This window comes from Salibacterium qingdaonense (assembly GCF_900114715.1).
Lineage (GTDB): Bacteria > Bacillota > Bacilli > Bacillales > Marinococcaceae > Salibacterium > Salibacterium qingdaonense.
The window spans coordinates 1-57,671 of the sequence record NZ_FOTY01000017.1; the positions used below are offsets into that span (position 1 = coordinate 1).

General features: G+C 49.6%; 49 protein-coding genes and 2 riboswitches (1 of these 51 running past the window's edge). Of the genes, 12 read left to right on the forward strand and 37 right to left on the reverse strand.

All coding sequences use genetic code 11. The features are described 5' to 3' along the window. Window positions 1-115 precede the first annotated feature (115 nt). From BM058_RS12365 to BM058_RS12380, 4 genes are all read right to left on the reverse strand, one after another. Window positions 116-1,186 (reverse strand): hypothetical protein, encoded by a 1,071-nt coding sequence (locus tag BM058_RS12365; protein WP_090927363.1) that lies wholly within the window; start codon window positions 1,184-1,186, stop codon window positions 116-118. A 109-nt stretch (window positions 1,187-1,295) separates the two neighbouring features. Further along, a complete protein-coding gene (locus tag BM058_RS12370) occupies window positions 1,296-1,610 on the reverse strand; it encodes a YerC/YecD family TrpR-related protein (RefSeq protein WP_090927364.1) in 315 nt (104 codons plus the stop codon). Between the two features lie 53 nt (window positions 1,611-1,663). Then, a complete protein-coding gene (locus BM058_RS12375; protein ID WP_090927365.1) occupies window positions 1,664-2,764 on the reverse strand; it encodes a DUF3048 domain-containing protein in 1,101 nt (366 codons plus the stop codon). Window positions 2,765-2,813: 49 nt separating this feature from the next. Beyond that, window positions 2,814-4,559: an adenine deaminase C-terminal domain-containing protein gene (locus tag BM058_RS12380; protein ID WP_245736979.1), complete on the reverse strand. Its 1,746-nt coding sequence runs from the start codon at window positions 4,557-4,559 to the stop codon at window positions 2,814-2,816. Between the two features lie 169 nt (window positions 4,560-4,728). On the opposite strand from BM058_RS12380, the gene BM058_RS12385 reads away from it, so the two are divergent. Then, the gene (locus BM058_RS12385; protein ID WP_090927367.1) at window positions 4,729-4,986 is read left to right on the forward strand and encodes a YgaP family membrane protein; all 258 of its coding nucleotides are present in this window, start codon (window positions 4,729-4,731) and stop codon (window positions 4,984-4,986) included. Window positions 4,987-5,252: 266 nt separating this feature from the next. Here the strand turns inward: BM058_RS12385 and purD are convergent, their stop codons facing one another. From purD to BM058_RS12450, 13 genes are all read right to left on the reverse strand, one after another. Continuing rightward, complete coding sequence (gene purD / locus BM058_RS12390) at window positions 5,253-6,503, reverse strand: phosphoribosylamine--glycine ligase (RefSeq protein ID WP_090927368.1); 1,251 nt, start codon at window positions 6,501-6,503, stop codon at window positions 5,253-5,255. A gap of 29 nt (window positions 6,504-6,532) precedes the next feature. Further along, entirely contained in the window at window positions 6,533-8,074 is a 1,542-nt protein-coding gene (purH, locus tag BM058_RS12395) for a bifunctional phosphoribosylaminoimidazolecarboxamide formyltransferase/IMP cyclohydrolase (RefSeq protein WP_090927369.1), read from the reverse strand. Beyond that, window positions 8,071-8,664, reverse strand: a complete 594-nt coding sequence (gene purN, locus BM058_RS12400) for a phosphoribosylglycinamide formyltransferase (RefSeq protein WP_090927370.1) — start codon at window positions 8,662-8,664, stop codon at window positions 8,071-8,073. Before purN ends, purH begins: the two co-directional genes overlap by 4 nt. Continuing rightward, window positions 8,665-9,702 (reverse strand): phosphoribosylformylglycinamidine cyclo-ligase, encoded by a 1,038-nt coding sequence (gene purM / locus BM058_RS12405; protein ID WP_090927371.1) that lies wholly within the window; start codon window positions 9,700-9,702, stop codon window positions 8,665-8,667. It abuts the gene before it with no gap. 20 nt (window positions 9,703-9,722) lie between these two features. After that, window positions 9,723-11,144 carry an amidophosphoribosyltransferase gene (gene purF / locus BM058_RS12410; protein WP_090927372.1) on the reverse strand — a complete coding sequence of 474 codons (1,422 nt, stop codon included), beginning with the start codon at window positions 11,142-11,144 and terminating at the stop codon, window positions 9,723-9,725. After that, complete coding sequence (gene purL / locus BM058_RS12415; protein ID WP_090927373.1) at window positions 11,120-13,351, reverse strand: phosphoribosylformylglycinamidine synthase subunit PurL; 2,232 nt, start codon at window positions 13,349-13,351, stop codon at window positions 11,120-11,122. The genes purF and purL overlap by 25 nt, the downstream gene beginning before the upstream one ends. Beyond that, window positions 13,335-14,018, reverse strand: coding sequence for a phosphoribosylformylglycinamidine synthase subunit PurQ (purQ, locus tag BM058_RS12420; RefSeq protein WP_090927374.1), 684 nt, complete (start codon window positions 14,016-14,018; stop codon window positions 13,335-13,337). The genes purL and purQ overlap by 17 nt, the downstream gene beginning before the upstream one ends. After that, a complete protein-coding gene (gene purS / locus BM058_RS12425; protein WP_090927375.1) occupies window positions 14,015-14,266 on the reverse strand; it encodes a phosphoribosylformylglycinamidine synthase subunit PurS in 252 nt (83 codons plus the stop codon). Before purS ends, purQ begins: the two co-directional genes overlap by 4 nt. A gap of 4 nt (window positions 14,267-14,270) precedes the next feature. After that, complete coding sequence (purC, locus tag BM058_RS12430; protein ID WP_090927376.1) at window positions 14,271-14,981, reverse strand: phosphoribosylaminoimidazolesuccinocarboxamide synthase; 711 nt, start codon at window positions 14,979-14,981, stop codon at window positions 14,271-14,273. Window positions 14,982-14,996: 15 nt separating this feature from the next. Continuing rightward, entirely contained in the window at window positions 14,997-16,295 is a 1,299-nt protein-coding gene (gene purB / locus BM058_RS12435) for an adenylosuccinate lyase (protein ID WP_090927377.1), read from the reverse strand. Between the two features lie 24 nt (window positions 16,296-16,319). Then, window positions 16,320-17,450 (reverse strand): 5-(carboxyamino)imidazole ribonucleotide synthase, encoded by a 1,131-nt coding sequence (gene purK, locus BM058_RS12440; RefSeq protein WP_407690181.1) that lies wholly within the window; start codon window positions 17,448-17,450, stop codon window positions 16,320-16,322. Next, complete coding sequence (purE, locus tag BM058_RS12445; protein WP_090927413.1) at window positions 17,444-17,929, reverse strand: 5-(carboxyamino)imidazole ribonucleotide mutase; 486 nt, start codon at window positions 17,927-17,929, stop codon at window positions 17,444-17,446. Before purE ends, purK begins: the two co-directional genes overlap by 7 nt. Window positions 17,930-18,074: 145 nt before the next feature. Next, window positions 18,075-18,177: riboswitch (purine riboswitch) on the reverse strand. Between the two features lie 84 nt (window positions 18,178-18,261). Then, a complete protein-coding gene (locus tag BM058_RS12450) occupies window positions 18,262-18,453 on the reverse strand; it encodes an NETI motif-containing protein (RefSeq protein WP_090927379.1) in 192 nt (63 codons plus the stop codon). Between the two features lie 171 nt (window positions 18,454-18,624). Here BM058_RS12450 and BM058_RS12455 point away from each other — a divergent pair, with 171 nt between their 5' ends. Then, entirely contained in the window at window positions 18,625-19,491 is an 867-nt protein-coding gene (locus tag BM058_RS12455) for a patatin-like phospholipase family protein (protein WP_090927380.1), read from the forward strand. 239 nt (window positions 19,492-19,730) lie between these two features. On the opposite strand, the gene BM058_RS12460 is transcribed toward BM058_RS12455, so the two are convergent. Next, window positions 19,731-21,014, reverse strand: coding sequence for a Zn-dependent hydrolase (locus BM058_RS12460; protein ID WP_245736981.1), 1,284 nt, complete (start codon window positions 21,012-21,014; stop codon window positions 19,731-19,733). Window positions 21,015-21,516: 502 nt separating this feature from the next. Further along, window positions 21,517-22,512 (reverse strand): acrylyl-CoA reductase family protein, encoded by a 996-nt coding sequence (locus BM058_RS12465; protein WP_090927382.1) that lies wholly within the window; start codon window positions 22,510-22,512, stop codon window positions 21,517-21,519. Window positions 22,513-22,640: 128 nt separating this feature from the next. On the opposite strand from BM058_RS12465, the gene BM058_RS12470 reads away from it, so the two are divergent. Then, complete coding sequence (locus tag BM058_RS12470) at window positions 22,641-23,513, forward strand: YitT family protein (protein ID WP_090927383.1); 873 nt, start codon at window positions 22,641-22,643, stop codon at window positions 23,511-23,513. A gap of 285 nt (window positions 23,514-23,798) precedes the next feature. Here the strand turns inward: BM058_RS12470 and BM058_RS12475 are convergent, their stop codons facing one another. The 5 genes from BM058_RS12475 to BM058_RS12495 form a co-directional block, all read right to left on the reverse strand. Further along, on the reverse strand, window positions 23,799-25,112 hold the full coding sequence (locus tag BM058_RS12475; RefSeq protein WP_177195545.1) for an NCS2 family permease: 1,314 nt from the start codon (window positions 25,110-25,112) through the stop codon (window positions 23,799-23,801). Window positions 25,113-25,236: 124 nt separating this feature from the next. Beyond that, window positions 25,237-25,337: riboswitch (purine riboswitch) on the reverse strand. Window positions 25,338-25,438: 101 nt separating this feature from the next. Further along, window positions 25,439-26,977: a glutamine-hydrolyzing GMP synthase gene (gene guaA / locus BM058_RS12480; RefSeq protein WP_090927415.1), complete on the reverse strand. Its 1,539-nt coding sequence runs from the start codon at window positions 26,975-26,977 to the stop codon at window positions 25,439-25,441. Between the two features lie 228 nt (window positions 26,978-27,205). Next, complete coding sequence (locus tag BM058_RS12485; protein WP_090927384.1) at window positions 27,206-29,368, reverse strand: transglutaminase TgpA family protein; 2,163 nt, start codon at window positions 29,366-29,368, stop codon at window positions 27,206-27,208. Between the two features lie 14 nt (window positions 29,369-29,382). Next, entirely contained in the window at window positions 29,383-30,573 is a 1,191-nt protein-coding gene (locus BM058_RS12490) for a DUF58 domain-containing protein (protein ID WP_090927385.1), read from the reverse strand. After that, a complete protein-coding gene (locus tag BM058_RS12495; protein ID WP_090927386.1) occupies window positions 30,574-31,536 on the reverse strand; it encodes an AAA family ATPase in 963 nt (320 codons plus the stop codon). Window positions 31,537-31,747: 211 nt separating this feature from the next. On the opposite strand from BM058_RS12495, the gene BM058_RS12500 reads away from it, so the two are divergent. Both BM058_RS12500 and BM058_RS12505 read left to right on the forward strand, forming a co-directional pair. Continuing rightward, the gene (locus BM058_RS12500) at window positions 31,748-34,096 is read left to right on the forward strand and encodes an S-layer homology domain-containing protein (protein WP_090927387.1); all 2,349 of its coding nucleotides are present in this window, start codon (window positions 31,748-31,750) and stop codon (window positions 34,094-34,096) included. 821 nt (window positions 34,097-34,917) lie between these two features. Continuing rightward, window positions 34,918-36,600, forward strand: a complete 1,683-nt coding sequence (locus BM058_RS12505) for an IS1182 family transposase (protein ID WP_245736983.1) — start codon at window positions 34,918-34,920, stop codon at window positions 36,598-36,600. A 45-nt stretch (window positions 36,601-36,645) separates the two neighbouring features. Here BM058_RS12505 and BM058_RS12510 read toward each other — a convergent pair whose 3' ends face one another. The 4 genes from BM058_RS12510 to BM058_RS12525 are packed head-to-tail and all read right to left on the reverse strand — an operon-like array spanning window position 36,646 to window position 40,306. Continuing rightward, complete coding sequence (locus tag BM058_RS12510) at window positions 36,646-37,839, reverse strand: methyl-accepting chemotaxis protein (RefSeq protein WP_090927388.1); 1,194 nt, start codon at window positions 37,837-37,839, stop codon at window positions 36,646-36,648. Between the two features lie 25 nt (window positions 37,840-37,864). After that, on the reverse strand, window positions 37,865-38,242 hold the full coding sequence (locus BM058_RS12515) for a hypothetical protein (RefSeq protein ID WP_090927389.1): 378 nt from the start codon (window positions 38,240-38,242) through the stop codon (window positions 37,865-37,867). Between the two features lie 12 nt (window positions 38,243-38,254). Next, window positions 38,255-38,626 (reverse strand): carboxymuconolactone decarboxylase family protein, encoded by a 372-nt coding sequence (locus BM058_RS12520; protein ID WP_090927390.1) that lies wholly within the window; start codon window positions 38,624-38,626, stop codon window positions 38,255-38,257. A 24-nt stretch (window positions 38,627-38,650) separates the two neighbouring features. Next, window positions 38,651-40,306 carry a thiamine pyrophosphate-binding protein gene (locus BM058_RS12525; RefSeq protein WP_090927391.1) on the reverse strand — a complete coding sequence of 552 codons (1,656 nt, stop codon included), beginning with the start codon at window positions 40,304-40,306 and terminating at the stop codon, window positions 38,651-38,653. Between the two features lie 262 nt (window positions 40,307-40,568). Between BM058_RS12525 and BM058_RS12530 the strand changes: the two genes are divergently transcribed. Both BM058_RS12530 and BM058_RS12535 read left to right on the forward strand, forming a co-directional pair. After that, a complete protein-coding gene (locus BM058_RS12530) occupies window positions 40,569-41,621 on the forward strand; it encodes an EAL domain-containing protein (protein ID WP_090927392.1) in 1,053 nt (350 codons plus the stop codon). After that, window positions 41,608-42,606, forward strand: coding sequence for a GGDEF domain-containing protein (locus BM058_RS12535; RefSeq protein ID WP_090927393.1), 999 nt, complete (start codon window positions 41,608-41,610; stop codon window positions 42,604-42,606). The genes BM058_RS12530 and BM058_RS12535 overlap by 14 nt, the downstream gene beginning before the upstream one ends. A 163-nt stretch (window positions 42,607-42,769) precedes the next feature. On the opposite strand, the gene BM058_RS12540 is transcribed toward BM058_RS12535, so the two are convergent. Both BM058_RS12540 and BM058_RS12545 read right to left on the reverse strand, forming a co-directional pair. Beyond that, the gene (locus tag BM058_RS12540; RefSeq protein WP_245736985.1) at window positions 42,770-43,609 is read right to left on the reverse strand and encodes a methyl-accepting chemotaxis protein; all 840 of its coding nucleotides are present in this window, start codon (window positions 43,607-43,609) and stop codon (window positions 42,770-42,772) included. 169 nt (window positions 43,610-43,778) lie between these two features. Then, on the reverse strand, window positions 43,779-44,528 hold the full coding sequence (locus BM058_RS12545) for an SDR family NAD(P)-dependent oxidoreductase (RefSeq protein WP_090927394.1): 750 nt from the start codon (window positions 44,526-44,528) through the stop codon (window positions 43,779-43,781). A 164-nt stretch (window positions 44,529-44,692) separates the two neighbouring features. Here BM058_RS12545 and BM058_RS12550 point away from each other — a divergent pair, with 164 nt between their 5' ends. Next, window positions 44,693-45,304, forward strand: coding sequence for a class I SAM-dependent methyltransferase (locus BM058_RS12550; protein ID WP_090927395.1), 612 nt, complete (start codon window positions 44,693-44,695; stop codon window positions 45,302-45,304). A 72-nt stretch (window positions 45,305-45,376) separates the two neighbouring features. Here BM058_RS12550 and betA read toward each other — a convergent pair whose 3' ends face one another. The 4 genes from betA to BM058_RS12565 all read right to left on the reverse strand — a co-directional run bounded on the left by betA (window position 45,377) and on the right by BM058_RS12565 (window position 49,239). Next, entirely contained in the window at window positions 45,377-47,083 is a 1,707-nt protein-coding gene (gene betA, locus BM058_RS12555; protein ID WP_090927396.1) for a choline dehydrogenase, read from the reverse strand. 330 nt (window positions 47,084-47,413) lie between these two features. Beyond that, window positions 47,414-47,560, reverse strand: a complete 147-nt coding sequence (locus BM058_RS18300) for a hypothetical protein (protein ID WP_177195546.1) — start codon at window positions 47,558-47,560, stop codon at window positions 47,414-47,416. 24 nt (window positions 47,561-47,584) lie between these two features. Further along, entirely contained in the window at window positions 47,585-48,757 is a 1,173-nt protein-coding gene (locus BM058_RS12560; RefSeq protein WP_245736987.1) for a PstS family phosphate ABC transporter substrate-binding protein, read from the reverse strand. Window positions 48,758-48,780: 23 nt separating this feature from the next. After that, window positions 48,781-49,239: a helix-turn-helix transcriptional regulator gene (locus BM058_RS12565; RefSeq protein WP_090927397.1), complete on the reverse strand. Its 459-nt coding sequence runs from the start codon at window positions 49,237-49,239 to the stop codon at window positions 48,781-48,783. A 196-nt stretch (window positions 49,240-49,435) separates the two neighbouring features. On the opposite strand from BM058_RS12565, the gene BM058_RS12570 reads away from it, so the two are divergent. Genes BM058_RS12570 through BM058_RS12580 form a run of 3 tightly spaced genes read left to right on the forward strand, consistent with a single transcriptional unit; the run spans window position 49,436 to window position 53,169 of the window. Next, window positions 49,436-50,377, forward strand: a complete 942-nt coding sequence (locus BM058_RS12570; RefSeq protein WP_245736989.1) for a MurR/RpiR family transcriptional regulator — start codon at window positions 49,436-49,438, stop codon at window positions 50,375-50,377. Further along, complete coding sequence (gene murQ / locus BM058_RS12575) at window positions 50,340-51,266, forward strand: N-acetylmuramic acid 6-phosphate etherase (RefSeq protein ID WP_090927398.1); 927 nt, start codon at window positions 50,340-50,342, stop codon at window positions 51,264-51,266. Before BM058_RS12570 ends, murQ begins: the two co-directional genes overlap by 38 nt. Beyond that, on the forward strand, window positions 51,250-53,169 hold the full coding sequence (locus BM058_RS12580; RefSeq protein ID WP_245736990.1) for a glucose PTS transporter subunit IIA: 1,920 nt from the start codon (window positions 51,250-51,252) through the stop codon (window positions 53,167-53,169). The genes murQ and BM058_RS12580 overlap by 17 nt, the downstream gene beginning before the upstream one ends. A 665-nt stretch (window positions 53,170-53,834) precedes the next feature. On the opposite strand, the gene BM058_RS12590 is transcribed toward BM058_RS12580, so the two are convergent. From BM058_RS12590 to BM058_RS12600, 3 genes are all read right to left on the reverse strand, one after another. Beyond that, window positions 53,835-54,788 carry an aldo/keto reductase gene (locus BM058_RS12590; RefSeq protein ID WP_090927401.1) on the reverse strand — a complete coding sequence of 318 codons (954 nt, stop codon included), beginning with the start codon at window positions 54,786-54,788 and terminating at the stop codon, window positions 53,835-53,837. Between the two features lie 223 nt (window positions 54,789-55,011). Next, a complete protein-coding gene (locus BM058_RS12595; RefSeq protein WP_090927402.1) occupies window positions 55,012-55,395 on the reverse strand; it encodes a VOC family protein in 384 nt (127 codons plus the stop codon). Window positions 55,396-55,646: 251 nt separating this feature from the next. Next, window positions 55,647-56,735, reverse strand: coding sequence for a GntR family transcriptional regulator (locus BM058_RS12600; protein ID WP_090927403.1), 1,089 nt, complete (start codon window positions 56,733-56,735; stop codon window positions 55,647-55,649). Between the two features lie 255 nt (window positions 56,736-56,990). On the opposite strand from BM058_RS12600, the gene BM058_RS12605 reads away from it, so the two are divergent. Continuing rightward, window positions 56,991-57,671, forward strand: the start of a protein-coding gene (locus BM058_RS12605) for a xylulokinase (protein WP_090927404.1). It continues 933 nt past the right edge of the window; only the first 681 of its 1,614 coding nucleotides appear in the window; the start codon lies at window positions 56,991-56,993; its stop codon lies off the right edge, out of view.

Consider the following 57,671-nt stretch of genomic DNA (forward strand, 5'->3'; position numbering starts at 1 on the left):
TTTGCTCGCTAGGCATACATTGATGATAGAGGACCTTCTCTTTTTTTGCCACCGATCAGCTCTCGCAACTACCGAGAACTATTTTACACATACATCGTCCCTGTTCTGTACTTTTCTACCTTGGATAATCCAGCAGTGCCGCCGGCTCATCCTCAGAAATCTGAATGTCCCCCACTTCTATATACGATAAAGCATCCTGTTCATCAATATTTGAAAAGATGAGAAAAATATCGTGCGGAGAACGTTGATAAAGTGCGCGGATTTCTTCTGCATTGGCGTCTACGTTTAAAAGATCAGGACTTCCTATGTTTTGTTCGATTTCTTCAAGTGCCGGGTTCCACTCGTCTGTACTGCGCCCCGCTGCATATACCATACCGGAATCGGTATACCGGGAGCAGCCTTCTCCAAGGTTCAGTTCTTTGTTCTGTTGTTCGGTATCAAGCAGCTTTCCTTTTTCCACGATGTCACATTCGGGCAGGACAAGATCATTTCCATAGGTGCCATTCTCTACATGAGACAACCATTCCATCCAGTCTGCATCCGTCAGACTTCCCTGAACCATACCGCTTTCGATGGACGATTCGGAAAACGGAGTCCCCGGCAGCAGAAAAATAATGACAAGCAGGGCGGCGGTCAAAGAGATTCCAATGCCTGGAAACAGCAGACGACGTCGTTTTCGCGGTTTTTCTGCCGCCTGGTCCTCTGTTGCCGTGATAGACTGTCCGCCTTGTTCCGGCTGCTCCATAAGAGACACCTCGTCTGTTCTCTCCAGTTCGCCGCTCTCTGCCGCCGGGCTGTCATTTACTTCAGACCTTTCTGAATGATCCTGTCCTGCACCAGGATTTTCTATGACCGGCGGGGCAATGGGAGAAACAGGTTCATTAAAAACGGATTCCCCGCGTACGGCTGTCATCCATGTGTGCAGCGCCCACACCGTCAGTTCCTCCGATTCTTCAGATGTTCTGAGCTTTTCTGACGTCCAGTCCGCCATCCAGCCGCTGTCTCTCAGGTTTATCGTTTTCATCTCATCGACAGTACCGTTATCAAGCATTGTCATCAACAGGAGGATATCTGCCCGTCCTTCTCCGTATAATGATTCGAGGGCCTGCTGCAAATGCTTTCTGCACCAGTCCAGTCCGAACTCATTTGCAAAAGACTGTACACTGTTCGTCATAAAATCCTTCATTTTATTCTCCTCCTTCCCCCATCCTTTTCCCGTTTTTTTCCGTTATCGATCTTTTTTCATAAAAAAACTGTCTTCAAGATGCCGTATCCACCTTGAAAGACAGTTCATTTTATTGTTCCTTTTCCTGTTTTTCCTGTTCGCGCACCCGGTCCAGAGTCAGCTGGTAGCTGTCATTGCCAAAATTAAGGCAGCGTTTCACTCTGGAGATAGTTGCTGTGCTTGCTCCTGTCTCTGTTTCGATCTTGTGGTACGTATGACCGTGCTGCAGCATCCGCGCCACTTCCAGCCGCTGGGCGAGCGACTGGATTTCGTTGATGGTGCACAGGTCATCAAAAAATTCATAGCATTCTTCTACACTCTGCAGAGACAAAATGGCCCGGAACAGCTGATCCAGTTCATTTCCTCGTAATTTATCAATCTGCAATGGGATTACACCTCGTTTTCTGCGAATACTTGGACGGACTCTGGTACAAACCGCTACGATTCGATATCTTTTACGCTTTCTTCCAGACCCGCAGAGGCCGGTATCACATTAATCCACGTTTTTCCGGGTTGAAACGGAACCTTTTCGCCGTTCTTATACGGAAGCAGCCGTCCCCCCTCGTTTCTCCATTGCACCTCCAGTGCTTCGCCGTGCTGCAACAGCAGACCGGAACCGCCGTCTTCAAGATTAATCTGCCGGCGTCCGGCTTCATCAACGACCCGGTGGGGGGCTTCGACAATGAAGACATTGGAGGCATCTACCTGTTCCGCCGCTTTTTCCCCTGTAAACGCGGTATTGTCACTGGAACGCTCATACGTTCCGTCCTCTTCGTTATATGAAAATTGTACAACATATTTATCACTGTACCAAACAGAAACGTCTTCGGCCGAATCAGCTGAAACAGCAGAAAAGCCTTCCTCCCTGTAAAAATTGGCAGGGATATCTTTTTGCAGCTCGTACCCTTTGCTTTCCAGTCCACTAAGGGCGTCCTCGTAATATATGTAGGAATTATGGGGGGCCCGCCTTTCTGCCGACCTCTGAAATAACGTTCCATCGTAAAAGAGACCATTCAGATAAGGAACAGCACCCCCCTGCAGCATCCTTTTTGCTTCCGGACTCCAGCCGTGGGCCACATACATTGCATCATAGCCTTCAGCAAGATCGATAAAATACCCCCGCGCACTGCGAACCGGCCCGAGTCTCTCCGGGTGTCCGCTTTGATAAATAGCGAGAAACCTCGTGAGTTCGCCTTCGGTCAATACTTCATAGACGATATCAGCTTCAGACAGCCCGGTCTGGGGACGTGCGTCGGGGTGATTATTAATCATGACAGCAAGAGGCCGCGCCTGTGAAGCTTCATTTGTTCCCTCACCGGTCAACGGTTCCACCGCTGCATATGAAGGCTCTTCCTGCTCCGGTTCCTTCACAGGATCCTCCTGTTTATCCTCTTCCTCCGGGGTTGCTTCCTGTTCTGCCGCTTCTTTTTCTTCATTAGATGCTTCGGTCTCAGCAGGAGCTGTTGAACTTTCCTCGGATGTGCACCCTCCCGCCATAAGAACAACCGCAGCCAATCCGCTCCAAATGATTTTTTTCATGTTATTTCCATCCTTCTTCTCATGCTTTTTCTCATTAGTTTAACGTATCTCAGCGCATAATCGAAGGAAAGAGTACCGTTTTTTTGTGCACATCAAAGATTCCCTTCTGGGTAATACGGATATACGGCAGATGCGTCGACGAGAAAAAGAGCATGCTGTAGACCGGATCCTCGTGAGGATAACCGCGCTCTTTCAGCGCCTGGTCCATTCTTTCGTGCTGTTCGATAACATTGCCCATAGGTTCGAGAGACATGGCGCCGAACAGTTTCAGCGGAATGCTTTCAATGACCTGTTCATCTTCTACGAGGAACATACCTCCGTCATGGTTTTTCAGTTCATTGAACGCCTTCACCATATCCTTTTTCTTTTTACCAATCAGTACAATATCACCAGTATTGGAAAAAGTCGTAGCAAATCCGCCGATACTGCTGCCGAACCCTTTAATCACCGTGTTAATGCGCCATTTACCGAAACGGTCAAGCATGACAAAAAAGCACTGATCATGATCTTCATTCAGCTCATCGGTCGTTACATCAATCGTCATCTGATAAGGCTTCAGAATAACTGAATTCACGAGTTCAATCCCCATAGGCATGGAAAAATGAAGGTCTTCCTCATTCAGGTGCCAGTCGATCATGAATGGATGTACCCCGTAGGAGGACCATTTGAAATCGCGCGGCGGGTAATAATTTTCCCCTTCTTTCAGAATCCAGCGTCCTTTTGCCAGAACGGCTTCCGGAACGGGATTCTGCGGGCTTTCCAGAATGTTTAGATGCGCAATGCGCCCGGGTGCGATCATACCGATTTCGTCGTCAATTCCGAAATGGCGTGCATTGTTGTAGCTTCCCATCTCGTAAGCTTCAATCTCCGGCACCCCTTTCTCCAGTGCAATCGAGATCGTTTTATCAATGACGCCCTGTTTGTAAAAGGACGGTGTGGAACCGTCGGTGTTGAATGTAAAACGACTGAAGTCGGTGATGCCGGCTTCCAGCAGTTCTTCAAGAATCACCGGAAGATCCGGCCGGATGGAAGAATAACGGAGCGATGTCGTCATTCCGGCATCCAGACGCCGCAGTGCTTCTTCACCGGTCATGGCTTCGTGGTCGCCGCTCACGCCTAGCAGTGCCATTTGATTAATCGTACGGGCGGATGCGCCTGGCAGATGGCCTTCAATCGGTTTGTTCAGCTCTTTCGTGTACTGCATCCAGTGAAGGACTGTATCATCACCGGTCATCACTTTCGGCCAGGCTGTGAGTTCTCCGCCCTGAAGAACGAGTGGATGCTCGAGCCACGCCTTCATCTGCGAAGGAGAAAAAATTGAGTCCTCTTCTTCGAGTTCCGTCTGCGCATCATAGCGCGCCCACCAGAACATGGACGTTGGCAGTTGGTTAAGGTCCTCTATAAGTGTAAGCGCTTTCTCTTTCTCTATATTTAAAAAGAAAAACATGTTGTCATTTACCAGGGTGGTCGTTCCACGCAGGGATGCATATTCAGCCATCGTATGGGGATTATATAACTGAAACGGATGGGCATGCGGTTCAATATAGCCGGGAACGACATATTTTCCGCTGCAATCTACAATTTCGGTTTCTGTTGTTACGGCGGGCCAGTCCTTTCCCGCATATACAATCCGGTCTTCATAAATCCAGATGTGTCCTTCGAGCCAGGCTTTACGTGCGCTGCTTAAGTACGTTGCGTTCTGCAGCACCTTGCTCGGTGCCTTTTCGCCGCGCAGCACGGAGAGGTGGCGCCGGAGCGTTTCTTTATCCCAAGGAAATAATTGCTGTGCAGCCAACCATTTCACCTGCTTTCTGTCTGTCGAGTTTTGGTTATCGTATTCATCTATCCAGATTTTATCATCCATCTGATGATGGATATTTTCATTCTACCATGTTTTAGCTCGTTACTCTATAAAAGGAAAGTGACAAGAATTTTAACTTTCCGTAAAGAAAGGAGAATTCGGTATGCGTCCTAATATCGGTATGACTCAGGCATTCTGCCGCATTGTAATTGGTCTGGTTCTTCTTTTCTGGGTCAATGCCCGTTCTTCGCGGATACGCCGCGACCCGGAGGATCATTTGCTGTGGATTGTGATCGGAGCCATGAAAGTCGCTGAAGGCATCACGCAGTTCTGCCCGACGATTAAGTTGTATCACATGATGACCGGAAGCCGTCAGAATGCGGAAAACACACCGGAACATCATAACATGCATGAATCATAAGTCAAGCTGATGTTACGATTTTAACAGTTAAAAACTGCATTTCATGCAGTTTTCGTAAATAATCTAACAAAAATATTTGCGTTTTTGAGCGGAATCAAGAGGAAAGCGGGCGGAGTGTTGGCGATAGCGGGCGGAATTACGAAGAAATCGAGCGAATTATTGTCGAAAACGGGCGAAACCGGCATCAATCATTTAAACCAATAGAAAAAACGGAGCGGGATGTTATCCCTGTCTCCGTTTTTTCTTGATTTCAGGATAATGCTCCGTTAGTCTTTGATAACATTACGCCCGATATCGGTGCGGTAGAAGAGGTTGGTCGTATCCAAGCCTTTCAGTTTCCCATAAACAGCGGTTTGAGCTTCTTGGAGCGTGGCTGCTTTTTCAGCAAGCAGCAGGACTCTGCCGCCGGCTGTGACATACGTGCCGTTTTCTTCTCCGGCTCCGGCAAAAAAGAGCAGATCGGCGTCCGGAACATCTGTAATCGGAACTCCCTTGTCATACGAACCGGGATACCCTTTGGAAGCGGCGACTACGCCGAGAACCGCATCGCTGGACCAGGTCAGGGATGGACGTCCGCCGTCCATAAGCTCCGTCATAACCGATGCCAGGTCCGAATCAAGACGCGGCAGCACGACCTGGGCCTCCGGGTCACCGAAACGAGCGTTGAATTCCACCACTTTTGGTCCGTCCATGGTCATCATCAGTCCCGCGTACAAAATGCCGGTGAAAGGGCGTCCTTCCTCGGCGAGCCCGTCCGCTGCCGGCTGCAAAACATCACGAACCGCACGCTCGACGTCTGAATCATCGAACTGCGGAACCGGGCTGTAAGCGCCCATACCGCCTGTGTTCGGTCCCTGATCGCCGTCAAAGGCGCGTTTATGATCCTGCGCTCCGACCATCGGCACAACGGTTGTGCCGTGAACGAACGCCATCAGCGAAAGTTCTTCGCCCTCGAGGTATTCCTCAAGCACAACACTTGCCCCGGCTTCCCCGAATTTATCATCGAGCAGTATGTCGCGGAGCGCCGCGTCTGCCTCTTCTTTTGTGAAGGCAACAGTTACTCCTTTGCCGGCAGCAAGACCGTCGGCTTTAATGACAATCGGAACACCTTCGTTGTCCACATGCCGAATCGCCTCGTCATAATCCGACGTCACCTTGTACGTGCCGGTCGGAATGCAGTGGCGCTCCATAAATGCTTTCGCAAACGACTTGCTGCCTTCAATGGCCGCCGCTTCCTTTGTCGGTCCGAACACAGTAAGTCCGGCTTCCTGAAACGCATTGACGACCCCCTTAAGAAGAGGGGCTTCCGGCCCCACCACCGTCAGACCGATATCGTGTTCTGCGGCGAACGCCGTGAGACTGCCGGCATCCTCTTCGTTTACATCTATACATACAGCCGTCTGTTTCATGCCCGCATTTCCCGGTGCCGCGTACACGGTATCCACCTCCGGGCTTTCTGCAAACGTGCGGGCCAGCGCATGTTCACGCCCGCCGCCGCCGACAATCAGCACGTTCATGAGTGCGACTCCTCCTTCATCGTGTTGCTTTAGTGTTTAAAATGACGCATGCCGGTAAAGACCATGGCAATGCCAAGTTCGTTGGCTTTTTCAATCGATTCTTCGTCCCGGATGGAACCGCCCGGCTGGATAATGGCACTCACACCGGCTTCCCCTGCGGTTTCAACCGTGTCTTTCATCGGGAAGAAGGCGTCGGAGCCCATGGCGCTGCCCTCGGCTTTCTCTCCTGCCTGCGCGGCGGCAATTTCGGCGGAGCCGACCCGGTTCATCTGCCCGGCGCCCACGCCTACGGTCTGCTGGTCTTTAGCAAGCAGAATCGCATTGGACTTCACGTGTTTGACGACTTTCCAAGCCAGTTTCAGATCCTGCCATTCGTTCTCTGTCGGATCACGGTCGGTCACAACTTTGATATCAGCATCGAGAAATCCTTTGCGGTCTTCGTCCTGAATCAGAGCGCCGCCGTGAATAGACGTAATCTGCGAGCGTTCGCGCGGTGTTTCTTCTTCCATCGCGATTTTCAGCAGGCGGATGTTTTTCTTCTGCGTCAGAACATCAAGCGCTTCCTGGCTGAACGACGGAGCGATAATGATCTCAAGAAAAATCTCTTTGAGATGCTGTGCTGTCTCCTCATCCACTTCGCGGTTGAATGCGGTAATGCCGCCGAAGATGGAGACGGGATCGGAGTCGTACGCTTTTTCGTACGCTTCGGTGATGGACTCACCAATGCCAACACCACATGGATTCATATGTTTCACGGCAACAGCCGCGGGCTGGCTGAATTCCTTGATGATATCAAGAGCGGCTTCGGCATCATTGATGTTATTATAGGACAGCTCCTTGCCGTGCAGCTGGATAGCATTTGCAACAGAGCTCATCGGACCGATCGGCTCCCGGTAGAAAGCAGCCTGCTGATGTGGATTTTCTCCGTAACGAAGATCCTGTTTTTTCTCGTAAGTGACGGTGAATGTTTCCGGATACTGTTCTCCGGTGTGCTCGGTTAAGTAATTGGCAACAAGCGTGTCGTAGGAAGCAGTATGACGGAATACTTTCGCTGCCAGACCGGCTTTTGTCTCCTCTGCGGTATCCCCGTTTTCTTTGATATTATCCAAAATCGAGTCGTAGTCCGCCGGATCGGTGACGACCGTGACATGTTTATGGTTTTTGGCAGCTGCACGCAGCATCCCCGGACCTCCGATGTCAATGTTTTCAATCGCTTTTTCAAATGACGTGTCCGGCTTTTCGATCGTCTCTTTAAATGGATAGAGATTGACGACAACAAGGTCAATCGGGGTGATCTGATGCTCCTCGAGCTGCTTTTGATGTTCCTCATTGTCCCTCATCGCCAGAAGACCACTGTGAATATACGGATGCAGCGTCTTCACGCGCCCGTCGAGGATTTCCGGAAACCCGGTGACATCAGAGATGCCGATTACGTCGACGCCTCCCTCCTTCAGCACGCGGCTCGTCCCGCCTGTAGAAATGATTTCCACGCCGGCAGCTTCGAGCTGCTTGGCAAAAGGTAGAATACCCTCTTTATTGGAAACGCTGATCAGTGCTCGCTTGATGCTCATTTGTGCATCGCTCCTCCCTGCGTAAATCGCTCTTTGAGTAAAAACTGAATCGTATCCGGATACAACCGGTGTTCCACTGCCTGTACCGCCTTGGAAAGGGAAGCGGGAGAATCGGTTGGTTTCACTGCTACCGCTTCCTGGGCAAGTATCGTACCGGTATCCATTCCTTCATCAACTTCATGAACCGTAACGCCGGTCACTTTCACACCGGCTTCCCACGCCTGCTCCACAGCATTCAATCCTGGAAAAGCCGGGAGCAGGGAGGGATGAATGTTTATCATACGTTCCCGAAACGCTGTCAGCAGTGTATCTCCGACAAGGCGCATATAACCGGCCAAAACGATCAGGTCAACTTCCTTCTTCTGCAGTTGTTCTACAATTTCCTGCTCAAATGCCGCCTTGTTTTCATATTGCTTCGGACGAAACGAAAAAACCGGGATATCCATCGCCTCCGCCCGCTGCACCACATGAGCATCCGGCTTATCACAAACGAGCAGGGCAATGTCAGCTTCCAGCCTGTTTTCTGACGCGGCGTCGGCTACAGCCTGGAAGTTGGACCCGCTGCCCGATGCAAAAACAGCCAGTTTCATTCAGGCGTCCTCCTTTACGAACTGCAGTCCTCCGCCGGATGTCACTCGTCCGATACGATACGCCGTTTCTCCGATTGCTTCAAGGGAAGACAGGGCTTCCTTCTCTTCGCCGGCATCTACTACTACAGCCAGACCGATACCCATATTAAACGTGCCGAACATGTCTTCATCGCTCAGACTGCCATGCTTTTGAAGAAACGAAAACAGAGCCGGCGCATCCCAGGAAGACGAATCGATGGCGGCCCCGGTTCCTGCCGGCAGCATCCTCGGAATGTTTTCGTAAAATCCGCCTCCGGTCACATGGGCCATGCCTTTTACCTGCACGCGGCGGCGCAGTTCCTGTACAGCTTTTACATAAATACGCGTCGGCTCCAGCAGCTCTTCGCCGAGCGGCCGCTCAAACGGCGCATACGTTTCCTTCAGATTCAGCCCTGCTTCATCAAGCAGAACATTGCGGACAAGTGACAAGCCGTTGCTGTGAATCCCGGAGGACCGAAGACCGATCACAACATCTCCGGGGGTGATGGTTTCCCCGGTAATAAGCGATGATTTGTCCGCCGCCCCGACTGTAAAACCGGCCAGGTCGTATTCGTGCATGTCATACATGCCCGGCATTTCGGCGGTTTCCCCGCCGATCAGCGCGCAGCCGGCCTGTTCACATCCATCGGCGATTCCTTTGACGATGGCTTCGACTTTTTCAGGAACGGCTTTGCCGCAGGCCAGGTAATCCAGAAAGTAAAGCGGATCCGCTCCCTGAACGGCGATGTCATTGACACACATCGCAACCGCGTCCTGTCCGATCGTGTCATGCTTGTCCATCATGAAGGCAAGCATCAGTTTCGTGCCGACTCCGTCTGTTCCCGACACGAGGACGGGGGATTCGTAAGGAAGCGCGGATATGTCAAACATGGCGCCGAATCCGCCCAGACCTCCCATCACTTCCGGACGCATCGTCCGCGCGGTATGCTGTTTCATCCGCTCTACCGCTTCGTAGCCGGCCTCAACATCGACCCCGGCCTTTTTATAGGCGTCCGACATGGCGGCTGCCTCCTTTCTCGTTATCCATTGATGACTTTGTCATGGGGATGAAGCGTATCTTCATAAATATCAGTCGGATAATTCCCGGTGAAGCAGGCGAGACACTGCCCGCAGTTGGAATCATTGTCCTGTCTTCCGATGCCGCCCAGCATCCCGTCGATGCTGATGAACGAAAGCGAGTCGGCTCCCATTTCCTCCCGCATCTCCTCAAGCGAGTGCGTGGCGGCAATAAGTTCTGACTTGGTGGACGTATCAATGCCGTAAAAACAGGGGTGGGTGATCGGCGGAGAGCTGATGCGGACGTGCACTTCCGCCGCCCCGGCTTCTTTCAGCATCGTAACAATACGGCGGCTGGTTGTGCCGCGTACAATGGAATCATCCACCATAACGACCCGTTTTCCTTCAACGACGCCGCGTACCGGCGACAGCTTCATCTTCACGCCCTGTTCACGCAGCTCCTGCGACGGCTGAATAAACGTCCGGCCGACATAGCGATTTTTAATCATCCCCATTTCATAGGGAATCCCGGTTTCTTCGGCGTACCCAATGGCAGCTGAAATGGAAGAGTCCGGTACGCCGGTGACAATGTCCGCTTCAACCGGCGCTTCGGCGGCCAGTTTTTTGCCGAGGTTTTTGCGCGCGGTGTGGACGTTAATCTGGTCAATATTGGAATCGGGACGCGAAAAGTACACATATTCCATGCTGCACATCCGCCGTTCGGCCGGTTTGGCGTATAGTTCCGAACGCATACCGTCTTGATCGAATGTAATGATTTCACCGGGCTGCACTTCACGTTCATACTCCGCTCCGATGACATCAAACGCACAAGTCTCGGATGCCACCACATAAGCCCCGCCCAGTTTTCCGATGCTGAGCGGCCGGAGGCCATGCGGATCCTGGGCAACCAGGAGCTTATCTTCGGTCATGATGGCGAGGGCATAGGCTCCTTCCACCATGGACAGGGCGTCACTTAATTTATCTTCCATCCGCGGGTACACGCTTCGTTTAATAAGGTGCGCGATCACTTCTGTGTCGGAAGTCGACTGAAAAATACTGCCTTGGTCCTCGAGTTCAAGTTTCAGATTGTGTGCATTCACCAGGTTGCCGTTATGGGCGATAGCCAGGCTGTCAGTCTGAGAGCGGAACATAAGAGGCTGGCAGTTGTCGAGACCGCCGCCGCCTGCTGTTGCGTAGCGGACGTGGCCGAGGGAAGCATGCCCCTGGAGTGTTTCAAGATCGCCTTCTTTGAACGCATCATTTACGAGCCCGAGTCCTTTGTGAATGTGCAGATGCTCTTCATCACTGACCACGATGCCTGCGCCTTCCTGCCCGCGGTGCTGCATACTGTGGAGCCCGTAATAGGAAAGCTGGGCCGCTTCTTTATGCCCCCACAATGCAAAGACGCCGCATTCTTCATTTAATCCTTTGATTTCACCAAGCATGGAATGGCTCCTTTCCAGGCGTTTTCCATTTCTTCTACATCCGCCTGCAGTACCTTTTCACCTGTTGACTGATGGACTTCAAGTGTCGGTTCATTGGTTACCGTGCCGATGCGTACGGCATCAGCAGCTGTGCGTTCAAAGGCTTCGGTGTGTTCGGGAGACACGGATACTAGAAAGCGGGACTGGGTTTCAGCGAATAATGCCGCTGTTGTATCGCCCTCAAGCGTTACATCAGCGCCAAGACCGGCGCTGTCGATGACACTTTCGGCCATTGCGGCGGCAAGGCCCCCTTCGGCGAGGTCATGGGCGGAATGTACAAAACCGCTCCGGATGGCTTCGAGCAGACTCTGCTGCCTTTCTTTCTCGAGATTGAGATCAAGCTCCGGCACTCTTCCGGAAATACCGCCTTCCACCATCTTCTGAACTTCGCTGCCGCCGAATTCCGGTGCTGCTTCCCCGATGACATAGATAACGTCTCCTGCCTGTTTGAAGGACTGGGTCGTGATATCATTCAAATCTTCTATGAGACCAACCATACCGACGACCGGTGTCGGGTATACTGCGCCGTGCTGCGTTTCATTATACAAAGAGACATTGCCGCCGATAACCGGTGTATCAAGAACGGAACAGGCTTCACTCATGCCGTCCGTCGATTTCTCCAGCTGCCAGTAAATTTCCGGTTTTTCCGGGCTGCCGTAGTTCAGGCAGTCCGTCAATCCAAGCGGTGTGCCGCCGGAGCAGACGATGTTGCGCGCCGCTTCAGCTACGGCAATTTTTCCGCCGGTCTCCGGATCAAGATAGATATAGCGCGAATTACAGTCCGTTGTCATCGCAAGGGCCTTATTCGTCCCGCGCACCCGCAGAACAGCAGCATCCGACCCCGGTTGAACGGCCGTATTCGTCTGCACCATGTAATCATACTGATCATATACCCACTCTTTGCTTGCAATCGTCGGCTGACGCAGGAGATCAAGCAGTGTCTGTTTCCTATCTGAGATTGGCAGACTCGATGCCGGAAGCTTCTGGTTTTCCGTGAAAACCCGGTGTTCTGTGGATTCCGGGTGATACACAGGAGCCTCTTCGGCAAGTGCATCGGCTGGAATGTCCGCCGCGACCTCCCCTTCAAAAAGAAGACGGAGGTTCTGTTCTTCGATGACATGACCCACTTCGGCTGCGTACAGCCCCCAGTGATCACAGATGTCACGGACCTCCTGTTCGCGGCCCTGCTTGACGACAAGAAGCATCCGTTCCTGGGACTCGGAGAGCATCATTTCGTACGGTGTCATGCCGCTTTCACGCTGCGGTACTTTGTCGAGATCCATTTCAATGCCAAATCCTGCTTTGCTTGCCATTTCCGAAGAAGAGGAGGCAAGACCGGCCGCACCCATGTCCTGGATGCCGACGAGGGATTCGAGCTGCACGAGATCCTGGCAGGCTTCCATCAACAGTTTTTCCATAAACGGATCGCCGACCTGGACGGAAGGGCGTTTGTCTTCCGAATCTTCGCCCAGTTCTTCAGAGGCAAACGTTGCCCCGTGTATGCCGTCGCGGCCTGTACTCGCACCGACATACATGACGGTGTTTCCGGTTCCTTCGGCCACACCTTTCTGGATGTCTTCGTGGTTAATCAGCCCGACACACATCGCATTCATCAGCGGATTCTCTTCATAGCATGGATCGAACTGTATTTCACCTCCGATGGTCGGGACACCGACACAGTTGCCGTAGCCTGCGATACCGGCCACGACTTCTTCAAACAGGTAGCGTCCTCTGGCGGACTGCAGTTCCCCAAAGCGGAGGGAGTTCAAGAGCGCGATCGGTTTGGCCCCCATCGAGAACACATCGCGGAGAATTCCGCCGACACCTGTCGCCGCTCCCTGGTACGGTTCGACCGCCGACGGATGGTTGTGGCTCTCGGCTTTAAAGGCAACCGCCTGGCTGTCGCCGATATCAATGATTCCGGCACCTTCGCCCGGTCCCTGCAGCACCTTTTCCCCTTTGCTCGGGAATTTGCGGAGCAGCACCTTGGAATGCTTGTAGCTGCAGTGTTCGGACCACATAACGGAAAACACGCCCGTTTCGGTATAGTTCGGAAGACGGCCGAGAATGTTTTCCGCCATGGCAAATTCTTCATCTGTCATTCCCATGTCGTGGTAGACTTTGTCCTCTTTGATTTGCTGTGGCGACGGTTCAAGACGAAGCGACATGTGATTCCCTCCAGTTTTTCAGCATCGATTGAAAGAGCCGGCGGCCGTCCGTGCTTCCAAGAAGGTCCGAGACAGCACGTTCAGGGTGCGGCATCATACCGAGTATGTTGCCTTTTTCGTTTGTTATACCGGCAATTCCGGCAGCAGAGCCATTAATGTCATCCTGGTACGTAAAAATAATCCGGTCGTTTTGTTTCAGTACCTCCAGAGTGTCATCGTCACAGTAATAATTCCCTTCCCCGTGAGCAACGGGAATCGTAACGGTGCTGCCCTGTTCATATTCGGTCGTGAACATCGTATCCGCGTTCACAACGGTCAGCGGGGTGGGACGGCAGATAAATTTCAGGTTTTTGTTGAACTGCATCGCACCCGGCAGCAGACGCGCTTCAAGAAGCACCTGGAAACCATTGCAGATACCAAGAACAGGCATGCCCCGCTGCGCTTCTTCGATGATGCTTTCCATCACCGGTGCAAAACGCGCGATAGCCCCGGAACGCAGGTAATCCCCGTACGAGAAACCGCCGGGAAGCAGGACGGCGTCATATCCCGAGATATCGGTTTCGGTGTACCATACTTTTTCCACTTCTTCTCCAAGCGTTTCCTCAATGGCATAATACATGTCGTCGTCACAGTTCGATCCTGGAAATACAATAACAGCGAACTTCATGAAGACACAGCCTCCCCGATCGTATACGTGTAATCTTCAATGACAGGATTGGACAGCAGTTTTTCGCACATTTCTTCGATACGCTTCTCGAGGTTGTCCGTGTTTTCGACTTCAAGCTCCAGGTATTTGCCGATCCGGACGCTGTTCACCTCGGTGTAGTTCATGGCGTGCAGCGAATCGGCGACAGCACTTCCCTGCGGGTCGAGCACTCCTTCTTTCAGCGTTACGTACACGTGGACTTTAAACATCTGTTTATGCCCCTCCCAGTCTTTTTAGAATTTTTGTATAGCCTTCCTGAAGAGACCCAAGGCCGTAGCGGAACACATCTTTGTCGAATTTTTCCCTTGTCTTTTCATCCCACAGGCGGCATGTATCCGGTGAAATTTCGTCTGCGAGCAGAAGGTTTCCGTCCGCCGTCGTACCAAACTCGAGCTTGAAATCGACGAGCAGAAGTCCGTGCTGCCCGAAATGATCCTTCAACGCTTCGTTGACAGCCAGCGCCCCGGTTCTCATATCCTGCAGCTCATCAGGCTGTGCTGCCTCGAGCATGCGGATATGATCTTCGTTAATAAGCGGATCACCGAGCTCGTCGTCTTTGTAGTAAAACTCAACCACCGGCTCTTTCAGCTCGGTGCCCTCCGCTGTGCCGGTACGGCGGTGCAGACTGCCCGCGACAACATTGCGGACGACAACTTCAAGCGGGATGATTTCGGTTTTTCGGACGAGCTGTTCCGTGTCGGACAGTTTCCGCTCAAAATGGCTCGGAATTCCTGCCTCATCAAGGGTTGCAAAAAGCATCGACGACAACACGTTGTTCAAGCGGCCCTTGCCTGCGAGCACTTCCTGTTTTTCGCCGTTAAAAGCGGTCGCATCGTCTTTGTATTCCACCCATAGCAGGTCCGGATCATCTGTTTCATACAGCTTCTTCGCTTTGCCCTCATACAGCAGTTCCTTTTTCTCCATGCCCGGCGCCCTCCTTTAGTCTTCCAGTCCGGTCCGTTTGAAGACCGTGTCGATTTCACGAAGGTGATGGTTGTAGTCAAAACAGCCGTCAAGTTCTTCCGGCGTAAGTGTTTCGGTGATGCGTGGTTCCTGTTCGATCACCGCGCGGAATGATATGCCATTTTCCCAGGATTCCATCGCTTTAGGCTGTACAAGGTCGTACGCTTCTTCGCGCGCCATTCCCTTGCTGATCAGGGTTAAAAGCACCTGCTGCGAGTAAATCAGGCCGAAGGTGCGGTCCATGTTCGCCTTCATATTTTCCGGAAAGACGGTAAGTTTCTCGATAATGCCGGAAAAACGGTTGAGCATATAGTTAAGCGCCGTCGTAGCGTCCGGCAGAATAATCCGTTCCGCGGAAGAATGGGAAATGTCGCGTTCATGCCAAAGCGGCACATTCTCATATGCTGTCATCATATGACCGCGGATGACGCGGGCCAGGCCTGTCATGTTTTCCGAACCGATCGGGTTACGTTTGTGCGGCATGGCTGACGAGCCTTTCTGTCCTTTGGCGAAAAACTCTTCGACTTCCCGCGTCTCGCTTTTCTGAAGGCCGCGGACTTCCACCGCCATTTTTTCGATGGAAGAGGCAACGAGCGCCAGCGTGCTCATGTAATGGGCGTGGCGGTCTCGCTGCAGGGTCTGGGTGGAAACCGGCGCCGGTTCAAGGCCGAGCTTTTCGCAGACCGATTTCTCAATAAACGGTGGAATGTTCGCAAACGTTCCGACGGCGCCGGAGAGTTTACCGACCCGGACCGTTTCAGCCGCCTGCTTGAACCGCTCGATATTTCGTTTCATTTCTTCGTACCAGAGCGCCAGTTTCATTCCAAACGTAGTCGGTTCTGCGTGAACACCGTGGGTACGGCCCATCATGACCGTATACTTGTGCTCCACTGCCTTTTTTTTCAACACAGCGAGAAAATTCTCAAGGTCCCTGAGCAGAATATCGTTCGCCTGCACGAGAAGATAAGACAACGCCGTATCCACCACATCGGTGGAAGTCAGTCCGTAATGGACCCATTTCTTCTCTTCTCCAAGCGTTTCCGACACCGCCCGCGTGAAAGCAACGACGTCGTGGCGTGTTTCGGCCTCAATCTCCTGAATCCGCTCCACGTCAAATCCTGCATTCCCGCGGATTTTGGCGGCGTCTTCTTTGGGAATATCCCCGTAGTCCGCCCAGGCTTCACAGGCGGAAATTTCTACTTCAAGCCAGGCGTTAAACCGATTTTCCTCCGTCCAGACCGCACCCATTTCCGGGCGGGTATACCGTTCAATCATTCGATTTCCTCCACTCTCTATCGTTTATTCGGGCCATACACGGCTTGTTTTTTCCAGCGCATCGTCCCGCCCGCTGCCAAGAACGGTCCAGTGTCCCATTTTCCGGCCGGTCTTTGCTTCCTGCTTGCCGTAAAAATGAACGTGGCCGCTTCCTGCAAACGAAGCGAAATGATCCTGCACATAAGGCACATGCTCTCCGAGAATATTCGTCATCACGACGGGTTTCAACAGCTGTGTCGAGCCAAGCGGCAGACCGCAGACAGCGCGCACATGCTGTTCAAACTGCGACGTTTCGCAGGCTTCTATCGTATAGTGGCCGGAATTGTGCGGACGAGGCGCCACCTCATTGACATACACCGTGTCTTCATCAAGCACAAACATTTCCACCGCAAGAGTTCCGACGAGATCAAACGCTTCAGCCAGTTCATACGCCATGTCCACGGCTTTCTTTTCTGTCTGCTCCGCTATATACGCCGGTACAATCGTCTGGTGCAAAATATTGTTTTGGTGTTTGTTTTCCCCCGCCGGAAACGTTGTCGTTTCGCCGTTTGTGCTGCGCGTCACGATAACCGATATTTCTTTTTCAAACGGGATCCAGGCTTCCAGCACAAGATCTGTCGTCTGGGCAGCAAGCTCATCAAAAGCATCCTGAATGTTCGTGTCCTCGCGGATGACAACCTGTCCTTTTCCGTCGTATCCGCCTTCACACGTTTTCAAAACAGCCGGACAGCCGATGTCCTGCATTGCTTCTTCCAGAGCAGCAGCACTTGATACAAGACGGTACGGGGACACATCGACGCCGGCGTTCTGAATGGCCTGTTTCTCACGTCCTCTATGTTTCGTTGTATGCAGCAGACTGCTGCCCTGCGGCAGATACATCGATTGTTCGAGAAACGAAGCCGTATCCGCGTCGATATTTTCGAATTCATATGTGAGCACATCACAGTGATTGGCGAGTTCCCGGGCGGCCGCGCGATCATCGTAGGCCGCTTCCACGGATACATCAGCAATTTGTGCCGTCGGGGCATCCGGTTTCGGTTCGAGTACTGCGATCCGGTACCCCATCGCGCGCGCTGACAGTCCCATCATCCGGCCAAGTTGTCCGCCCCCGAGAATTCCTATTGTCTGTCCGGGTAAAATGGAAGGTTTCATGATAAATCCCCCGTTTCCATTACTTTCTGCCGCATAGCTTCACTTCGCTGTTCCAGCCGCTCGGCAATGGTTTCATCAAACGCGCCGAGAAAGCGGGCGGCAAGCAGTCCTGCATTGACGGCGCCCGACCGGCCGATCGCCGTTGTTGCCACCGGCACGCCCCCGGGCATCTGTGCAATCGACAGAAGAGAGTCCATGCCGTTCAGGGCATTGGATTTTACAGGAACACCAATAACCGGAAGTGTTGTCTTCGAAGCGGCCATGCCGGGCAGGTGGGCCGCTCCGCCTGCTCCGGCGATAATTGTCTTCAAGCCTCTTTCTTTTGCCGAAGCGGCGTATTCAAACATGTAATCCGGTGTGCGGTGCGCCGAAACGACCTGCTTCTCGTATGGTATCTCCAGCTCTTCCAGTACATCGACTGCATGTTTCATTGTTTCCCAGTCTGATGTACTTCCCATGATGACGCCTACTTGTGCCTCCATATCAGGATCGACTCCTTCCTTGAACAGTAAAATACCCCGGCGCCGGGGCCAGTTTCTTCCAAGAGAAAGTGGTCCGGCTGCCGGGGGTGTCCCTGCCGGCAAAACAACGGACGCAGCCGATTCCACAGCGGTCCTTGTGCCGGCTTTCTGCCGTTCTTTCTCTCATAGTCCGGCCATTTACGGTCGCCGGGTAGAAACGTATCAGGCCGTATTCCCGATGATATATGAGAGTATTGATTTATCGTTTTATTCCTTTTTCAGCTTAACAGTATGTGATGAAATCTGTCAATTAAAAATCGAACGTTTCAACTTCATGAAAATGAAATGTTCGGTTATTGCGGACGCGCTTCAAATATTATCTTCTGTTTTACCGGTATGTTCTCTATTTTACCGTTTTGCTTCACTTCCTGGAATACCGGTTCCTCTCTGCGTCCGACCGGTGCAAACCCTTCTTTTTGGATGCGCTCCAGGCATTCTTCAATCGTTTCTCCATCCTGCACTTCGAACCGTTTCTTTTTTGCCATATCTGTTCTCCTTTCAAGAGTAGTAGTTCTGTTCTCGTCTGCTTTCATTATTCTATAATACCTGTTTCCTTCATAGAAATGGAAGGAACAGCAGGCACAGTGCTTGTGTAAATTTTCCTGCTTTGCTAGGATTTCATTAGAGGATGAGGGAAGGAAAAGGAGTCTTTGCATATGAACGATATTGGTCTTGTACTTGAAGGCGGAGGAATGCGCGGCGTTTATACGGCGGGAGTTCTTGAGTATTTTCTCGACCAGGACATACACTTTCCCTACGTTTCCGGCGTTTCATCCGGTGCTTCGGTTGCGTGCTCTTACCTTGCCAGGCAGAAAGGACGCAACAAGAAACTCCAGATCGGGATGGCCGGAGACCCGCGTTTTCTAAGTATTCGAAACTTATGGAGGGAAAAAAGTCTGTTCGGCATGAATTTTTTATACGACGAAGTGCCGAAAAGTCTCGTCCCATTGGATGTGGATCAGATTAACAACAGCAGTCAGACGTTTGTCATCGGGACAACCGACATCAAAACAGGAAATCCTCATTATATTTATCACCAGCGTGATGAAGACATACTGACTGCCGTCCGGGCCTCCAGCAGCCTGCCGATGCTGGCCCCGGTCGTGAACTATAAAGGGTGGCAGCTTCTCGACGGCGGCGTGGCCGATCCGGTTCCTGTTGAACAGGCAATCGCCGACGGCTGCGAACAAAACATCATCGTTCTCACCCGCCCCAAAGGCTACCGCAAAGAGCCATTCAAACTGAGTCGTCTCGCCCGCCGCTTTTACAAAAACTATCCCGGCTTCGTCCAGGCACTCATCAATCGACCCGCTGTTTATAACGAGACGATGGACCAGCTCGAGGATTTGGAAGAGCGCGGCAGGGTGAAAGTGCTTCGTCCCGACGCTTCCCTGAACGCCCATCGCACCGAAAAAGATCCGGCCAGGCTGGAAAAAATGTATAACGCCGGCTACCAGGATGCTGCCGATCTTCATCATGATTTTCCCGAGTGGCTCAACCACCCGTACTCATCGGCTACATAAGATACGTAAACCCACCGTGCCTTCAAATCCTCCCTTTTTCAGCTCCGGGACTGAAAAAAAAAGGGGGGGGCAGCGTGCGATGTGGAGAACGGCGGGCTGAAACATAAAATTAGTGCCCGCGTAACACCATCTCGCGGACACTACCGTGCTGATATCTGGAATGAGTGACTGCAAGCTGACGCCGGGGATTATCCGCAAGAGTTCTTCCCTGCACACTACTATCCAGCGTTTTTCTCTTTTTAATTGCCGGCTATTTTAAGCGTTTCAAGCAGCAGTGCGGTGCCGTCCAGGCAGTCTTTGAGTTCCGTGAACTCTTCCGGACTGTGACTCCTTCCCTCTACACTTGGTACAAAAATCATTCCGGATGGAATATACCTCCCAAGTATCATCGCATCATGCCCGGCGCCGCTCGGTAAATATTGATACGGCAGCTCCAACGTCTTCGCGGCTGTTTCCATACGGTGCTGCAGCCACTGGGGGACCGGAACCGGAGGGATACGAACCTGAAGAAGCGTTTCCGATTCCACGTTTCTTTTTTCGGCGATATCAAGCACCACCTGTTCGATGCGCCGGATCATCTCATCCCTCGTATCTTCTTCTATATCCCGGATATCCACAATCAAATCCGCCCGTCCGGCAATTACATTTGATCCATTCGGAGAAAGAGTCAATTTGCCGACCGTGGCAACAGCCGTACTGCTGATTTCGTCCGGAACAGCTTCCACCGCGGTCATCACTTCTGCTGCCGCAGCAGCGGCATCCCTTCTCATATCCATCGGTGTATTACCCGCATGGTCTGTTTCTCCCTTTAACGTGATTTCCAGCCAGGAAGGTCCTGCTATCCCGTTGACAATGCCGACACTGCTGTCCGCCTGCTCAAGCTGTTTCCCCTGTTCCACGTGCACTTCAAGGAAGGCTTCAATCGTTTCAGGTGAAAGGAAGCACTGATTCAGTTTGTTGGGCGTGTATCCAGAACGTTTCATCGCTTCAGCTGCCGTTGTATCGTAATCATCTTTCATCTGAAACAAGTCTTCTTTCGTCACTTCCCCCATCGCGATGCGGCTTCCGAGCAGTCCACCGCCAAAACGGGCTCCTTCCTCATCGATAAAGACTGCGACTTCCACCGGATGAGTCAGCCTCCCTTCCTGTTCGATTACCGCCTCGACGGCCATCAGGGAGCTGATACAGCCAAGCGCTCCATCAAAAGCACCACCTTCAGGCACTGTGTCCAGATGCGAACCAGTCAAAACCGCCGGCATATCAGGGTTCGTACCTTCAAGCCTTCCGTATAGATTCCCAACTTCATCTTCCCGTACGCTTAAGCCCGCCTGCTCCATCCAGGACCGGAACAATGCTTTCGCCTCAGCCTCTTCGTCTGTGTATACAAACCTGGTTACTCCACTGTTTTGCGTTTTTCCTATTTCCGCCATCTCGGACAGCCGCTGCGCAAGAATCCCAGGATCCAGAGAAAGATAATCCCGGCATACCGGCTCCGTTTCAAGCAATCGTTTTTTAATATTCATTTGCTCCCCCATTCTCCCGAGTCCGTTCTGCTTTGCATATAGTGTATGAAACAACGGACCCGGGTTAAACCCTGCACGCTCTGCTGATCCGCGTGACTTAGAACCGTGACAGGTATACTATGATGATTTTTACGATAACGTTTCCGATTGATAGGAAATCTGTATCATCCGGCCTTTCTGCCGTTTGATTGATTGTTTTCTATAACGACCGTTTCCTCAAAGCATACACCATACCTTGTCCATTACGACATATTATAAAGCAATTTTTCATTGAAAAAGTTTCCTGAACAGCCGGATCGTCATTCCTGCAGGTCCGGAGTAACAGGAGTGATGGATGACTCATAAGTACAATAGAAAGAAGTAATTGGAACAACGGCGGTATGAATCGTGTCATGTGACGCTTTCTCCACTTCCACAGGACAAAAAGGGAGGGGAAGTACCGCCTTTTTCTTATAAAAACCGCTCACCCTCCATATAAAGAGGGAGAGCGGTTCTGCATCTCTCAGGCAAAGGTTACGACTTTTCTTCCCTGCACCCGGCCGGCGAGAATCTGATCAAGCGTGGCAGGAAGCTCATGCAGGGAGACATGATCTGCTATCTGCTTCAGTTCCTCTCCGACTTTCAGGTCGGAAGCGAGCCGCTCCCAGACGTCCAGCCGGCGCGGCATCGGACAGTTGACCGAATCGATTCCGGTAAGTGTCACACCCCGCAGTATAAAAGGAAAGACGGTGGTCGGCACCTTGGTTCCCGCGGTAAGTCCACTCACAGCAACGACGCCGTCATACGCCAGCGTACTCAAGACGTAGGAAAGCGTCTCGCCGCCGACCGGATCGACGGCGCCGGCCCAGCGCTGTTTGTCGATGGGACGGATGCTTTCGGGCTGCACGTCGTCCCGGCTTAGAATTTCTGAAGCTCCCAGGCTTTTCAGAAAGTCATGCTCCGAAGATTTACCGGTGCTCGCCGCCACGCGGTATCCGAGATTGGAGAGCATTGCGACAGCCATACTGCCGACACCGCCTGTCGCACCGGTGACAAGAACCGTTCCATCTTCAGGCTTCACGCCTTCTTCCTGAAGCCGCATCACCGACAATCCCGCTGTAAATCCAGCTGTCCCATAAATCATAGCTTCTTCAAGCGTCATCTGTTCCGGAAGCGGTACGACCCAGTCTACCGGAACGCGGGCGTACTCCGCGAATCCTCCGTAATGAGAGACACCGAGCTCGTAACTTGTGACAATAACCGGATCGCCTTTGGAAAACCTGTCGTCACGGGATTCTTCCACCACTCCTGATAAATCAATCCCGGGTACCATCGGATAATCACTTACAATATTTCCATCGGTCATTGCAGCCATGCCGTCTTTAAAGTTCACGCTGGAATAACGAACCTTAACGAGCACTTCACCTTCAGGGAGGTCATCAAACGATAACGTTTGTATATCGCGCGTCACCGTGTTGTCTTCTGCTTTATCCACGATCAATGCTTCAAATTGACTCATTGTAACCGTCCTCCTTTTTTATCATTCTTTCTTATTTTCCCATCTGCAGCCGGATTCAATCTAATGATTTGCCTTACCGGGAAGTGGCTATACTAGGAACAGACCACGGATAAAGGAGAACGACCCTTATGACTTACTGGCTGCGCGGCCTGCGGCTCACGAATTTTATTCTGATCGCCATCGGCGCTTTTATTTTCGCGTTCGGCATCATTCACTTTAATCTCCAGAACGGTCTGGCCCACGGCGGTTTCACAGGCCTCAGTCTGATTCTTTATTACCTTCTCTCCATCCCGCCGTCGATATCCAACATCGTCCTGAATGTTCCGCTCTTTATCATCGGCGGAAAACTGCTTGGACGAAAAGTCTTTATCTACAGCCTCTACGGCACCTTAATGATGTCGCTTGCTTTATCATTTTTTGAAAATATCTGGCACGCCGAGGTCTTTCTGAAAAATGACATGATTCTTGTTTCCCTGTTTGCCGGCGTTTTTGCCGGAACCGGCCTCGGGATTATTTTCCGTTCCGGCGGCACCACCGGCGGCGCTGACATTATCGCCCGGTTGTGTGAAAAGTATCTCGGCACCGGAATTGGATCGACGATGTTTTTCTTCGATGCCTTTGTCATTACATTCTCTCTCGTTCACCTTACGCTGCCGGAGGCTATGTACACTCTTGTAGCGGTCTTCATCGCGACACGGGTAATTGATTTCATCATTGAAGGGGCAAACGCCGCCAAGTCCGCCATGATTATCTCCAATCATACCGATGCCGTTTCAGAAGCGATCACACATCGGATGCGCCGCGGCTCCACCGTACTGACCGGCAGGGGAAGTTACACGAAAAATGAGCGGAATGTATTGTACTGTGTCGTTAACCGAAATCAGCTTATTCATCTGAAATCCATCATTTCCGAAGTGGATCCCTATGCCTTTGTGTCTGTGCATGACGTGAAAGAAGTAGCCGGCGAAGGGTTTTCGTATGAACCGGAAAAGGGGACATAAAACGTTGCCGTCCTCTTTGCATAATGACGTTTACACTGCTGCTTGGTATGGTAAACGTCACTATGACCTGTTCTATGTTACGTTTATACGGACCGCGCCCCTCCTAAACTGTCTCATGAATCATTTATACTTACGTTTAAAGCGTTTTTTCCTCTCCTTTTGGCCGTCGGTCGTCGTATGACCAAAACCAACGTCAACTTTCACCGCGAATGTACAGATGATCTTATATATAAAGAGGACCCCGTTGTCCGGGATCCTCGTTAGTTATGGAAGAAAGTGCATGGATTAAGCCCCTAAAAAGGCAAAATAAATGATAAACACAAAGAACAGCGCGTACATGATCGGGTGAATGTCACGGCCTTTTCCTTTTAGCACCATCGTGATTGGATAAAAGATGAATCCAAGCGCAATCCCGGTAGCGATGCTGTACGTCATAGGCATCGCCACCACGGTTAAAAAGGCCGGGAGCGCCATTTCGAGTTTATCCCACTCGATCAGGCGGAGTGACGATGCCATGAGCACGCCGACGATAATGAGTGCCGGACCTGTTACCTCGTCTGTGACGACGGTAAGAAGCGGCGAAAAGAACAGAGATAATAGAAACAGCACACCGGTGACAAGGGAGGCAAAGCCTGTTCTTGCCCCTGCTGCGACGCCGGATGTTGACTCAATATAAGCGGTGGTCGTGGATGTACCAAGCACCGCCCCAATCGAGGTGGCTGATGAATCCGCGAGAAGCGCCCGGCCTGCGCGCGGAAGCTTATTGTTTTTCACAAAGCCGGCCTGATTGGCGACCCCGTACAGCGTTCCGGCTGTGTCAAAAAAGTCGACAAACAAAAAGGTGAGAACCACAATGGCAATCTGCCCGGCCATCTGGGCACTCCACTCCAGTTCGCCGAGGAAGGTGAACGCCGTTCCGAATGTCGGCGCAAGACTCGGCACGGAACCGACGACGGCATCAGGAAGGCTGATGACTCCAAACAGCATACCGGCTGCAGCGGTGATGACCATTCCGTAAAAGATGCCCCCCTGAAAACCAAGAACCATCAGTACAACTGTGACAAGCAGGCCGAAACAAGCGAGAACGGTCGTCTGCTGCGTCATATCGCCCAGCGCCACCATGGTTGATTCATCCGCAACCACAATGCCGGTATTCTGAAAACCGATAAATGCAATGTACAGCCCGATACCGGCGGCAGCCGCGTATTTTAACTGGGAAGGGATCGCGTTGATGACTTTTTCACGAATCCCAAAGAGCGTAATAAAGATAAAAATAACACCAGAAACAAAAACACTGAAAAGCGCGATCTGCCAGGGTATCCCCATCGTTAAAACAACCGTGTAGGTGAAAAAGGCGTTAAGCCCCATGCCTGGTGCCAGCGCAATCGGGTATTTGGCAATAAGCCCCATAATTAACGTCCCTACTGCAGCGGACAAAGCCGTAGCCGTAAAGATAGCTCCTTCGTCCATACCTGCTTCGGACAGAATGCTGGGATTCACAAACAAGATGTAAGCCATCGCCAGAAAAGTGGTCAGGCCGGCCATGCTTTCCTGTCTGTACCCCGTTCCCCATTCTTCAAATTCAAAATAACGTTTCACAAGCTATTCCCCCATTTTCTATCAGGGTGTACGTGTGCACCCCGTATAATAAGAAAAAGCTCCAGATGCATGATGCTGCATCTGAAGCTTCAACCACAAAAGTCGGACGAAAGAAAGACGCTGCTTCTTTCGGTCCAGAATTCGTAGTCAAGCTATTTACGGCAGCCTGTAGAAACCAGCGGACCCTATTACCGCTGTTATACGAAACGCTTCATATAGAGACAGCCATCTGTTTTTATTATTTTACCCCGAACAGATGGCAAAAGCAGTCATTTTGTCAAATAATTGAACAAACATCCGGATGGCCGGAAACCGATATCTTCTCTTTACTCCCACTCAATCGTGGAAGGCGGCTTAGACGTGATATCATAAACGACCCGGTTCACATGCTGGACTTCGTTCACAATTCTCGTGGAAATGGATTCAAGCACCTCATACGGGATTCTCGCCCAGTCCGAGGTCATACCGTCCACCGACGTTACCGCGCGGACGCCGACCGTATAATCATAGGTTCTCGCGTCTCCCATAACACCAACGCTCCGCATATCCGGAAGGGCGGTGAAGTACTGCCAAATCTCACGGTCGAGCCCGGCGTTACTGATTTCCTCACGCAGAATCGCATCCGATTCGCGCACAATCCCGAGCTTTTCTTCCGTAATCTCACCGAGCACGCGGATACCCAGTCCAGGTCCCGGGAACGGCTGGCGCCACACGATGTCGTCAGGAACGCCGAGTTCCGTTCCGAGCTGGCGTACTTCGTCTTTGAATAACGTATTAAGCGGTTCAATCAGGTCCATGTTCATATCTTCGGGCAGTCCGCCGACGTTATGGTGGGACTTAATCGTCTGGGCGGTATCCGTGCCGCTTTCAATAACATCGGTGTAAAGCGTACCCTGGGCTAGATAATCCATGTTTTCGAGTTTTTCCGCTTCCTCTTCAAACAGGTAGATGAACTCATTGCCGATGATTTTCCGCTTTTCTTCCGGATCGGAAACGCCCTCCAGTTTCGTCAGAAAACGCTCCTGGGCGTCAATTTTCACCATGTTCATGTTGAAGTCGCCGGCAAAGGTGTCCATGACGCTCTCCGCCTCCCCTTTGCGGAGAAGACCATGGTCAATGAACATACATGTAAGTTGATCACCAATGGCCTGGTGAATCAAGGCTGCGACCACAGAAGAGTCCACCCCGCCGCTCAGCGCACAGAGTACGTTTTTGTCTCCTACCTGTTCGCGGATCAAGGCGGTCTGATCTTCTACAAAATTGCTCATCGACCATTCTCCGGCACAGCCGCAGATCGTAAAAGCAAAGTTCTTAAGAATAGCATCGCCGTGCTCGGTATGGCGGACTTCCGGATGAAACTGCACACCGTAAATCCCGCGTGCTTCATCACTCATCCCCGCCACCGGGCAGGAGGCATTGCCGGCGTCGGTTCGAAATCCTTCCGGTGGTGCTGTAATCAGGTCTCCGTGGCTCATCCATACCGTCTGCTCGTTTGAAAGGCCCTGATAAAGCGCGGAGCTGTGCTGCACCTGAAGTGCTGCCTTTCCGTATTCGCGGTGATTCGATGCTTCCACCCGGCCGCCGTAGTGCTGCGTCAACAGCTGCATACCGTAGCAGATTCCAAGAATCGGAATCCCGAGTTCATAAATGGCCGGATCGGCAGCCGGGGCTCCTTCGGCGTAAGCACTGCCGGGTCCGCCGGAGAAAATAATACCCGACGGCTCTATCTCCTTCAGCTGCTGCGCCGTGACAGATCCCGGATGCAGCTCACTGTAGACACCAAGGTCTCTGATGCGGCGGGTAATCAGCTGATTGTATTGACCGCCGAAGTCAAGAACGACGATCCTCTCCGTTTCGTTTGACATGTCCCCATTCACCTTTCTCCTGTTAGTAAAATAAAAAAAACCGGAACCCATCTCCAGATCAAGAAAAACGAAGACAGATTCCGGGATATACGTATCTCCGGCTATCCTGCCTTCGTAGTCCAATCTGAAACGACCGGGTAGAAACTCTTTCCCTTGAAAGATATACGAAGCTGGTATTGTCTACTGCTGAAACATGCCTACTATTTTAGCAGTCCGCCTGTGAAACGGTCAAGTTCCAATGCGGTGTACCATTTTCGCCCAGACCGCAGTGATATGATCCCAGTTTTCTTTTTTCGGCCGGCCGCCGTAATGAATTTTTTCATACTCGTGAACAAGCGTACTCATGTCGTTGACAGCAAACCACTCATCCATCCGCTTCCCGTATTCGCGGAGCGTTTCGCCATCACGCCGGTCGAACCCGGCATGACGCAGAAGACGCAGGAGTGAATAAAAGGCTCTCGTGAAAGAAGCCGCATCTTTGGTATGCCGGAACCGCAGCAGCATCCCTTTTTTGATGATGGTAAACCGGAAGACGTACAGGAGAGCGGCAAGTACGAGTACACCGCCTGCGATAAAGGGCCACTTCGGCATACCTGAGGATGAAGCAGCAGCCTGTGTATCATTTTCTTCCTGATTCTGCTGTTGTTCTTCCTCTTCTGTGTCCTGTTGTTGTTCCTGCTGCTCCTCTTCCCTTTCCGGCGTTTCGTTATTTTCCTCTGTATTCTCCTGCTGAGAGTAGTCAAATTCAGAGGAAAATCCTCTCGTCGGCTCAAATGGAACCCAGCCCGTACCTGGAAAATAAACCTCGACCCAGGAGTGGGCATTGGCACTCGTTACTTCATAAACCGTGCTGTTCTCCCCGGCCTGGGATTCACTCCCTTTTGTAAAACCTTTCACCCACCGTGTTGGAATCCCAACCGTACGGAGCATAACCGCCATTGAGGTGGAAAAATTATCGCAGTAGCCGCGCTGTGTATCAAACAGAAACTGCTCCACGTAATCTTCTCCTTGTTCCGGAACCGCGATATTGGAGGTATCATACGTGAATTCCGGGCTGTTAAAATAACGTTCCACAGCCCGCACTTTGTCGTACCGATTATTCTCACCAGATGTGATCTCATCAGCCTGCTCCCGGATGGAGGAAGGAAGATCATCCGGAAGACCGAGGAAGTAATCCTCTATATACTGCGGGTCGTTCGTGGAGGCACTCTGCATTTGTTCGATAGAAAATTCAGGGTATCCATACGTGAGCTCATAACGTCTGGGAGCAAGCGGCTCCCCGGCTGCTGTCGTCGATGCTCTGCCGGTATAGCGGTCCACTTCAAGAGACACATTTTGATTTGGAACTTCTATATCCTGAAGACTTCCTGGATAAAACGCAAAATCAAAAGCGCCGGCATGTTCTTGTGCTATCTGCACCGTAACGTTCTGCTGAGTAGTCTCCACCGAATCATCATAAAACCCACTGACCGGTGAAGGCCGTTCCGGAGTATTCGACTCCCAGCCGCGGCCGGTATACACGTTCTTCGACTCTCCGCGCCAGTACCCCACGTCTCCTCCTGAAGCAGTGAATACAGGGGTCTCATCCATCTCAAAGCCGCCGCCGAGCTGTTCATCATTTTCACCGTATCCGATTTTCTGTACGGTTTCACCGCCGCTTCCGGCAGGCGTTTCAATTCCTGCCGTACGTTCTAAGAACGGTACCGGGTCCGGCCACTGAGGCTCTGCCTTTGGCAGGAGTAATCCAACAGCCGTTGAACATGCAAGCAGAAACAAGGCCAGCATCGTCCAGCGGAACCACACAAACCTCGACTGTACCGCGCCGGGATAATAATAGACGAGACGGTCCCACTGCAAAAGCGCCATCAGAATAAAACCGAGAACGAAAACACGGATAACCGCTGTGGTTCCATCATAGACGAAAAAGGTATCCATCACCCCGATATAGATGACAGTAAACAAAAAGAAGAACAGAATCCGCCTCGCCTGCACGATCCAGAAATACAAAAGATAGCTCATAATAGACAGAAGCAGCATAAATAAAAAGCTCCGGAACATATCACTCATGCCGTACCAGCGGCCTTCCAGCATATAACTGATATTAGTGGTTCCTTCTATGTAAAGAGCCTGCCACCACTGTATGCTGAACAATGTCTCGTCAAGAAAGATGGAATGAATGCTGAATAACATCCCCCCGGCTGTCAAAAGCAGGGTAACCCACCATGGGAACTGCAAAAACATAACCAGAAAGAAAAAACCCGCCGCTGCCATAAACACCGGAACGTATCCGGTGTTTGTTACTTCCGGAAGAGGGATCAGCCATTCCATTAACAGAAGATACCCGATCATATACATTAAAAATATTTTTGGTGTCTGTTTTGTCCGCTGCACGGCAGGTCCTCCTTCTAGGATGTTATATCAAAGGCGTTGTCATCCATCCATACATAAGCCGTGACCGCCCCGCTCCCCCGGAGCTTCTCCAGGCGGATCCGTTCCTGCTCGTCCATCGTCTCATGACCGCAGAACGCAACCACCAGCTCATTACGGTTCTTCAATACCTGCTGCAGTTCTTCCGTGCGCTGCGCTGACATAACAGAAGTAATATAAAGCAGGGAACGTCCATGAAACTGCTGCCGGAAAAAAACCGCTTCATCAAACGAAGCGCTTCCTGGTTCCAGTTTTGCCAGTTCCTGATAGATGCTTTGGAAATGGGCGCGTTTCGACTCTTCCTCGAGCAGAACCTCTTCTCCGGTGGAAAAACCCAAACCGGTCGGCACCCCTTTTTTATAACAGTAATCCGTGAAGGATGCAGCAAACTCAATCCGTTCTTCCAACGCATCCCTGCTTTTTTCGATGGTATTGTCGATGATGACGAGATGGCCCTGTCCTTCCTGTGATTCAAATTCCTTTGTTACCAATTTGCCGGCCCGGGCGCTGACTTTCCAATCAACACTTGTCATTTTATCGCCTGGTATATAATCCCTTACACCGGCGACAGAATAACTCTGATCCATCATTCTCACAGCGGAAGGAGTAGTTTCCTGATTCTCATTGCGAAGACCGTTCCACCGTTTCAGCGGACGGAGCCGGGGCAGCACCGTTACCGGCTGTGGAAGATCAACTTCATACTCTTTTGTAATGAATCCAAATAAATCCCCTGTTCTGAGCATGACAGTGGAGAACCAGTATTCACCCCGGCGTCCTCCCCGGATGTCATAGGAGTGAGACAGCGACAGCGCTGGAGATAGAAAAAAAATAGTACCGGATTCCTGCCCCAGTCCTTCAACCCCGGACGGAACAGTATCCTCCACACTTAAGAACAGAAACGGAAAAGGCAGTTTTTTTTCAACATGGAGAGTTACCTCCATGCTTTCATTGTAGGACAGCATCGTACGGCTCACGTTTCTTGTTACCTGAAGACGGCGGAGCGGATAAGCGATAAACAGGGCATTCAGAATCACAGCCGACAATACACTGTAAAAAAGAAACCAGCTCACAAATCCACCCTGAAACATCGCATAGGTGTAAAGGCCCCCCATAACTGCAGCCAGCAGCAATGCTTTGCCCGTTTTTACAATGATTCGTCCCGGTCTCATTTACTGCACCATTTCCTTACCGGCAAGCGGCACACGAAGCGTAGAAAGAATATCACGAATCACATCTTCCCCGTCTTTTTCCACCATCTGCAGATCCGAGCGCAGGATAATGCGGTGGCTCAGCGCAACAGGCGCAAGATGTTTAATATCGTCGGGAACAACGTACTCCCGCCCCTTTAGAAAGGCAAAAGCCTGCGAAGCTTTCATAAGGGCAATCGATCCGCGCGGACTGACTCCGAGCTGTACATCCCGGTGGGTTCTCGTTTCATTTACGATGGAAATGATGTACTGTTTCACAGCATCATCCACATACACAGACGAAACCTGCTCTTGCATCTTGAGAATGTCTTCCAGACTAAGCACCTCATGCAGTTCCTGGATTGGATGGTTCTGCTCTACTCTTTTCAGCACACTGAGTTCTTCTTCGTATGTCGGATAGCCCATCTTCAGCTTAAACAAAAAACGGTCCAGCTGTGCCTCCGGAAGTGGATACGTCCCCCCATATTCGATCGGATTCTGAGTTGCCATCACAAAAAAAGGCTGCTCCAGATCTCGTGTCCGCCCATCGATTGTCACACTTCCTTCTTCCAGTGCTTCCAAGAGCGATGACTGCGTTTTCGGCGACGTACGGTTGATTTCATCTGCCAGTACCACATTGGACATCACCGGTCCTTCCCGGAATTCAAAAGACTGCGTTTTCTGGTTATATATCGACACCCCGCTTACATCGGAAGGCAGTAAATCCGGAGTGAATTGAATTCTTTTGAAATCCGCTCCGATAGACCGGGCAATCGCCCGCACCATCATTGTTTTTCCAACCCCCGGCACATCCTCAAGCAGAACGTGCCCTTTCGCAAGCAGGGCAGTCAAGCTCAATTCTATTTCTTCACGTTTACCTACAACGACGCGTTCTATGTTCTCTATCACCTGCTGGAGCCCGGAACGTTCCGTTTCCACTTTCATTCCTCCCATTTCCTCTGCTGATGCCCTACGTTCTTTCTTTCATATTATCACAAATGGGGAGGGTTTGTGGGCATGATAATCTTTTTCCGGCTTCCGTTATTTCCAATATATTTCTTCACAGATATTCTTTTCAATTCCATCTTAGTATAGTAACATCTTCCTTGATCATGTTTTTAAAAGAATTTTCAGGAAAAAAGAGAGGAGAGATTCGATGGATGGTCAAAGACGGTACCGGCACTGTTATGCTAAATTATCCCTTGCCGCAGTCCTCGGCCTGTCCTGGACAGCAGGCGCAGAGACCAGCCAGGCCGCACCTGACGACGAAGTGGAAGTGACCATTAATGCAGAAAACAATCATTCCAACAGTTCAGAGGAAAGCAGTCAGGTCAGTACCAGCGAAGTTGATCCCGCAGATGCCGACATTACAAAGGATGAAGCCGTAAAAAAACTTAGAACTGTCCTTCCCGCCCTCGAAGAAGCCGAGGTTCAACAGGTTGAACTGCGCCGCGATTCAGGAACACTAAGCGGCAGCGGAGAGCTTGAATGGGATGTACGATGGGAATACAGCGAAGGCAGTTCCAGTTACGGTTTTTCAGGAATTGTGAATGCGGTGACAGGAGACGTTATACGTGCAAGCATTCTCGGCCCGATGAACGAAGACACAAAGGCGTATTACCCTCCGGACATTTCTGAAGAAGAAGCTGCTGCTAAAGCAGAAGAAGTAATCAAAACCGCGGTTCCATCGGTGGATATCGAGCAGCTCAAGCGTGAGGGGAATACGACAACACCCCTTGAATCTCTGTTTGGAGACGTCGGATACACCATGAATTATGTTCCATACATAGACGGCGTTCCTGCTTCGGAACAAGCGATTCAGGTAGGAATTAACGGAGCCGGCGAGGTGACGAGCTTTTCCAACACCACGTCCCCTTCAGCAGAATATCCGGAATCCGAACCTGAAGTCACAAAAAAGGAAGCGATTTCTACGTTTCAGGATAATGTCAATATAAGATTGGCTTATTACACTTCCCCCGCAGGAGCAAAGGAAGAGGTATTTCTCGGATGGGGGCCGGCCCCCTCCCATAATCCGATGTACATTGACGCAGGTGCAGATGAATTCTTGAACCGCCAGGGAGAAGCATACGAGCAGACAGACCGTTCCTATGCGGAACTGGACGCAGCCTCTACGTATGAACCGCTGGAAACAGGAGAAGATGGTTCCATCTCCGAATCTCAGGCTGTGCGTGTTGTACAGGAACAGATGGATAAACTGCAGGACCGTGAACCAGAGCAGGCTTCTCTACGGCAGCAGCCGGACAGTGACACGTCGGCCTGGCAGTTGATATGGCAGATGCAGCAGGGAACGGGCGGTTCTATCCAGGCAGAAGTAGATGCCGCCACAGGACAGATTCTTACCATCAATCAATTCAGCGCAAGGCCCTCTCAAACAGACTCAGAGGACGGAGAAGAAATATCGAGTGAAGCCTTAAAAGAAGAGGCCGTTTCCATTCTGTCTGCGCTGTACCCGGATGCATCGGAAGAATTTAAACTGGCGGTTTCCAGCGGATTACCCGATTCCACGGAACAGAATACGAACAGATTCACGTTTCAGCGGTTTGCCGGAGAGATTCCGGTGCAAAACGATCAAATCACCATTACGTTGAACAGCAGTGGAGAGCTGGTCGAATACCGCAGAAATCTGACGTCCAACCTCGAGGAAAAGATAGAAGGACTGACCGATGACATCGGAGAGGAAGCCGCAGCCGAGCAGTACTCGGACTCTATCAATGCGTCTCTTTCCTATCAGTCCTTCCCTGTTGGAACGAATGCCGGGTCAGACGAAACCGAAACGAAACTCGTGTATCAAAAACAGCTCTCCAGTCAATCGGTAGTAAACCCTGTGGTGAATGCACAAACCGGGAACTGGCAATCACCCGTTCCGGCAGCCGCAGGAATACCGGAGGAGAATGCTCCTCCTGCAAAGGACATCCAAGGCCATGAATCAGCGGATGCGCTTCAAACCTTGGTGCAATACAACGTGCTCAATCCCGATGCAGAAGGAAATATCCTTCCCGATGAAACACTCACTTACGGGGACTGGCTGCGCATGGCAGCAAGTGCTGTCTCACCAAGGTTTGACCGTACCAGTTACTACGCGAATGAAAAACAGGACGTGAAAGAAATATCACCGGACAGCCCTTACTATGCTGTGGTTTCTTTCGCTGATGAACGAGAGTGGCTCGACAGCAGCCGTGACACGGTGGATCCTGATTCGACACTGACCCATGAACCATTCGTTCAATCAATGGTCCGTATTCTCGGCTACGATCAGTTTGCCACCCACATGACAGACGAGACACCACCTTTCAACGATGCAGACGCCATCACTGATACCGGATCTATTAACACCGCCCTGCAGCTCAACCTGATAAGCAGCAGCCAAGACACTTTTGGACCTGAGACAGAAGTAACAAGAGCTCAGGCAGCCGAACACATGATAAACATGGCTGACCTGCAAAGCAGCATTGACCAGGACATCGACAACCGCCGGACACATTAAAGAAAAAGCGGGTCTGGGATAAAACCTCTATAAAGAAACGAAAAATGCCGAACGATTTTTAAAAATCGTTCGGCATTTTTCGTTTCTGAGACAAACCGCTGCGTCAACATGTTTTTCTTTTACTCCAGAGCACAAGGGCGACATCGATTCGCCGGGGCTCCACCGGATCAGCTGCCTGTCGAAACCGGCGGAGCCCGGCCGCTCCAGGTCTCTGATCACCACGCCGGCCGGTATAGCGCAGTATAAAGGCAGGCAAAGGCATGGCAGATGTACGGGAGGTTTAGAACATGGAGGCGTTTGTGCGTGTCGTTCGGGATAGGCGGACGGGCGTTGTTGTTCGTTGGGAATGGGTCCGAAGGCACTTTAGGAGGTGGTGCGTCCCCCTAAACGTCGTTCGGCCCATCGCCTGAAGCACTTTAGTATATAGGGCGCCCCTCAAAACGTCATCAGACATGATTCATAAAGCACTTTAGAGAATCTCGTGCCCCTGTAAACGTCACCCGGGAACCAATCTACGCTGCGTTCAGCGGGAAAAGAAAAAAAGGAACGAGCCGACACGGCCAAGAGTCCGCGCCGCTGCCTGAAAAGAGAAAGGAATCGTTCATAAGCCGGTGCGCCCTTCAACGTCATGATCCGGTGGAAATACGTCACGAGTCTGGGACAAAACCAGTAAATATTAGTAAATAAGGGTGCGGCTTCCGATAAGACAATCGGAAGCCGCACCCTTCTATTTTTTTAAGTTTTTTCGAAACGAAATAAACAAAAAAGGGGTCCCTCTGCTATAATTGAAGCACCACACAACAACCACAGGAGGGATCCCTTTGTTCCATTATTATAACATGAATCACGTTGTTTTGCCTTTAGATCTGGAAGTGAAACTGCAGAAAAATGATATTGCCTATACCGTCCACCATATGGTGGAACAAATTCCGGATGAAGCCTTTATCAGCCTGATGCAGGAGAATGGACGCCCTTCTTACCATCCCAGAATGATGATGAAGATTATTCTCTGTGCCTACACCCAGTCCGTGTTTTCGGGAAGAAAGATAGAAGGTCTTCTTCAAGACAGTGTGCGCATGATGTGGTTGGCACAGGGGTATGAGCCGAGTTACCGTACCATCAACCGTTTTCGTATCCATCCCGATGTCCAGGATCTTTTGCGTCAATGTTTCGTTCAATTCCGATGTCAGCTTGTGGAAGAGGATGTGATCGAAGAAGAAGCGATTTTCATTGATGGAACGAAATTGGAGGCCAATGCCAATAAATTTACCTTCGTCTGGCGCAAAGCCACCGAACGATACAGCCGACAGCTGGTTGAAAAGTCCAATCGTATGTACGAGGAACTGTTGGAAAAGGAAATCATTCCAGCTATCGATCGGGAAAGTTCGGACGAACTTTCGACCGAGGAGCTCACAGCTGTCCGGGAACAATTGAATAAAGAAGTGGAGACGTACGATCAGCACATTGAGGAAAGCTCTAATGGCAAAGAACGCAAAGACCTGCGTGCAGCGAGGAAAGAACCGAAACACTACCGCAAACAGTTCGATGATATGATCGCCCGCAAAGAGAAATACCGGAAGGATATGGAGATTTTCGGAGAGCGAAACAGTTACTCTAAAACGGACCACGACGCCACATTTATGCGAATGAAAGAAGACTATATGAAAAATGGGCAGCTGAAACCCGGCTACAACCTTCAACTGGCGACCGAAGGTCAATATGCCCTTGCCTATGATATCTTTCCGAATCCGACCGACACCCGTACATTCATGCCCTTTTTGGACCATATCGAGAACAACTTTTTCAACCTTCCCTCTTATATCGTGGCGGATGCGGGATACGGCAGTGAACAGAATTATGACGATGTCCGTTTCAACAGACAGCGCACACCTTTGATCACCTACAATCAATACCGCAAAGAGAAGAAGAAGAAGCACAGAGACAATGCGTTTAACGTTGCGAACTGGCCGTATGATGAAGAGAGCGATACGTTTATTTGCCCCGCCGGGCAGTCGTTGACCTATCGGTACGACTCCCACCGAACAGACCGTTATGGGTACGAGCGGACCTTCCGTGTCTATGAAAGTGAAGACTGTACCGGTTGTCCGTTACGAGCATCGTGTACCAAAGCTAAAGAAGGGAACAATCGCAAGATTTCCTATAATGAGAAATGGGAAGACCACAAAGCCTATACGAGAGAGAAGCTTTCGGAACCAGAAACGGGAGAAATCTACGGAAAACGGAAGGTAGACGTAGAACCAGTTTTTGGATTTTTGAAGGCTTGTTTGCGTTTCACCCGTTTCTCCGTGCGTGGCACGAAGAAAGTGAAAAATGAGATAGGGTTTGCACTGCTGGCGGTGAACTTGAAAAAGTACAACGCCAGTACCACCTCAACTTCTTCACGGAAGGTATTTTCATCTTATAAAAAAGGATCCGATTATCTTGTTTTGATAATCGGACCCTTTTTTTATTCAACATTTTTTACTATTGTCCCAGACTCGTGACTCGTGATTTCCTGCGCCTATTTTATTTTTGTACCAGACTCTTTTTTATGCTTGTGCTGCGAGGTTCTTTTCCTGTATCTGCCCGATGATGTCCGAGAGCGTCTCAGCCGATGAGGAGACTTCCTGCATCGAGGCATTCACCTCTTCAATAACGGCTGCGCTGTTCTGCAGGCTGCCATTGGAGTCACTCACAATGTCTGACACTTTTTCAAGGGAGCCGGCTACCTGATTCATATTTCCTGTCACTTCACCAATTGCTGTGGATATATCCTGAATAAACTCATCCATTTCTTCCACACCTGAATGAATGTTTTGGAATACGCGCCCGGCGTTGTGGTTTAATGTTTTCCCTTCTTCCACCGAATCGCCGCCTTTTTCGATCACGCGGACAGCTTGATTCGTATGCTCCTGGATTTCATTAACCAGATCCCGGATGTTGCCGGTTGCCTGATTTGTCTGTTCGGCCAGTTTCCGAACCTCATCTGCCACGACGGAGAAACCTTTCCCGTGCTCTCCTGCTCTTGCTGCCTCAATTGCCGCATTGAGGGCCAGCAGATTTGTTTGATCCGAAATGTCAGTGATCAACGTCAGGATACTGCCTATCTCCTCCGTCTTCTGTCCGAGGTTCCCCACCACACTCACAGATTGATTCACGTGGTCTCCGATTACATCCATGTGATCCGTGATTTTCCGGACAGCCTCATCTCCTTCCCGAAAACGCGCGATCGATTCTTTCGAAGATTCGGAGACGAAGGTAATGCTTTCCGAGATCTCCTGCAAGGTGAAAAATATCTGGGACGAAGTACCGTTGATGTCCTGGATGGTTTTCACCTGTTCATCCGTCCCGGAAGCAAGCTCCTGCACGGTTGTCGCAATTTCATCGACTGCCTGACTCGTCTCCTTCGTCGATGCTTTAAGATTCGATGAAACCGAAAGGGTCTGCTGAGCCAGCTGATCGAAGTCTTCATCCTTTTCACCGGACACAGAGGACAGTTCTTCTCCCTGAAACTTCGCTTGATCATTACGCAAAGGGCGCAGCGAAAGGCGTAGATAAAACCAGGCCGCAGCGAGCACTATAATCAGGCTGATGACCGCCGCACTCCAGACAGCAGGTGTTACAGGTGTCCCGGAAGTGATCAAAACCACCCAAACGGCCGCTGCTGGAATGAGAGCTGCCACAGCCGAAAAAATGAATAGTTTTACAAGTAGACGTTGGTATAAAGAATAATCGTTTTGCATCGTTATCGTACACTTCCTAACTGTATTAAATTTTCATTTCGGGTATATCCATGAACTGGAGCGCATCTTCAAGCGTTGTGAACGCGCGTACTCTTTCATATGTTCCTGCCTTTTTGGACAAGCGGTTGAGCTGCATCTTCAAGGCGACGTTCGGCGCGACGGTGGCATTTTTTTCTACATTGTCCGACACCCAGCTCATCAATTCGCTCCATACTTCATTCACTTCCGGTTTCGCCACCGAATGAATATTGCTGTTGTCATTTAAAAACTTATGGATGCCCGGCTGATTTATCGCCCGTCTTACTACATCCGCCTGTTGTTTCGCTTCTTCAACTGTTTCAGCCATTTCATTGTATTTGAAGTAGAATACATCTTTATATGTCTTTGTCTCGTATTTTTCCATGATTACATCCCCTTAGTTGTCTTCTTCGAGTACTTCTTTAAAAATAAACAGTGCATGAATCGCTTTAGGAAATCCTGCATAAGCGCTGCAATGATGCACAGTTTCCATAATTTCCTCTTTGGAAAGGCCTACGTGCAGAGCTGCTCTGAAGTGGTAAGCAAGACCCCGACCGGCGTCCCCCTGCGTGATTAAAGAAGAAAGTGTAATAAGTGCCCTCTGTTTCAGATCCAGAGCATCATCGTTATAAACATCACCGTACCCGAATTCGAGCGCGAGTTTTGCAAGTCTCGGGGAAAATTTCTGCAGCTCCTCCATAGCGGCCAGGCCAGAAGAGCCTGCCATCTGTTCGATTTGTTTCCATCCGATCTGTTCTTTCTCTGTCATACTAATACCCTCCTTGCAGCTATTTCAGCCCCGCATCATCGTCGGCGGCGTTTCTTCTTTGTCTACCAGTATCTCGATCACCGTAGGACCTTGTCTGCCCATGGCAGAGCAGCAGGCAGTTTTCACTTCTTCCATTGTTGTGCAGCGGGCGGCGGCTGCGCCGAGTGATTCACCAAACAACGCTGCGTTCATATCTGTGTCATAACGGACGCCGGCTGATCTGCCGAGATTATTCTTCATTCCCTTGTCCACCATGTCCAGCATACCGTTATTAAATACGAAAAACAAAACGCCCGCCCGCTGATTCACCGCAGTAGAGACTTCCGTTCCATGCATCAATAAACATCCGTCTCCGGTGAAGCAGGCAATCTTCTTCTCAGGTGCAGCGATCTTCGCTCCTATTGAAAAGCCGATGCCGTGCCCCATTGCCCCGAACACATCATCAAAGAAAAACGTACCCGCCTGCAAGGTGTCAAAATACTTGATACCGTAAAACGTGTGACTGCCATCGTCCCCGTAAACAATTGTCTCTTCCGGAATCAGAGTCCGCAATTCTGCCATCACAGCTGCGGTGGAGAGTCTGGAATGTTTGACGTCTCCGTTTTTCACCACAGCTGCAGCCGCCTCTTCTTCATTTGACCAGTACAGTGCCAAATCCCGTATACCGGAAGCTTCCACGGGTTCTGCTTCGTCAAGAAGGCGGCGGAGGTTTGTTTTGGCATCCCCTTTTACAAACATCGTTTCAACAGGAAGAGACTTCCCGGCAAACGTATCATTATAATCAAGCTGGATGATTTTTTTTGGATACATCGATTCATTCATCCCCGCGATGGACATGTCGCTTAGAGTGGAGCCGACAACAACAAATACATCTGTTCCCTCCTGAAGATAGGTGCTTGCGGCTTGTGTCCCCCCCAACCCGAAACTACCGAGTGATAAGGGATGTTTCGTTGGGAACGTTCCTTTACCCCCGGGAGTTGTCATCACCGGAATATTCCACTCTTCCGCTGTCTGCCGGACTTCTTCATAGGCGTTTGAAATATGTACTCCTTTTCCTAAAAGCATAACCGGACGTTCAGCTCTGTGGAGTTCCTTTTCCATTTCCTTCAGTTTCATAGATACCATATGCTCTTTGATTTGAAAGGCAGGAAGCTCAAACGGTTCTATTTCTGTAGTCAGCACATCCAGCGGAATCGAGAGATGAACCGGACCTTTCTCTCCGGTAAGTGCTTTTTGAAAGGCATGCTGTAAATAGTTTTTCAAAGAACGGCTGTCTTCCACCTTGGCACTGAATTTCGTTACGGGTTTAAAAAGCTCTGTTAAATCTGTTCCGAACATACTTGAATCCTGTCCCAGTGCCTTTCCGGTTTCATATAAAGGCGGGTGTCCTGTAATAATCAACACAGGGGCATGGTACGCTTTCGCCTGACCGGCAGCCGTTAAAAGATTCGTTCCGCCCGGGCCCGACGTTCCTACAGCAACTCCGAGAGTCTGGTTCTGCATCGCATAGCCTGCGGCCATATAACCGCCGCCTCCCTCATGACGGGTCAACACAAAATCCATGCCCTGAGCTTCCATCTCCAGTATCAAAGGAACAACAGGTTTCCCCGGAATTCCAAACGCGTGCCTGCATCCTATTTTCTTCAAGTTTTCCACCAAAACAGATGCAACTTTTGGCATATATCTTTTTTCACCCTCCCGTTTTATGGTATCGTATAGTACTTATGTTACTTCCTCTTTATTATCGGTCAAAATATTACATTTTCAAGAGAAAAAGTCCAGTCACAGTGAAAATTCTATATTATCAAAGGGGCGGATGGAATAATAAGATTCCCCGTCTTTTTTGCGAATACGTGAATCATTTTTCCTGGTTTTTTATGCTTACGTCGTTAAAAATCCGGGTATGAAAGATAGAACGAACATATAAGCTGGAGGGATTGACATGAAGAACGGATGCGACATCTGCATGCCGCAGCACAAAGGATACACCATAACATTTAAAAACAAACAGAATATGGAGCCGCTTCTCCCTTATTTTTCTACCTTCGACAACAACGGGTGGATGAAAATAGATAATAGTACGTTCTGGGCAGAGGAATCGATTGTTTTTGATATACTGGATTACCTTGAAGCACACTTTGACACGTCAAACATACTGGCGGCATCCGCCGAAAAAACCAATCAGGCAGTCCATGAGTCCAATATGCTGCCGGTCTCTGCCCTGCATCAAAAGAAAGAGGCGAGCTGGATTGATACCATCATAGACGAAGATAGAATTTTATCCTATTTCCAGCCGATTGTCCGAAAGAATGGAGAAGATCTGGAGGTTATCGGACATGAAATCCTGGCCCGCGGGATGGCTGAAGACGGCAGTATTATTTCACCTTTTCACATGCTGGAGGCAGCCCGCACAAGAAACCGGCTGTTTTCGCTGGACCGCGCCTTCCGTCTAAAAGCCGTGGAGAACGCCGCTGTGGTTAAGGGGAAAATGATATTTATCAACTTTATCCCGACCGCCATTTACGTTCCCGAACACTGCTTGTCCTCCACCATTGAACGGATTAATAAACTCGGTATCCATCCCGGTAATGTTGTGTTTGAAGTGGTGGAAAGCGATGAAGTACAGGAACTGAGCCATCTGAAAAACATCCTCAACCACTACAGAGACTCCGGCTTCCAGTATGCCCTCGATGACGTCGGTACCGGGGTCAATCATATTGAAAAGACCGACTACCTCCAGCCTGATATTGTAAAACTGGCGAGGGAGCACGTAGACGGCATTACCGGGGACCCCGGCAAACAAAAGGCAGCCCGCTCTCTGCTTGAAACTGCTGCCGGAACCGGTGCAAAGACCCTCGCTGAAGGTGTGGAACGCAAAGAAGATATGGACATGCTCTCGGACATGGGATATGAACTTTTTCAAGGGTATTATTTTGCCAAACCGCAGAAAGAGCCGGTGCAGGCAGTAAGGGAGGCTGGTGATGACTGCATGTAAGTGGAACACCCCCGGCATTCTGTACATTATCCAGTTTCTGCAGACAAAAAGCCAGATTGCTTTTCTTTACATTCTATATGGTATTTTCGCGGCTGTCCTGGTTCTGGACAGCATTGTTCTGATCGATTTCTCATCGTATGTGATGGGAGCCTGGGCCGCCTTTGTCGCCGGAGGGAGCGTGGTACTCCATCACGTATTGAAAAAGAAGCAGACAGTGCTTCTCAGCGTTTATTTACTGTGCTGCATGGTGTGGTGGTCCAGCGCAGTCCTCTGGTCCGGCGGACTGAGCAGTCCATTGTTCTACTATGCCCAGGTGGTTCTGCTGTTGTATGCCTTGTCCTGTTCCCTGATTTTATTGACAGCCGGCGCTGTCTTCTACAGCCTGACAACGTTAGGAAGCCTGCTTTTTTATTCCGTCGGAACAAATAACGTCGTTGAGCCGCTGAGTATGATTGTCGTACATCTTCTCACGCTTGCTGCCGGTTTTTTTCTGTTGTATGCTGTCGAACATTACCAACAGACATGGAAGCACTGGAAGTATAAAGCAAACACCGATTATTTGACGGGGCTTTATAACCGGGAAGGATTGATGGAGCGGTGGGACCATACCGCACCGATCAGCGGCATATTCGGTGTTTTGGATCTGGATGATTTTAAGTCCATTAATGATCAATACGGCCATGAAGCGGGCGATGTGATTATTCAGAGGGCTGGGACTGCGTTATCGAACTTTATGGAGGATAAAGGGGCGGCCGGCAGAATCGGCGGGGATGAATTTGTCATGTTTCTTCCGGCTGATATGCCGGTAGAGGAGGCAGAAGCAGCGGTGGAACATACCATCTCTTCTGCCGGCACGGATCTGGATGCTTTTGTCGGTGCGTCCGTCGGGTTTGTTCCCTATCACAAGTACACGCATGACTTTCAAATGTTGTACAGCGCAGCGGACCGAAAAATGTATGAAAAAAAAGCGGGAGTTTTCAGCTGATTTGGCGGCATCTATCACTTTATTCTGCATGCCTCCAGGCAACGGAACACGGAAGCTCGATTCCGTTTAACCCCCTGCTCATCCAAAACAAATAAAGCCTTCGGTATCGACCGAAGGCTTTATTTGTTTTGGTTCAGGTGTTCTGTTCAGATGGCATATCCTGCTATAGAGAAACGTTCTCTTCCATGTATTTTTTCAGGTTGTTGGAGGTTTCGTTCAGTTTTTCGATCTCAGCCATGAAATCAGTAACCAGCTTTGCTTCTTCCTGGGTGGAAGTGGCAATGTCCTGAAAATCATTTTCCATTCTGCTGATGGACTGTTGAATTTCATTCAGCGTGTCTTCAATGCGGACTGTTGCCTCTTTGGAATCATTCGAGAGCTTGCGGACTTCATTGGCAACCACCCCGAAACCGGCTCCTTCCTTGCCGACACGTGCCGCTTCAATGGCAGCGTTCAAGCCAAGCAGGTTGGTTTGATCGCTGATTCCTTTAATAGTGGATGTCACTTCCGTAATATTGGAAGAATGTTCAACGGCGGCTTTGGTGTTTTCCGAAATTTGTTCGGTTGTCGCCGATAACTGCTCGGAATGCGCCGCAATATGCTGGACCTTGCTGACCAGTGTTTCCGAGATCGAATCCATCGACTCGATGATCGACGAAAATTCTTCCTTCTGCTTTGTGCTGACTGCCGCGTTCACCCCGGCAACAATTTGTCCATTTTCCTTGATTGGAAAAGAAATGCTGTCAAAGGGAACACCGAATTCCTCCGCTCCTACTTTCACTACTGTCGTTCCTTCTGCATTCACCTGCTTGAAATTCATGTAACCTTCCGGCAGCGGATCCCCCGGCTTGTGGCCGAAATTCAATTCGCGGCTCGGGGCATAGTAAAGATACTTTTCATGATCAAACACCGTAATCATCGTATCCTCGCGCAGAATTTCCTTAATATATGGGATAGACGTAATAAATGCCTGAACTTTATCAATTTCCTGAGTGGTTTCCATCTTAAAAACACCTTTCAACATGTTATCGATAATTATATCGACATGTTTCACGCAGGACTTAACATCTAGATCCGTTTCTGTTAAGAAAAATAAAATATAATATAATAGGCCTATTTATATAGAAATAAAACCCCCGTCACGTGTCTTGTGCGGGGGAGGACGCTCTCGGTTACTTTGTATTGGTGAAGCCGCCGTCGATACGGATAACTTCTCCGTTAATGTACTGCGCCGGGCTTGTCAGCAGGAAAGTGACCAACTCCGCCACTTCTTCCGGGGTTCCCAGCCGCTTCTGCGGAATGCCGCCGGCGGCGTTTTCTTTCATCTCCGGATTCGCCTCATAAAAGTCCTTTACCATCGGCGTTTCCGTCGGCCCTGGTGCAATCGCGTTTACCCGGAGGCCATCTTTTGCATATTCTGCCACCATGCTTTTTGTCAATCCAACGATACCGTGTTTCGTCGCAGAATAAGTGACAACCGAATCCTGTCCGATTACACCGGCACTTGATGATGTATTAACGATCGCTCCGCCTCCGTTGTTGATCATTACTTCTGCCACATAGCGGACTCCGTACATAGCACCGAGCAGGTTAATGCCGACAATCTGCTCGATTTCTTCCGGCTCTGTCTCGAGAAAATAGCCGCCGCTTCCGGAAATCCCGGCATTATTGAAAAAGTAATCTATGCGTCCGAAATGCTCCATCGTCTGATCCACATATTTTTTCACATCTTCTTTCTTGGAGACATCGGCTGTCACTGCAATAGCGTCGACTCCTTTTTCCTTTACCAATTCAACAGTTTCCAAGGCGGATTCTTCTTTCACATCCACCACCGAAATGTTTACGCCTTCCTCGGCCATCCGCAGGGCTGCTGCTTGTCCCAGACCACTTCCGCCGCCGGTAATAATCGCTGCATTACTCATTGTTCTGCCTCCTGTCATGTTGAGAAATCATTTTTATCGTACACCTTCCCAGCCATCAAGAAAAGCATAAAGCCCTCGATTACATCGAGTAATATAGAAAAATAGAAAGGAGAATGAGACACTGAAAAAAGAAAAAAGTATTTTTTATTTGAGGAGGACGACAATTGGATATCCAAAGGCAGCGGAAACTCTTTGACCGTCAGGCAGAGAAGTATGCCAGCCGCGCAGGCAAACGGGGGCCTGATCATAAGTGGCGGCAGAGGCTGTTGTCCAAAGCAAAAGGAAACATTTTGGAAGTCTCCGTAGGGGCGGGGACAAATTTCTCGTATTATCCCGGGGATGCCTCCATTACCGCGGTTGATTTCAGTCCTGCTATGCTGGAAACGGCCCGGGACACAGCGCAAAAACAAAACAAAAAGATGACAGAATTTATTTGCGGGAATGTCGAAACCCTGGACCTCCCTGAGCATTCGTTTGATACGGTCGTTTCCACCTTGTCCATGTGTGCTTACCCAAACCCGGAGCATGTCCTGCGTCTGCTGTCGACATGGTGCCGCAAAGATGGAGAGATTCTACTTCTGGAGCATGGGGTAAGTTCGAATCGTATGATTGCCAAGCTTCAACATATATTCGACCCTGTTTTCCAAAAGAGAGTGGGCTGTCATATCAACAGAGATCTTATGGCGCTTGTGCACCAAGCTCCTGTAACCATAAAACGGGAAGAACACGCCCTTTTCGGAGCGGTTCATCTCATTTGGGGCAAGCCGAACCCTTAACAGCAAAGACCGGAATACAGCCAAAAAAGAAGAAGGCACTCCTTCTGAAAGAGGCCTTCTTTATAAATTATTTTATTTCGCTTTTTTTTCCTTTTTCTGCTTGATAGTACCTGCATCTGGTTCGTGTACACCATGACGGTAGAAGTCAGCATCCTCAGGTCCCAGGGGATCGCGGCCGCGGATCAGGTCTGCTGCCTTTTCAGCGAGCATCAGTACCGGGGCGTGGATATTACCGTTTGTGATGTAAGGCATGGCGGAGGCGTCGACCACCCGGACATTATCAAGCCCGTGAACCTTCATATTATTCGGATCGACAACAGCCATCGGGTCGGATGCCGGCCCCATTTTAGCCGTACATGACGGATGAAGCGCCGTTTCCGCATCTTCTTTTACCCACTCCAGAATTTCCTCTTCGGTTTGAACAGAACTCCCGGGTGAAATTTCTCCTGAATTGTACGGAGCGATGGACGGCTGGGCCATAATGTTGCGTGTAACGCGGACGGCTTCCACCCACTCACGTCTGTCCTGCTCAGTGGAAAGGTAGTTGTAGACCATGCTCGGATGCTCTTTAGGATCTTTGGAGCGAATCTTCAATGACCCGCGCGCATCAGAGAACATCGGTCCGACGTGTACCTGGAATCCGTGCTTTGTTTCCGCCTGCTGGCCGTCATAACGTACGGCGACCGGCAGGAAGTGATACATCAGATTCGGATAAGGAACGTCTTCGTTCGAGCGGACAAATCCGCCGCCTTCAAAATGGTTCGTTGCCGCCGGTCCTTTGCGGCCAAGCAGCCACTGAAGACCGATCCACGGCATCCGTGATTTCTTTAGATTGGGCTGCTCCGACACCGGTTTCGGGCAGGAATACTGGATGTAGGCTTCCAGGTGGTCCTGAAGGTTTTCCCCGACACCCGGCAGATCAGCAACAGGTTCGATACCAAGAGAGCGCAGATGTTCCGACTCGCCCACTCCTGACAGTTGAAGCAGCTGCGGCGTGTTAATCGCACCACCGGCGAGGATGACTTCTCCTGCTGATACGTGATGGGTCGTTTTGTTCCGGCGGTAGGTCACGCTTTCCGCTGTCGTGCCGTTGAAATTAATACTCGAAACGAACGCCCGTGTTTTCACTGTGAGGTTGGACCGCTTCATCACCGGATGCAGATAAGCCCGCGACACAGACATGCGTCTGCCTTTGTACACATGCTTATCAAACGGGGCGAATCCTTCCTGACGGAATCCGTTCACATCCGGGATCCGGGAATAACCGGCATCCTCCGCAGCATCAAAAAAGGCCTGGAATAATGGGTTTTTTGCTGGGCCGCGCTCCAGCTTAACCGGTCCGTCATGACCGCGGTATTCATCATCTTCATTCGCTGCCAGCGCATTCTCCAAGCGTTTAAAATACGGAAGGCAATGAGCAAAATTCCATTCCTCCATCCCGGGGTCGCCTCCCCAGCGCTCATAGTCCAATGGATTGCCGCGTTGATAAATCATGCCGTTAATGGAACTCGATCCTCCGAGCACCTTTCCGCGTGCATGCTTTACCCGCCGTCCATCCATGTACGGTTCAGGGTCTGATTCATATCTCCAGTCGTAGAATGGTTTTCCTGCGGGGAATGGCAGAGCTGCCGGCATTTGAATCAACAGATCCCACGGATAGTCACTGCGCCCTGCTTCCAGAACTAGAACACTGTTTTTCCCATCTTCGGTTAGGCGATTGGCAAGAATGGAACCTGCACTGCCTCCGCCAATCACAACATAATCATAACGTTCGCTCATCATAGATACCCCCTCGGCCTAATAATTTAAAGCTGTATTCGTATCTTAAGAAAATCATTTTGTTAAATTTTTATTTAACGTTTTTAACATAATTAATTTACCACGGTATTTTTCTTTTGTAAAGGAGGTCTAAGAGAAAGAACGAGCAGGATTGTCTAAAAAAAGCACAGTACGAACCTTGACGCTTCACATTTCAGGGGAGCGGAGTGCATGGTAAGTATTAAACGCATTCTATGCCTTACTTTCTTCCTCGGATAAAGAAAAAGTAAGGCTTAGCTGCCGGGATGAAAATAACTAAGACAGCAGGGGGAATCTCCCGCTTCAGAAGTTTTACAGTTTACCTTTTTCCTCCAGCTGACCGGGCACCGAAAGATCCCGCGTTAACACGTTCCTTTCTTCACGGGAGACATCCCCTTCCATCTCCGTCAGCTGGTTTTCTATTTCTGTGTGTAACTTTTCGGCTTTTTCATGCTGCAATGCTTCTACCTGCTTGCGGTACTACTAAAACATGTTACGCAGTTCTTTTCTTTCCGAAATTGGCACATAACCTGTTTTTTCAATCAGAGACTGTCCCTGGTCCGATAAGATCCATGTAATAAAAGAATCGAGGTGAGGATTATCGGATCCGTTCGTAATCGCATAAAATTCACTCGTTAATGGATATTGATCCTGCTGGATAGATGGCTTATCCGGTTTCACATTGTTCACTTTCAAAAGCTTCACGCCATTGTTTTCTACCATCTCTGTGGCAAAATAGCGGTAGGAAAAACCGATCGCATTGCGGTGATTCCGGTAATCGGATGTCTTCTCGACAATCCCGCCCATACCGCTGACCTGTTGATCGGCAGGCGGATCCATAACCGGCGTTTCCCCCATCATATTTTGAAGCCCTGTCTGACTGCCGCTTCCTTCCGGCCGTTGAAAAGCAATAATATTCTGGTCCCGTCCGCCCACTTCTTCCCAGTTCGTGATGTTACCAGCATAGATCTGCCGCAGCTCTTTCACCGTTAAACTGTCCACCGGATTGCTTTTATGGACAAAAAAGACAAACGCTTCTTTTCCTATAGGAATCTGTTTTTTCTCCGGTCCAAGCTTTTCTTCCTGCTTATCGGATGGTCCCGCAGCAAAAATCATATCCACCCCGCCGTCCGCCAGACGGCGGTAGGCTCCATTTGTTTTGGAGACAACCACTTCACTGCGCTGCGTGCTGCCGTGGGGATAGGAATCTTCCGGATAAACGGCACGAGCAAAGGCCGCATACACCGGATATAACGCGGTAGCCCCGTCCAAGGCAGGGAGATTCTCTTCTATCGTATAGTCAGACGTTCCATCAAGCGAAGCGGCTTTTGTGTTTTGATGAAACGGTTCGTATGCTGTTAAATCTATCTCCGCACGCTGGATTTCAATATGACTCATGTAAGCATCGTACCCGGCATAACCGGCAGTAGGTACAACAAGCAGAAGCAGCGGAATAAGCACCTTCATACGTATCGATACACGGGAGAATACTCCCAGTATCCATAGATCCCCTGATATTAATACCGCAGCAGCAATAATGCCGACATATATATAGCCGCTCTGGGGAAAAATGAGCAAGGAAAAAAATACTGCTATGGCACCCGCAAAGCCAAAAATAATAGTAAAAGCGAGCATTCCGACTATTCGTTTAGCCACTTTCTGTCGCTCCTTTCCTGCTATCAGGAACCCTGATTCTTCAGTTCATCCAAGCGTTTTTCGGCGTCTTCCTTATTAAATGTGCTGTACCGCCTGTAATTCTCGTCGTCCAGGATGCGGTAATGATTACTGATTACATTTTGCTGCAGGCGGTAAGTGTCTCCTCTGGTAATCTCCTTCCACCACACAGTCCCCCCCATTGTTTTAGCCTTTGGTGCTTCATCATTTTGGAAAGCAACTAATTTAATAAATTCTACCGGATCGTCTCCCAGAAGCGACAACAGTACTTCACTGTGATTAAACAACCCGCATACTGCTACAACCGTGGTCCAATTTGCGGTCGTCCTCCCTTTTTCTATCTGAACAAGTGTCTTCTTTGAAATGCCAAGTATTTCCGCCATCCTGTCCTGGGTGTAGTCATGTTCTGTTCTTATCAGTTTTATCTTCTCAGAAATAAGAGTAATGGCTCTATGCTGATCCATCCTAAGTCCCCTTTTTCACTTTTAGTGTAATTATACATTTTTCATTTAATTTTTCAAACCTTGCTTTAAAAAGTTTCATTCGCACGTATTATACAGTACTCCACTTGTAACAGGCAGGAACAGTTTCGTTTCAAAATTTGAAATCATATACCAACATTAGTCACAAAATTGATTTTTCATACCAGAAAGGGATACTATGACAGGGAAAGTACTGATGCTGACAGCTAAGGAGGGATTCACACTGGAAGGGGTTCTTTACAAAATAAGAGAATCATTCAACTACGTTAAACCGTCAGAAGGAGCTGTAGCGTCCTTTATTTCAGAAAATCCGGAAAAGGCTGTATCCATGACTGTTAAACAGCTTGCGGAGGCAAGTTATGCCAGTCCTTCAGCGGTTATGCGCTTTTGTCACACTCTCGGATACAATGGATTCAAGGATTTTAAGTTAAAATTATCCGGCGATCTGGCCGTCAATAACTTACACGATCTGGAACAGGAAACACTGGCACCCGGGGACTCCATTGATAAAATAATGTCGGTTATCACCAATACAAATATTCAATCTCTGTACAGTTCCCTGCAGTTGATGCAAAAAGATCAATTTGAAACAGCATTTAATCATTTGATCCAGGCAAAGAAAATTGACTTCTATGGTGTAGGTTCCAGCTTTTTAATCGCCTATGATGCGATTCAAAAGTTCATGCGCATTAATAAAACCTGTACCGCTTACAATGATTTTCACATGCAAAAAGTTTCTGCTGTGAACTTGAACCACGAAGATGTCGCAGTTGCCATCTCCTATTCCGGGGAAACCGAGCAAGTGAACAATTGCGTGAAAATTGCCCAGTCGAAAGGCGCAAAAGTGATTGCTATTACGAAATATGCAGATTCCGAATTAAGTGAAATAGCTGACGCTGTATTATTTGTTGCCGCTCAGGAGGATGAATTCCGCAGTGCTGCCATGTCCTCGCGTATCGCTTCGTTAAATGTGATTGACATGCTTTACACAGCCTGTGCTTATGAAGATTACGACCGTTCCCTAGCTCATTTAAACCAAACGTACGACATAATTCATCAAAGCCAGAGGGAGGAAACACGAAATGTGCAAAGCAGCAGCTCGTACAACAGAAGAACGTAATAATAAAACCATGAACTTGGATGAGATGAGCACCCATGGCATACTACAGATTATGAACCAAGAAGATGAAAGCGTTACCAAATCTGTTAATAAAGAAATAGACCACATCGAAGAAGTAGTATCAATGGTCATTGACGCTTTCACAAGAGGCGGCAGACTGATCTATATTGGAGCCGGTACAAGCGGGCGTCTGGGTATTCTTGATGCAGTAGAATGCCCTCCGACATTCGGCACAGAACCGGAAAAAGTCCAGGGGCTGATTGCAGGAGGACAAGACGCAATGATGAAAGCGGTGGAAGGAGCTGAAGATGACCCCCAACTTGCAGAGGCTGATTTGAAAAACCTACATTTAACAGAAAAGGACACGGTTATTGGACTGGCTGCCAGCGGTCAAACCCCCTATGTTATTGGCGGTTTACAATACAGCAGCAAGATTGGTGCGCACACCGCCTCCATCAGCTGTAACAAAAACGCCCCGTGCAGCCGCTATGCGGACACTCCCATCGAAATCGAAGTCGGCCCTGAAATTCTAACAGGCTCCACCCGGCTAAAAGCAGGAACAGCCCAGAAACTAGCGGTCAACATGATTTCAACCAGTGCCATGATTGGTATCGGTAAAGTATACAAAAACTTGATGGTCGATGTTCAATTAACGAACCAAAAACTGATTGAGCGGGCTAAAAATATTATTTCTCTGGCAGCCGAAGTCGAGTATGACACTGCTTCAGCTTATTTGGAAAAATCTCATCAAGATCCAAAGGCCGCAATTATTATGATTAAAGGACAGTGCAGTTATGAACAAGCCAAGCATTATCTTGAACAGGCAGATGGATTTGTACGCGAATCTATCAAAATAGCTACCAATAAGGATGGTGAAACCTTTGGATAACCAAAAGTTAGCACAGTCAATTGTCGAAAACCTTGGCGGCGAAAACAATATCAGCAATCTTACCAATTGTATAACAAGGCTGCGGATTGATCTTAAATCACGCAGCAATGTAGATTTGGAAGCGCTTAAACAACTGGAAGGAATCTTAAGTGTTATCGACCAAGGTACCATTCAAATCGTTTTAGGTCCTGGTAAAGTAACAAAGGTTGCTAACGAAATCCATGAAAACACTACCATTTCCGTTGAGGTCGAGGAAGAAGAGGACAACAGCGAATTTGACATGGCATCTGATACAAAAGCATCTTATAAAGCTAAACAAACATCTATGTTTCAGCAATTATTCAGGCATATTGGCAATATTTTCGTTCCCATCGTTCCGGGACTTGTAGCCTCGGGTTTAATGCTTGGAATCGCAAATCTTATAACCAACCTCGCCAATCCCGATGCAGGAATACTGGATCCATCGGTTCTTGAGACAGACTGGTTTATGCTGCTAAGCGCTATCGGAAATCTCTTATTTGGCTCGCTTGGCGTATTTGTCGGTATAAACACCGCAAGAGAATTCGGCGGTACGATGGTTCTCGGCGGTATCACAGGACTACTTATTTACGCCCCTGTATTAGGGGACGTCGACTCCTTAAGTTTATTTGGTATAGACTTGAATCTCAGCCCAGGTCTCGGCGGCCTGCTCGGTGTTATTGCTGCCGCTTACCTGTTCACACAAATTGAAAAATTCACCCGCAAACGAATGGCAGATAGCCTGGATCTTGTTTTCACGCCACTGATCACCGTAATGGCCGGATCTCTTATAACCATTGTACTCATTCAGCCCCTTGCAGGCCTGTTGATGGACGGTATTACGTGGTTCCTTGTTGATGTCATGCTCCAGACAGGCGGCATTTTAGGTGGGTACGTCCTTGCCGCAACGTTCCTTCCGCTCGTTACTGTCGGTATGCACCAAGGCTTGATTCCTGTACACCTGGAGCTCATTAATCAATATGGATCCACTACACTTCTTCCAATACTCGCCATGGCAGGCGGTGGTCAAGTTGGTGCCATGATTGCTATTTATATAAAGGCGGAAAATAAGCGTTTGAAAAACACCGTCGCAAGTGTCCTGCCTGTAGGATTTCTCGGAATCGGTGAACCGCTTATTTATGGTGTCAGTCTTCCGCTCGGACGTCCATTTATCACAGCTTGTCTTGGTGCTGGATTCGGCGGTGCCTTCTTATCACTTTTTAGTGTAGGCGCCATTACCGTCGGTCCCTCCGGAGTCGTCCTGATTCCGCTGATTGCAGATAATAAATATTTACTATATATCATCGGTCTTCTCATTTCTTATGCCGGCGGATTTATCCTGACTTATTTGTTTGGTTATAAAGAAGAGATGGTCGAAAAACTTTACGGTAAAGAAACGATGAAAACGAAGGCAGCTACACCCACACAGCAAGAAGAAACAATTATCAACAGCCCTTTATCCGGAGAACTTCGCCCATTAAACGAATTAAGCGATGAAGTCTTTGCCACAGAATCAGTAGGCAGGGGAATTGCCATTTTCCCAAGCGAAGGAAAATTATATGCTCCAGCCGACGGAAAAGTGACGACTGTCTTTCCTACCGGCCATGCTATTGGGATCACAACGGATAATGGAATGGAATTATTATTGCATCTGGGACTGGACACAGTTGATATAAAAGACAACGTATTCGAGGTGAACGTCACCAAAGGAGAAGAAGTGAAAAAAGGCCGGCTTTTATGCACCTTTGATATGAAAGCCATCGCCGGAAAAGGATTTGACCGAACCTCTCCCATTGTTATAACTAATTCGGACGACTACACCGAAATTGCCCCTGTCAATCATAAACAAATAGAAGCCGGCGATAAATTATTTACAGTCAAATGAGATTTAAGTCTCGTGTTAAGGCAGGGGTGTCGGTATAGTCGAGTGTAAAAAGGAGAAATCTCGGCATGTTATTCTTTTCTGCCTGATAAATAAAGAAAAAGCGCCTCGCTAAACTATTCGCTTACGCTGCGAACGAGCGCTTCCCCCAAAGTACAACAAGTGCGGCATCGATTCGCTGGAGCTCACCGTGTCTTCTTTGCACTGGGCAGCGCCTTAGCTTTTTTTTAAAAAAGGTCCTGCATCTGAATTCGGGCTGCGGTTGTTACGGGCCGGGGTGGCTCCGTGGACACTAAATCACAAGGCAGCACACATAGTGTCCATAGAAGTAGTGTTTGGGGACACTAGGAGTTCCTCACCTGCAGATAGTGTCCATTGATTTCCGCCGGCATCCACCAATCCCTAATTTCAGCGGCGTAGTGTCCACCAAACGGTGATCCGTGGACACTACGCCTTTGTTTTTCAATGATAGTTTCCACGGCCGGAGGAACGAGAGTGGGAAGTGCCTCGCTAAAATACCCGGCATGCCCTGCAAACGGACACTTTTCCTTCAGAACACAAGGGAGGCATCAAAAGCCGTCTTCCTTTCCTGCCTGTAGTTGCATTCTCTTTCATAAAAAAAGGGGCTGTACCTTTTGATACAGCCTCTTTTTTTATGAAAAGTTTTTTTAATCCATTCTTTTTTCCCATCCGCCTTTAATGTCCACGCCGGATGCTTCAGCGGTTTCTTCGAGTTCGCTGATTTCCTTGTCGGACAAGGTCACGCCTGCAGCGGAGGCAGCGCCGTCCACGTGATGTGGTTTGGTCACACCGACAATCGGTACGGTGCCTTTGGCAATGGCCCAGGCCATCGCAATCTCAGCTGTTTTTACGTTATGAGTTTCAGCTGTCTTTTTCAAGAGTTGAAGCAGGTCATCCAGCTGTGCCATAACCTCGGCATTAAACGCGTCTCCTCGTCTTGTGCCGGGCTGCATCGGATGATCGGCATCAAATTTTCCGGACAACGCGCCCTGCTCCAGTACCATATAAGAAAAGAACACGACATCGTTGTCGCGGCACCAGTCGATAATGCCGGCATCTTCCGACGAGCGGTACAACAGACTGTAATGGTTCTGCACCGCAGACAGTCTCAAACCTTCTGCTTCAAGAATCGACGCCGCCTGTTTCACTTCTTCAAGATTGTGATTGGATACGCCGGCGTGCTTGATTTTACCGTTTTTCATCAACGGAATCAGCTCTTTCGTCCAACGATCCACATCGGTTGGATTGTGGATCCAGTAAATGTCCGTATGATCGATATCAAGGCGTTCCAGTGTCGTGTCAAGCGCCTTTTCCACCGGCTCCACGCTCATACCCGGCGTAAATTTCGTCGAGAGAAAAAGATCGCGGCGACCCTGCATGAAGCGGCCGAGCATCGTTTCGGCGTTCCCCATGCCGTACACCGCGGCTGTGTCCCAAAGGGTGAAACCAGCGTCCACTGCCTTTTCAAAGACCGGGCGCAGATCATCTTCTGTCAGATGATTGCCGAAAATGTCTTCGCCGCTGTTGGAGCCTGTTCCCCAGGACCATGTGCCGAGGGCGATAGAGGGAATATTTTCTTTCGTTAATGGTGTCTGTGCCATAAGTGACGCTCCTTTCGTTTCTCACGTGAATGGCTAACGTATCACTTCAGTCTGTATTTCCTCAAAATAAATGCTCAAAACGTTTTATCTGCAGTCGGTGCGTTTCCTGCTGCGGGCGAAAACGGGATGATTACGAGCGATATGGTGTCGATTGCGGGCGAAACTATGTCGAAATCGAGCGAAATCCTTCCTCTTTCGGGCGATTCCCCGAAACATACTATTCTTACTGCTCCACTATCTGAATCAAATTGCCGCACGTGTCATCGAACACAGCAACTGTGACACCGCTCATTTCTGCCGGCTCCATCGTAAATCTCACGCCTTGCTCCTTCAGCCGCCGGTGCTCCTGCCAAATGTCAGACACACCGAACATCGTGGCCGGGATTCCGTCTTCGAACAACCTCTGTTGGTATTCCTTTGCAGCCGGATGCTCGTTCGGCTCGAGCAGCAGCTCCGTGCCTTCCTGATCCTCCGGCGACACAAATGTAAGCCAGCGGGCGCCGCCTGCCGGCATATCATGTTTTTTCACAAAACCAAGTTTCCCGCTGTAAAATGCCTCTGCCTTTTGCTGATCCTGAACAAAAACGCTGGTTACTACAATCTTCATACATTTGTCCTCCCCGGGAATCTTAGGTTCATCGTTTTTCTTCCTGTTTCAACCAACCCATTCAACACTTTTCCTTCATCTTAACATACAGAATCAGACCGGCTTATTTTTTTCAAAACCACCGGGAGACCGCCAATGTGACTCCAGCCTGCACTGACATGTTATCCTCTCCTGTCTGCCAAAAAAGATACGACAGAAAATGATTCTGCCGGACCAGTCTGAGTGTCAAATTAAAAGAAGAGGGCGTCCATTTAATCTGCTGATTCTTTTATCGTTTCTCCAGGCATCAGCACCGGCTGGTAATACATTTCGTTCGGCAGGTTTTTTGCTCCCTGTAACTTTCTAATAACCCAGTCTGCGGCATCCCGGCCCATCTGCTCCTGAGGGTGGGTCAGCGTGGAAAGATTGATGTTTGCATTTTTGGCGATGTAAGAATTATCCTGGCCGATGATGGACAATTCTTCCGGAATGGCAATATCAAGCTCCCTGCACACACCTGCCACCTCCAAACCGACTTCATCGTTGTAGCAGACAATCGCTGTCAACTCTTCTTTATTTCGAAGCAGGAACTCCTTCAATCTATTATAAAGATCCGATTTTGTTTCTGTGGTAAAAGATAGGACATATTCCGGTTTGAATTCTAATTTGGCTTCTCCCATCGCCTGAACGTACCCTCTCATCCTGTATTTCCCCTGCAGATCATCCATTTTTGAAACAAGTCCAATTTGGGAGTGTCCTTTTGAAATTAATTCGCTTGCTGCAAGATAGCCGGACTGCACATCGTCCAGACATAGAAAAGGGACATCCAGTTCGTCGTAATAAGCATTAATCATGATGATAGGAACTCCTTGTTCCTTGAAAGCCATGTAATAAGCAATGTTCGGATTGTACAGGTTGCTTTTTGTAGGTTCAATAATCAACCCATCCACACCAAACGAGAGCATCGTTTCGAGCGCATCTTTTTCCTGTTCCACGTTATTGTTGGTACTGGCGAGCAGCAGGGAAAACCCATCATCGTTTAACCTGCTTTCAATACCGCGGATAATGGACGGGAAAATATAATCGGAGATGTAGGTAGTGATGACACAAATGGTTTTTTTACTGGAATTCAACCTCTGGTCTGCATGATACCGGTTATTAACATACGTCCCCGATCCCTTTTCACTTCTTAGAAATCCTTCATTCGACAGGTCGGCAATTGCTTTGCGTACAGTCTGCCGGCTGACATCGTATTGTTTTTGCAAAATGGATTCTGTAGGGATTGGTTTATCCTGAACGTACTCTCCGGAAAAAATTCTGCTTTTGATGTCATCTATAATAATTTGATATTTCGGCTTCATGTCATCCCCTGCTTTCTTAAAACTCCCATCTCCTTGGTGGACATATTCTATCACGGGTTCGAAGGTGTGAAAATGTATTGATAGATCAATTCTATTAAATTTGTACGTACAAATATTTATATCATTGACAAATGTACGAACATAAAATACACTAAAAATCGAAATTTATCAACGATATGGATAGATAATGGTGAATAAATAGTTGTTTTTTTCATCAATCTATGAAATCGTTATCAGAAAGGAGGAATGCTGCATATGAACAATGTAGATCATAAACAAGCTATTGTGAATGGGGAAACGTCGCTTGGCATTGAATTTGGATCGACACGTATCAAGGCAGTGTTAACTGATGATCACTTTGAAACGATCGCATCCGGCAGTTACGAGTGGGAAAATCGTTTGGAAAATGGATTCTGGACATACAATCAAGTCGATATGATTACCGGCCTGCAGGAAGCCTACAGCGATATGAAGCAGAAGGTGGAAAGCACATACGGCATCACGATACGAACGATTGGATCCATTGGTATCTCGGCGATGATGCACGGATACATGCCTTTCGATCATACGGGTGAGCTGCTCGTTCCATTCAGGACCTGGCGTAATACCACGACGAGTCAGGCAGCTGATGAGTTAACGGACTTATTTCAGCATAATATTCCGGAACGCTGGAGTATTGCCCACCTTTATCAAGCTGTCTTAAATGACGAACAGCACGTGCCGCGTATCGATCACATCACAACATTAAGCGGATACATCCACTGGCTGCTCACCGGTGAACGGGTGATTGGAACCGGTGATGCTTCAGGGATGTTCCCACTCGATGAAACCACCTTGGACTACAAACAGTCTATGGTCGATCAGTTTCATGAACGAATTGCGTCAAAAGAGTACCCTTGGAACCTGAAGGATATTCTTCCTGAAATCATGAATGCA

Coding starts and splice junctions, on each gene's coding strand:
- BM058_RS12365 (WP_090927363.1), bottom strand. CDS start 1,186: ATGAAGGATTTTATGACGAACAGTGTACAGTCTTTTGCAAATGAGTTC.
- BM058_RS12375 (WP_090927365.1), bottom strand. CDS start 2,764: ATGAAAAAAATCATTTGGAGCGGATTGGCTGCGGTTGTTCTTATGGCG.
- BM058_RS12385 (WP_090927367.1), top strand. CDS start 4,729: ATGCGTCCTAATATCGGTATGACTCAGGCATTCTGCCGCATTGTAATT.
- purD (WP_090927368.1), bottom strand. CDS start 6,503: ATGAACGTGCTGATTGTCGGCGGCGGCGGGCGTGAACATGCGCTGGCC.
- purH (WP_090927369.1), bottom strand. CDS start 8,074: ATGAGCATCAAGCGAGCACTGATCAGCGTTTCCAATAAAGAGGGTATT.
- purN (WP_090927370.1), bottom strand. CDS start 8,664: ATGAAACTGGCTGTTTTTGCATCGGGCAGCGGGTCCAACTTCCAGGCT.
- purM (WP_090927371.1), bottom strand. CDS start 9,702: ATGTCGGACGCCTATAAAAAGGCCGGGGTCGATGTTGAGGCCGGCTAC.
- purF (WP_090927372.1), bottom strand. CDS start 11,144: ATGCTTGGTGAAATCAAAGGATTAAATGAAGAATGCGGCGTCTTTGCA.
- purL (WP_090927373.1), bottom strand. CDS start 13,351: ATGTCGCTTCGTCTTGAACCGTCGCCACAGCAAATCAAAGAGGACAAA.
- purQ (WP_090927374.1), bottom strand. CDS start 14,018: ATGAAGTTCGCTGTTATTGTATTTCCAGGATCGAACTGTGACGACGAC.
- purS (WP_090927375.1), bottom strand. CDS start 14,266: ATGTTTAAAGTCCACGTGTACGTAACGCTGAAAGAAGGAGTGCTCGAC.
- purC (WP_090927376.1), bottom strand. CDS start 14,981: ATGGAGAAAAAGGAACTGCTGTATGAGGGCAAAGCGAAGAAGCTGTAT.
- purB (WP_090927377.1), bottom strand. CDS start 16,295: ATGATTGAACGGTATACCCGCCCGGAAATGGGTGCGGTCTGGACGGAG.
- purE (WP_090927413.1), bottom strand. CDS start 17,929: ATGGAGGCACAAGTAGGCGTCATCATGGGAAGTACATCAGACTGGGAA.
- BM058_RS12450 (WP_090927379.1), bottom strand. CDS start 18,453: ATGGCAAAAAAGAAACGGTTCGAAGTGCAGGATGGAGAAACGATTGAA.
- BM058_RS12455 (WP_090927380.1), top strand. CDS start 18,625: ATGAACGATATTGGTCTTGTACTTGAAGGCGGAGGAATGCGCGGCGTT.
- BM058_RS12460 (WP_245736981.1), bottom strand. CDS start 21,014: ATGAATATTAAAAAACGATTGCTTGAAACGGAGCCGGTATGCCGGGAT.
- BM058_RS12465 (WP_090927382.1), bottom strand. CDS start 22,512: ATGAGTCAATTTGAAGCATTGATCGTGGATAAAGCAGAAGACAACACG.
- BM058_RS12470 (WP_090927383.1), top strand. CDS start 22,641: ATGACTTACTGGCTGCGCGGCCTGCGGCTCACGAATTTTATTCTGATC.
- guaA (WP_090927415.1), bottom strand. CDS start 26,977: ATGTCAAACGAAACGGAGAGGATCGTCGTTCTTGACTTCGGCGGTCAA.
- BM058_RS12490 (WP_090927385.1), bottom strand. CDS start 30,573: ATGAGACCGGGACGAATCATTGTAAAAACGGGCAAAGCATTGCTGCTG.
- BM058_RS12495 (WP_090927386.1), bottom strand. CDS start 31,536: ATGAAAGTGGAAACGGAACGTTCCGGGCTCCAGCAGGTGATAGAGAAC.
- BM058_RS12500 (WP_090927387.1), top strand. CDS start 31,748: ATGGATGGTCAAAGACGGTACCGGCACTGTTATGCTAAATTATCCCTT.
- BM058_RS12510 (WP_090927388.1), bottom strand. CDS start 37,839: ATGCAAAACGATTATTCTTTATACCAACGTCTACTTGTAAAACTATTC.
- BM058_RS12515 (WP_090927389.1), bottom strand. CDS start 38,242: ATGGAAAAATACGAGACAAAGACATATAAAGATGTATTCTACTTCAAA.
- BM058_RS12520 (WP_090927390.1), bottom strand. CDS start 38,626: ATGACAGAGAAAGAACAGATCGGATGGAAACAAATCGAACAGATGGCA.
- BM058_RS12525 (WP_090927391.1), bottom strand. CDS start 40,306: ATGCCAAAAGTTGCATCTGTTTTGGTGGAAAACTTGAAGAAAATAGGA.
- BM058_RS12530 (WP_090927392.1), top strand. CDS start 40,569: ATGAAGAACGGATGCGACATCTGCATGCCGCAGCACAAAGGATACACC.
- BM058_RS12535 (WP_090927393.1), top strand. CDS start 41,608: ATGACTGCATGTAAGTGGAACACCCCCGGCATTCTGTACATTATCCAG.
- BM058_RS12540 (WP_245736985.1), bottom strand. CDS start 43,609: ATGGAAACCACTCAGGAAATTGATAAAGTTCAGGCATTTATTACGTCT.
- BM058_RS12545 (WP_090927394.1), bottom strand. CDS start 44,528: ATGAGTAATGCAGCGATTATTACCGGCGGCGGAAGTGGTCTGGGACAA.
- betA (WP_090927396.1), bottom strand. CDS start 47,083: ATGAGCGAACGTTATGATTATGTTGTGATTGGCGGAGGCAGTGCAGGT.
- BM058_RS12565 (WP_090927397.1), bottom strand. CDS start 49,239: ATGGATCAGCATAGAGCCATTACTCTTATTTCTGAGAAGATAAAACTG.
- BM058_RS12570 (WP_245736989.1), top strand. CDS start 49,436: ATGACAGGGAAAGTACTGATGCTGACAGCTAAGGAGGGATTCACACTG.
- murQ (WP_090927398.1), top strand. CDS start 50,340: ATGTGCAAAGCAGCAGCTCGTACAACAGAAGAACGTAATAATAAAACC.
- BM058_RS12590 (WP_090927401.1), bottom strand. CDS start 54,788: ATGGCACAGACACCATTAACGAAAGAAAATATTCCCTCTATCGCCCTC.
- BM058_RS12595 (WP_090927402.1), bottom strand. CDS start 55,395: ATGAAGATTGTAGTAACCAGCGTTTTTGTTCAGGATCAGCAAAAGGCA.
- BM058_RS12600 (WP_090927403.1), bottom strand. CDS start 56,735: ATGAAGCCGAAATATCAAATTATTATAGATGACATCAAAAGCAGAATT.